The following is a 55,007-nucleotide window of genomic DNA, read 5'->3' on the forward strand; positions in this document are numbered from 1 at the left end:
CAGTGCCCGGTGATGAAGTACAACCGCCAATTGATGATGGCCATCCTCCACGACAAGGTCCAGATCGCCAAGGCAGTCAATGCCCAAGCCATCCCCCTCGAGGACGCTCCCCGCGGCTACGCAGAGTTCGACGCCGGAGCGGCAACAAAGTTCGTACTGAACCCGAACGGCTACGTGAAGGCCTAACAGGCAAAAACACCAGGAAGGGGGGCATCCATGCTCGCGCAGGAAATCGTCTGCGGCACTTCGCCAACGTCCCATGTGCCGTGCGAGCAGATGCCTGCCCCAACGTGGTCTGAAGCCCGGCAGCTGGCCTTCGATTGCGCTATTCCGCTTGCCTCAGCGTCAGTGCCACTGGCGGACGCGATCGGATACGTGCTCGCCACTGATGTGACGGCGTATCAGGACCTTCCGCACTACGCGTCCTCTGCCATGGATGGCTGGGCCATTCATGGCGGAGGACCGTGGGAGATCACGACGCCGGGGCTGCCGCTATCACCGGGGCAAGCCAGCGTCATTGCCACCGGTGGCCTGGTTCCAGAAGGTGCCGGAGCGGTACTTCGCAAAGAGAGCGGACAGGTCCTCGACGCCGGATATGGGCTGCAGCTCTCACTGAAACCCGACGCGAAACCCGGCGAGACGCTACCCGGCCGGCATATACGGCCAGCCGGTGAAGAAGCCCGGGCCGGCAACGTCCTCGTACCCGCCGGCACACTCCTCAATCCTGCCCACATTGCCCTCGCTGCCGTAGCAGGCCACGACGAACTGCAGGTACAACGCAAGCCTCGGGTCGCCGTCGTACTTACCGGTTCCGAGGTGGTGACCTCGGGTCAGCCGGCAGCGGGGCAGGTGCGCGACACCTTCGGCCCGCAACTCGGCGCAGTAATTTCCCAGCTTGGCGGGATTCCAGGGAGCCAGCAACGGATCGGCGACTCGTACGAAGAGTGGCTGTCCGCACTTGGCGGCCCGCCCGGAGCCGAACGCTCCGATGTCACGATTACCACCGGCGGCACCGGCAAATCCGGAACTGACCACTTCCGCGCTGCAGTGGCCGCGCTCGGTGGGCACCTGCTGCTCGACGGCGTCGCTATGCGCCCCGGTCATCCTGCCGTATTGGCTGGACTTCCGGACGGCCGCTTCGTCATCGGCCTTCCAGGCAACCCCCTGGCCGCCATGATGGCCCTCATGACAATCGGCGAACCACTGCTGGCTGCCCTCCAAAATCAGCCTTTCCGGACAGCTGGCCACCTCACGTCCGGGGCGGACGTAGCTCCGAGCCCGGGCCGGACACAACTCATTCCCTGCACCTTTGTCCACGGCCTCGCTTTTCCTGCTTCGCATACAGGCCCCGGCATGATGCGTGGCCTGGCTTGGGCCGACGGCTTCATGGCCGTTCCCCCTGGCGGAGTGGAAGCAGGCCAACCAGTCCCGGTCATGCCGCTGCCCTGGACAAGCGCCTGGACAAGAACCTGGACAAGCGCCGGGTCGCAGGCGCAAGCAACCATCGATTTCCCCAACCCGGCAGGAAGGTACGCCCCATGGCACGGATGACACAGCGCCGAAAGATCCACCGCTTCCATCTCGACGGGACAGGTACCGAATATCCGGTGCGCTTCAAGGAAGACGTCCTGGCCGCCGAGGAGCCCCTGGAAATCAGGATCGGCGGCCGCTCCTTCGCCGTAACCATGAGGACTCCGGGAGACGACTTTGACCTGGTAGCCGGGTTCCTGGTGTCCGAGGGCATCATCCGCAGCCAATCCGAGCTGGTCTCCCTGCGTTTTTGTTCCGGCGAGAAGGACGGGACGCAGACGTTCAATGTGGTGGAGGCGCAGCTTCGCTCCGACGTGCAAATGCCGGACACCATGCGCCACGTCTACACCTCCAGCTCGTGCGGCATCTGTGGAACGGACTCCATCGAGGCCGTCCGCAAGACCCTCCACTTCGATCCTTCCCAGGACGGACTGCGGGTTCCCGTTGACATCCTGGCCGAACTGCCCGAACGCCTCCGGGAAGCCCAGGCGGTGTTCGACAGGACCGGTGGCGTCCATGCCGCCGGTCTCTTCAAAGTGGACGGCGCCACCCCCGAACTCCTCTGTTTGCGGGAGGACGTGGGCCGCCACAACGCCGTGGACAAGGTGGTGGGTTGGGCATTGCGCCAGGATCTGCTGCCCCTGAAAGGCCTGGTCCTGCAGGTCTCGGGACGGGCGTCGTTCGAGCTGGTCCAAAAGGCCGCCCTCGCCGGGATCCCCGTACTGTCCGCCGTGAGCGCGCCCTCCAGCCTTGCCGCGGACCTCGCCACTGAGACCGGCGTGACCCTGGTTGGCTTCAGCCGCGGCCACAGCCTCAACGTCTACGCCGGCCGCGACAGATTGGTCCGCCCCCGCAAAGCAGCACGTGAGGAGGTCTTCGCCGGGCTCTGACCCGCCGTTTCTGCCGGTTTGCGTGCAGCTAAAGCCCTGTTGATGCCCGATAGGGAGCATTTACTGTGCCCAAACTCCCCCCGCGTTTCAGGGCCGGTGTCCGTGTCGGACTAGGATGAGGAAAGACGAGGAGCAGGCTGGGCTTTACAGTCCCGACCGCCTGCTTGGGACAACGACACGAGGCATCATGGCCCCACGCAACAATCCGGACATCGAGAAGGACGCAGACGCCCAAGGCGGCGGCGTCCAATCAGTGGACCGCGCGCTGCAAATCCTGGAAATCCTTGCACGCGAAGGGGACGCCGGCGTCAGTGAAATCGCTGACGAGATGGGCGTCCATAAATCCACAGTGTCCCGGCTTGTGGGTTCGCTGGTTAACCGCGAGCTTGTCCGGCAGAACAGTGAGCGGGGCAAGTACCAGCTGGGCTTCGGAATCCTTCGGCTGGCAACCTCCATCCCCGGCAGGCTGAGCGTCGTGCACGAGGCCAGGGAAGTACTGGAAGCACTCGCGGGTGAGTACAAGGAAACGGTCAACCTTGCCGTGCTCCGATCCAACTACGCAGTCAACGTTGATCAGGCCATGGGCCCCTCAACGCTTGCCACCTACGACTGGGTGGGGAGCCTGACGCCGCTGCATGCCACGTCCAGCGGCAAAGTGCTCTTGGCCGCACTGACGGCCGATGAGCGGAGCCAGGTCCTGAAGACAGTCGGGCTGCCTGCCCGCACGCCCCGCACCATCACCAACCGCGCGGAGCTGGAGAAGCAATTGCTCGACGTCGCGCGGAACGGCTACGCAGTAGTCCATGAAGAGTTCGAGATCGGCCTGACGGCGGTAGCTGTGCCCATCTATAACCACATGGGCAATGTCATCGCAGCGGTGAGCATCTCGGGCCCTGCCTTCCGCTTCACCCCGGAGGAGCATCCAGGGCTCATAGACGCCCTCCGTGAGGCCGGCTTCACCATCAGTGCCAAGATGGGCTACCGACGCCGCTAGGCGCTGCCCCGTCCAATCCAGTCCTTCCCGGCGGCGCGATCCGCGCGGTCCGTTGGCGTAATCCACGCCTTTAAGTACAACTCGCTGCCGTCGCCAGCGTGGCCATTTTTTGCCCTGCTGTCGCTTGTTACGCAACAGTAACCACGATGTGCAACAAGGGGCGTGGGTGTCAAGGTCCCCGAAATGGAAAAGAAACACCTTGACATTGACGTGTGACGGAGCGCACTCTGTTGCATAGCGCGAGAACTGTTGATCCTTGCGAAACGTCAGAAGGCGATTCTGCCTAATGGACCCGAACCCCGTTCCCCAACAAAAGAGGTGCAACATGCGTAACGCTTGCCCCACCAGTGAGCTCGCTCCCGGGGAAGCGCTACGGCTCGATACTGCTCCAACAATCGCAACATCATGATCCTCGAATCGGAGGAAGCCCCCATCCTTCCCTCCAACCCTGCCCTCCAGGGCCATGTATAAACCCAAGCCCATGACTCGCCGAGCAAAGGACCCGCTCATGGCTATAAATAGTGATTTAAAGCCCCTAACACCCGAGGAAGTGCCCGCCAACGATAGCCTGGCTGACACTCCTTCATCACCTAAAACGAACCGCCTGGAGAACTCTGGGGACGTCATCAGCGTCTCCCCGGACGAAACCAACCCCGCAGTCCTCGACGATGAGGACGGAGGGCCGGAAGTTCTGCCGGATGTTGAAGAATACGAACAGATCCTGGAAGAACTCCGCAACGCCAAGACCGAGCAAGCCGTTTCGGCTCGCCGGAACCGCAAACTTACGCTCGACAAAGTCACCTTCGGTATCACGGGCGCCATCGCCGTCGCCTTCGTGGTCTGGGGTTTCGTCGGCCGGGACAGCCTGTCCGAAACTTCCAAAGGCGCCCTGAACTGGGTCATGGAATACACCGGCTGGCTCTTCATGGTTCTTGCCTCCTTGTTCGTCGTCTTCGTCCTCTGGCTCGCCCTGGGCAAATTCGGCAACATCCCGCTGGGCAAGGACGGCGAGAAGCCTGAATTCCGGACCGTCTCCTGGGTAGCGATGATGTTCGCCGCCGGCATGGGCATCGGGCTCATGTTCTACGGCGTGGCTGAACCGCTCTACCACTACATCTCACCGCCGCCAGGCACCGTGGACGGCCGCACTCCTGCCGCCATCCAGACCGCCATGGCCACCTCGATCTTCCACTGGACCCTGCACCCATGGGCCATGTACGCAGTGGTGGGCATTGCAATGGCCTACGGCACCTACCGTTTGGGCCGCAGGCAACTGATCTCCACTGCGTTCACGTCCCTGTTCGGGATAAGGATGGTTGAAGGTCCGATCGGGAAATTCATCAACATCCTGGCTATCTTTGCCACCCTCTTCGGAACGGCCGCCTCCCTGGGCCTTGGTGCCCTGCAGATCGGCAGCGGCATGACCTCCAACGGCTGGGTAGGCGAAATCGGCACCCCGGTACTCGTGGTGATCGTGGCCGTCCTGACCTTCTGCTTCGTCGCATCAGCTGTCTCCGGCATCAGCCGCGGCATTCAGTGGCTTTCCAACATCAACATGGTCCTGGCAGTCGTCCTTGCCCTCATCGTGTTCGTTGCCGGGCCCACCCTGTTCATCCTCAACCTGATCCCCTCCGCGATCGGTGACTACGCAAGGGACCTGGCAGAAATGTCGTCCCGGACCGAAGCGGTGGGCGACGAAGCGTTGCGCAGCTGGATGACCAGCTGGACCATCTTCTACTGGGCCTGGTGGATCTCCTGGACGCCCTTCGTCGGTCTTTTCATCGCACGCATCAGCCGAGGCCGCACCATCCGCCAATTCGTCACCGGCGTGTTGCTGGTACCCAGCGTGGTCAGTGTGATCTGGTTCGGCATCTTCGGCGGAGCTGCCTTCCACGTGCAGCAGGAAGCGGACAAAGCCGGCACGGCAGGCTTGGTAACCATGACCAACGGTGTACCGTCCGTCAATTTCGACGGTGCGCTCTTTGACCTCGTCAAGAACCTCGGAATGCCTGGCTGGCTCACGGCCGCGGTGATCGTACTTGCCATGGTCCTGGTGGCGATCTTCTTCATCACCGGCGCCGATGCTGCGTCCATTGTCATGGGCTCGCTCAGCTCCAATGGAGCGGAACACCCCCGCCGTGCAGTCGTCATCTTCTGGGGAAGCCTCACCGGTGCAGTCGCCGCCGTTATGCTTCTAGCCGGCGGCGACGAGCCATCCGAGGCCTTGGCCGGACTCCAAAGAGTCACCATCGTTGCCGCGTTGCCGTTCGTCATCGTCATGCTGCTGCTCTGTTTCGCCCTCACGAAGGACCTGCGCCGTGATCCTCTGTCACTGCGTAGGCGCTTGGCGACATCCGTTGTTGAACGCGCGATTCGTACGGGCGTGGAACAACATCGGGGCGTTCAATTCGACCTGGTGACCAGGCACGAGTGTGCGGAGGACTGCCCGGATTCCGACTGTCCCGGCGGAACTCCGACCGGAACCGTCCCCACCGTTCAGTCTCCCCGCCCCCAGCCAACCGACAAGTAAGGTGTCCCGCAATGACGCAAACCCATGAACAAGAAAGCATTCTCCGTGTCTCCACCGATTCCGGGGACACCGTGAGCTTCACCTTGGATGCCACGAAGCCCGTAACGGTCAAGCTCCAGGTTGACGGTGGTTGCACTTGTGGAACCACCGCCACGGTCCAGGGCTCCTACGTTGATAGCGACCTAGGCCAGCGATAACCCTTCATTTCCAACAAAAAAGCAGGCGCCGGATCCCGGCGCCTGCTTTTTTGTTTGCGGACTTTTTTGTTCGCGGACTGGCAACCTTACTTGGGCATCAGCACGGAGTCGATGAGGTAGACCGTTGCGTTGGCCGTGTGGACACCACCGCAAATCACGTTGGCGCCGTCAACTGTGAGTGAATCTTTGCTGCCACCAACGGTCACTTCGCCACCCTGGACCGTCTTGTGCGTTCCGACGATCTGGTCCGGGCTCAGCTGGCCGGGGACTACGTGGTAAGTGAGGATCTTGCTCAGCAGGGCATCGTCCGTCTTCAGCGTCTCAATGGTTGCGGGGTCAATCTTCGCGAAAGCATCATCAACAGGTGCAAAGACTGTGAATTCGCTGCCATTGAGGGTGGAGACCAAGTCCACTTTCGGGTTGAGCTTGCCTGAAACAGCGGCAGTCAAAGTCTTGAGGAGCGGGTTGTTCGAAGCGGCGACGGCAACCGGGTCCTGGGCCATTCCCACTACCGAACCGGCACCATCCGGAACCTGCGCGGCATAACCGGCACAGCCCGGGCCAACAAGATCACGGGCGGGATCCATGGCGGCGCTGGTCATGGCTGAAGCCGACGGCGACGGTGCCGCGGACGTCATCTCCGGGGCGGCTGACGACGACGAAGGTGTGCTGGAACTGCTTGAACCACCACAAGCGGTGAGTCCGAGAAGGGCGGCTGCAGTGAGGCCAACGAAGGCGAGGGCGGGGCGCTTTGTGGACAGCATGTCATTCTCCTTGTTCGTGGAACCAGGGCGTTGGGTCCATTGGGTGTGGGCACTGGCTCTCCGGCGCTGCATCTGCGTCGCCGGCGGTTTGTGCCTCACCAGCTATTCGGAGGTCGCAGCGGCGTGGATGGGTACGGATTGAAAAAGTTTTTAAACCAAGCCATCGCGGCTTCGGCTCCGAACTGCCTACAGATATCCGGAGCCGGCACCCTTCATGGCCGGTCCGGCGAACGTTGGGAGACGCAATGCTGCAATTAGCACTAATCGGGCTGCTCGGCGGGTTGATTACAGGCATCTCGCCCTGCATCCTGCCCGTCCTGCCCGTCATCTTTCTTTCCGGAGGCGTACAGGGTGCGCGGAAAGGCCCTGTGAGCAGTTCCGCGGCAACAGAGGTGCCGCGGACCGCCGTCGAGCTTAAGGCCCAATCCCGCCAGCGTCGGCGGGCAGGGTTGCGCCCCTACCTGGTGATCCTGGGCCTGGTGATCAGCTTCAGCACATTCACGTTGGTTGGCTCGTTCCTGCTGACCTTGGTGAACCTGCCGCAGGACCTGCTTCGATGGATCGGGCTGGTGGTGCTGGTGCTGATTGGTTGCGGCCTGATTTTCGATCGTTTCCAGCACATCCTGGAGAAGCCGTTCTCGTGGATCCCGCAGCGAAAGGTAGGCACCGAAAATGGCGGGCTGGTGCTGGGACTGGCGCTCGGCGTCGTCTATGTCCCCTGTGCAGGACCAGTGCTTGCCGCCATTGCCGTGGCCGGTGCCACCGGACAGGTGGGCCCGGAAACCATAGTCCTCACGTTGACGTTTGCCGTGGGTGCGGCCGTTCCGCTGCTGGTGTTCGCGTTGGCTGGGCGCCGCGTCGCAGAGCGGGTCAAGGCGTTCCGCAAGAACCAGCGCAAGATCCGTATTGCCGGTGGCGTCATGATGATCGCCCTGGCAATCGGGTTGGTGTTCAACCTTCCCCAGCTGCTACAGAAACTCGTGCCCGACTACACCTCCACACTCCAGGAACAGGTCCAGGACAACGAGGCCGTGAAGAAGGCACTGGACCTGGGCGGCCTGGTGAACGAGCAGAACCGTGATCTGGACAAGTGCAGCAACGGTGCCACCGAGCTTGAATCGTGCGGCACCGCCCCGGACATCAAGGGCATCCAGGAATGGTTCAACACCCCTGGCGGCCAGGCCGTGAACTTGAAGGACCTCAACGGCAAGGTGGTTCTGGTGGATTTCTGGGCCTACTCCTGCATCAACTGCCAGCGCTCCGTTCCGCACCTCACCGATTGGTACAGCAAGTACAAGGATTCCGGCTTGGAAATCATCGGCGTCCACTCCCCCGAGTACGCCTTCGAGAAGGAGACCCGCAACGTCATGTCCGGCGCGCAGGACCTAGGCATCACCTACCCCGTGGCCATCGACAACAATCTCGCCACCTGGACCAACTACCGGAACCGCTACTGGCCGGCCCACTACTTGATCGATTCCGAGGGAACAGTTCGGCACATCAAGTTCGGCGAGGGCGGTTACCAGACCACGGAGAAGCTGATCCGCAAACTCCTGCAAGAGGCCAACCCTTCAGCGGCGCTGCCGGCACCCATTGAAGCGTCCGACGACGGCCCGGTAGCAGGTGCCACCACTCCGGAGACGTACTTGGGCACTACCAAGAAGGTCAACTATGCGGGTGAGGAACCCTATAAAGCAGGGGTTGGCCTATATTCAATGCCGGCGAACCAGCCCGGTGACAGCTTTTCCTTGAAGGGTTCGTGGGATCTCGGAACCCAATCCATAACCCCTGCCGGCGCTGGCTCTTCGATCGCCCTGAACTACCACGCCAAGCAGGTGTACATCGTGGTCAGCGGTGAAGGCATGATCGAAGTTGTCCGCGATGGCAAGACCACGTCCGTAGCGGTCTCAGGGACGCCGACGCTCTATCAGATCGTAGACGACCCCGGAATCCGCGAGGGCAAGCTCGAGGTCAAGATCCCCCAGGGCATCCAGGCGTACTCCTTCACGTTCGGATAACCCCTGCGCCTTGGGAGGCCCTGTCTTGTTCGCTCTACCCAACGTTGTACGCGGGGATGTGCGAACAAGACCGGGACTCCTTGCCTCGGGTGGCTTAAAAATACGGCTTCGTGATCAGCTCCAGCGCGTGGCCAGAGGGGTCCTTGAAGTAGACACCCCGGCCACCGTGCTCCGTGTTGGTCTCGCCCGGACGGGTCATCTGCGGGTCCGCCCAATGCTCGACGCCGGCGCTCACCAGACGCTGATAGGCGCGGTCAAAATGCTGGTCGTCAACGAGGAAGGCGTAATGCTGCATCTGGATCTCGACCGGGGGCTCGGCGAATTGGAGCATTACGCCGCCATCCAAGGTCAGGTTGGTGAAGGGGCCCCAATTGGGAGCTTCGTCGGCTTCGAGGATGGACCGGTAGAACTCGGCAGAGACGGCGCGATCGATGGACGCGATGATGGTGTGGTTGAAAAGTGCGGGCATGCATAACTCCTTGTTGTGTGGATTTCGTTCGATGGCTTCAGTTCATCGATCCACAAGGAGGTGCCCGCGGGGCAGCCGCGCCTTTGACGCAGCAAGGCTTCAGAGGTCGGCCGGGTAGCCAATCCGTGCAGGGCAGGTGCCCGATCCGGTCATCACGTCCGCCAGTCTAGCGAAGAGTTGGGCGGCGGTGACAGGATGGGCGGCATGGCAATCGAAGTTCGGCCCGCAGCGGTGTTCGAGGACGTGAAAACCATCGTCGGCCCCAAACGTCCTGACGCCAACGTGTGCTGGTGCCTGAGTTACCGGATTCCCTCGAAGCAGAACCTTGCGCTCCAGCGGGAGGAGCGGGGAAAGTTCGTGGAAAAGCTGGTTGCGGAGGATCCGCCGCCAGGCGTTCTCGCTTACGACGGCGGCGAAGTAGTTGGGTGGGCTGCCGTCCACCCCCGCGCCGACACGAGCTTCGCTACGAATAGGAAGATCCCGCACGTGGACGACGCCGAGGTCTGGTCCGTGTGGTGTATTCGCGTGCGGCCCGGGCATCGCGGCAAGGGCATCTCCCATGCACTGCTCCAGGGCGCGATCGAGTTCGCAAAGAGCCATGGCGCGCCGGCCATAGAGGGCTATCCGGTGGACAACAAAGGCAACAAAGTGGACCTGACCATGGCGTACGTCGGCACGCGCCGGCTCTTCGAGAAGGCCGGATTCACAAAAGTCGCAGAGACAACGTCCGTCCTCAACGGTTTCCCGAGAGTGCTGATGCGGCTGGAGCTGCGCTAACCCAACTGAGTAGCAGATGATGCCGTTTAGAACGCTCAAAACGGCATCATCTGCTACTTACTTGGGTCAGCCTTGCAGTTTCGCGGTCATCCGGTGAGCTTCCTCAAGCAGCAACTTGCCGAGGAATTCCTGTCGATCAGGGCGGAACCGAGGTTCGATCCCCGTTAGGGAAAGGGCCCATGCGGGCCGCCCTTGTTGGTCAAAAACGGCCGCGCCCATCCCCCAACTTCCTTCAAGGATCAGCCCCGGATTCACCGAGTAGCCCGTCAGCCGGGTTCGTTCAAGGTTGTCCCGCACCACATCGGCCGGATGCCCCACGGCAAAGTCGCCAGCATGCGCTGGCCAGTCCTCCAGCAGCTCTTCCTGCTCCTCAGGAGAAAGAAAGGCCATAATCGCAGTCCCTGCAGAGGCAACACCCAGCGGAAAACGTACCCCCTCATGCAGTACGAAGGACCTCACCGGAAACGAACCTTCCTCGCGCAACACGCAGACGGTTTCATTGCCGCGGCGGATCGAGAAGAAGGCGCTCTCGCCCGTCTCGGCAGCGAGCCTGCGCAGGGACGGCCTGGCGATGTCCTCCATGGGGAAGCGTGCCGCCGCTACCGATCCAAGGAGGAAGATCTCCGGCCCCAGAACCCACTTCCCGGCGGCCGAATCGTGTTCCAGCAGACCCTCCGCGGCCAGGGACGTTAGGAGCCGGTGCACGGTGGGCCGCGTCAGCCCTGACTCGCGAACCAATCCGGCTAACGATGTTCCCTCGGGTTTGCGCCCAACAAGCCTCAGCAGCAGGGCAACACGGCCCACAACTTGGGCACCCTGCACGGGGTTTGCACTTGTCTTCTCTGCCACCAAAACAGCCTCCACACGAACTTCCATCCACAATATGGACACCATTGAGCCTACAGTCCACACCGTGAGTAGCCAAGCAGTAGCGCCGTTGACCTCGTTAAGAATCAAACCTAGGCTCCTCTACAGGTCACAAGTCCACAACGTGGATATGTCCACCACGAAGGCTCAAAGAGGAGTTCCAATGTCGAAGATGCACACTAGCGCAACCCAAGCGCTCCAGGACTTGATGGCAGACGGCCTGACCATCGCCGTCGGGGGTTTTGGCCTGAGTGGCATCCCTGCCGACCTGATCGATGCCGTGCGGGAGTCGGGCGCCAAGGATCTCACCATCGTCTCCAACAACATGGGCGTGGATGGCAAGGGGCTCGGCGTCCTGATCGAGGCAGGCCAGGTCAGGAAGGTCATCGCTTCCTACGTCGGCGAGAACAAACTGTTTGCCGAGCAGTATCTGGCGGGCAAGCTCGACGTCGAATTCACTCCGCAAGGCACCCTCGCCGAGCGCCTTCGCGCAGGTGGCGCCGGCATCCCTGCCTTCTACACGCGGACCGGCGTGGGCACCTTGGTTGCCGAAGGCAAGCCACTGGAAGAGTTCGACGGCGTGACGTACGTCCGCGAGCGCGCCATCACCGCCGACGTCGCGCTTGTCCACGCCCACACCGCGGACACGGACGGAAACCTGATCTACCGCTACACGGCGAGGAATTTCAACCCGGTCGTCGCCACTGCCGGCAAAGTCACCATCGCCGAAGCAGAGGTCATCGTTCAGCCGGGCGAGCTGGATCCCAACCACACCGTCACTCCCGGCGTCTACGTCCAGAGGCTGGTGCAGGCCACCGCGCGGGTTAAGGACATCGAACAGCGAACCGTCCGGCCACGCGAAGCGGTAAGGGCCTAAAGAAGCGATATCGGTTTATAGAACAAGGAGCACACATCATGGGCTGGACACGAGACCAGATGGCCGCCATTGCGGCTGAAGAATTGAACGACGGCGACTACGTCAACCTCGGCATCGGCATCCCCACGTTGGTGGCCAACAACCTGCGCGACGGCGTGCGGGTGGTTCTCCAGAGCGAGAACGGGTTGCTCGGCATGGGCCCGTTCCCTTATGAGGGCGAGGAGGACGCGGACCTGATCAATGCCGGCAAGCAGACCGTCACCATCACGTCGGGTGGAAGTATTTTCGATTCTGCTACGTCTTTCGGCATGATCCGCGGCGGGCATGTAAAGGTGGCGATCCTGGGTGCCATGCAGGTGTCCGGCCGCGGGGACCTCGCCAATTGGACCATCCCGGGAAAGATGGTCAAGGGTATGGGCGGCGCCATGGATTTGGTAGCCGGGACACCGCGGGTCGTGGTCCTCACCGAGCACAACGCCAAGGACGGCTCGGCCAAGATCGTCACGGAATGCACGCTGCCCCTCACCGGGCTGAAGTGCGTTGACCGGATCATCACAGACCTCGCGGTCTTCGACATCGTGCCGGACGCTGAAACGTTTGGTCCGGACGCAGAAAAGCACGACGGCGGCACCCGCCTCCTGCTGGCCCGCCTCGCCCCGGGCGTCACGGTGGAAGAGGTCCGCACCAAGACAGAGGCGGAGTTTACGGTGGCGATCAGCACCGACGCTCCGGACCCTGCAGAAACAAACACTTTCGAAGGAGCAAACGCATGAGCCTGAAAGACCAGTTCGGCAAAGACATCCTGCTCACCGGGTGGGGCCACAGCAAATTCGGCAAGCTGACGGATCACACCCTCGAATCACTGATTGTCCAAGTGGCCGGTGAAGCGATCCGCAATTCCGGGCTTGAGGCCAAGGACATCGACGAGGTCTATCTCGGCCAGTTCAACTCAGGTATGCAGCCGCTGGGGTTCACGTCGTCGCTTGCACTGCAACTCTCTGCGGACCTGGCCAATGTCCCTGCAACGCGCACGGAGAACGCGTGCGCATCCGGTTCTGCAGCGTTCCAGCAAGGCGTGAAGGCTGTGCTCGCCGGAACGGCCCGCAATGTTTTGGTGATCGGCGCGGAAAAGATGACCGACGCCGGAGCAGACGTTGTGGGGGCTGCCTTGCTTGGTGCCTCGTACGAAATGGCCGGCAAGGCGTCCACCACAGGGTTCACGGGGTTGTTCGCGGAGGTGGCGAAGCATTACGGGAAGCGCTACGGCACGGGCATAGACGCAGCCAACTACCCCGGAGGCCTGGGCGATGTCCTCGGTTCCATTGCAGCCAAGAACCACCACAACGGCATGGACAATCCCTACGCCCAGATGCACCGGGACTTTGGCGAGGAATTCTGCCGGACTATCTCGGACAAGAACCCCATGGTCGCGGACCCCTTGCGCCGTACGGACTGTTCGCCGGTCTCGGACGGTGCGGCCGCCGTCGTGATTTCAACGTCGGCTACCGGCGGCGCAACCGCACCTGTGCGCCTGGCCGGATTCGGTCACGCGAATGATTTCTTCCCGGCCGAGAAGCGCGATCCCACCGAGTTCGCCGCTACCCGCGCATCGTGGGAGCGTGCCCTGGGCATGGCGGGCGTGGGCATCGACGGACTGGACTTCGCCGAAGTCCACGACTGCTTCACCATCGCCGAGCTCATCATGTACGAAGCCATGGGCCTGACTCCCCGCGGCGAGGGTTCACGAGCCGTCCAGGAGGGCTGGGTATACAAGGACGGCAAACTTCCCGTGAACGTATCCGGCGGCCTGAAGGCCAAGGGGCATCCTGTGGGCGCAACTGGAGTGTCCCAGCATGTGATTGCGGCCATGCAGCTCACCGGGACCGCGGGAGACATGCAGCTTCCCAATGCCCGGCGAGGCGCGGTCCAGAACATGGGCGGCGTGGGCATCGCCAACTACGTCAGCGTGCTCGAGGCGGTCTAATCCACCCAACTGAGTCGCAGCAGTGCGCGTTTTGAGGCGTCTAAACGCGCACAACTGCGACTCAGTTGGGTTAGCGGTTCCGAATCAGCGCCGCGATCTCCGTGAACCCGAGCCGCTCTGCGTTCTGCAGGGCGGTTCGGCCTTGGGGGTCACGGATATCCGGATCGGCTCCCGCGGCCAGCAGCTGCCGGACCACGTCCTGCTGGTTCTGCCCGCCGTTGTTGAGCAGGATGGCCTCCTGCATGGCCGTCCAGCCCAGGTTGTTCACGTGGTTCACTGGCACGCCCGCGGCGATCAGGATGCGAACGGTGTCCGTATGCCCGTGCTCGCTCGCGGGGATCAGGGCCGTGCCACCGTATCTGTTGATGCTGGCGACGTCGGCCCCTGCCGCCAATGTCAGTTGGAGCACCTCATTGAAGCCCTCCGCACCCGCGTACAGGAACGCAGAGTCCTGGATGTCATCCTTGGCGTTGACGTTGCCACCCGCCGCGATCAGTTCCCGCACCCGCACGGGATCGTTGGCTTTTGCGGCGAGGATCAGGAGCCGGTCGGTTTCCAGTTGGGCCTCCGGGGACAGTCTCGTTGGGGACGCGGACGACGACGGGTCCGGACTCGCGCTCGACGCCACGGCTGGGGTGGGGCTGCTTGAGTCGGCGAACCCGGTGCGCAGCCAGCCACGAGTCCGGCGATTAGCAGCGCCGATCCCGCAGCCACGCCGCGCACCTTCCACAAGCTCATGGCTTCGAGGCTACTTTGCATCTACGCCCAGGGCTTCCGCACCAGCAGTCGCGCATGCCTCGTCCAAGGCGCCGTCGGGAGCGCCACCGACGCCGATGCCAGCCACGGATACGCCGTTGACCTTCAACGGGACGCCGCCAGCCAGGAAAAGCGTGCCGGGAAGGTCCGCGATGGATGGGCCGGTGCCGTTGATGCGCTTGGCGAGCTCGCTTGTGGGGGCACCAAAGGCAGCCGCAGTGTAAGCCTTCTGCTTGGCAGCCTCGATGGTGTGCTCGGCGGCGTTGTCACCGCGGAGGAGGGCCTGGACGGTGCCGAAGCGATCCACCAAGGCCACGGTCACGAACGGAAGCTTGTCTGCCTGGCACTTGGCAAGCGCGGCATTGACGGCCTTGCTGGAAGCACCCACTGTGATCCGGTTCTGGGCCACCACATTCTCAGGAGCCGGTTGCACTTCGGCAGTCACCGGCGCTGCGGGAACGTTTACAGGCGCGGCACCAGGGGCCACGGCATTGGCTACTGCGGTAACCCCGCCAGTAAGCAACAGCGCTCCAGCAGCGGCGGCGGCAATCATCTTGTTGGACTTCTTCATGGAGTTCTCCTCGTGGCAAGCAGTGGCAATTTCGGGTATATATCCATGCTTCCGGGGGCAGCCCCGAGGACGCATCGGCCGTGAGCCGGTTCCAAGCTCAGCCTTTCCGCCAGCTGTATCAGCCAAAAGGTGGAGAGACCAGCAATCACGCGGGATCTAGCATGGAAAGAGCGCCTACCACGGACAGAAACGGAAACAGGAACCACCCAATGCCAGCAGCCCCTCAACGGCCGGATCCCAGCAGCCGGATCGATACGCGCATCGATGCGGTGGTGCACCTGGGCTTTGCCGTGCTGATGGTCGCCTCTGCTGTCCGTTACGTCATGCGCCACTCCCCCGCGGACAACCTGTGGACCGTGGCCTTGGCGGTGGCCGTGTGTGCTCTGTACGTCACGACTGCGTTGCTGACCCAACACCCCCGGCCCACCCAGCACCGCAATCCCATGCAGCGCCAACAAACCCAAAACCGCGAGCTATGGTTGTTTGCCCTGGTAGCGGCCTGGGCGGCTCTGGTGATCGCGGCGCCCAGCTTCGCATGGTGCTCCTTCGCCATTTTCTTCCTCAGCCGCACCGCATTCCGGGGGTGGGCCGCGTATCTGGCGGGCGGCGCGACGGCGGCGGCCACCGCCGTCGGGCTTTTCCGTATGAGCGGTTGGACGGACGTCGCCATGCTGCTCGGACCGCTCGCTGCCGGCGCCCTGCTCACGTTGATTTACGACAAGATCGAGCGCGACGCCGCCCTCCAGCGAAAGCTCTTCGAAGATGTAACCCAAGCCCAGGAACAGCTGGCTGCGAGTGAACGGACAGCAGGAATCGCGGCGGAACGCGAGCGCGTTTCACGTGAAATCCACGACACCATCACCCAAGGCCTCGCGAGCGGCTTGCTCCTTCTTGAAGCAGCCCAACGTTCCTGGCCCGATCCTGCGGCGCAGCAGGAAGTCAACAAAGCAGCCAGCTTCCTCCGCGGAAATCTCGCCGAAACCCGGAGCCTGGTGCACGAGCTCTCGGCGCCTGGCCTGGAAACCGCGCCCCTTCACGAGGCCTTGGAACGCGCCGCCCGGCAGTATCTGGACCACGTCCTTGTGCAAGTCACCGGCGAGACCCGTCCCATCCCGTCCGAGGTTCGGCACGCCCTGCTCCGCGTGACCCAGAGCGCCGTAGCCAACATCAAACTTCATGCCCACGCGGACAACGCCAGCGTGACACTTGGGTACTTGCCGGACGCGATCACCCTTGACGTGTTCGACGACGGCCGCGGCTTTGATCCCGGAGCGGTACCTCCGCCTTCGGAAACGGGAGGATACGGTCTGCGCGCCATGCGGCAACGCATTGAGCAGCTGGGCGGAGAATTGTCCGTGGAGAGCACTCCGGGCGAAGGTACGATCATCGCGGCCCAGCTGCCGCTGCCAGCTCTGCCCGAAGCTACGTCGCCCTCATATCCATCGAAGGAGTCCCTGTGACCACCATTTCCGTACTCCTTGTGGACGATCACACGGTGGTCCGGAGCGGGCTGAAGGCGTTGTTGGGCACTCAGGCCGATATGGTCGTCGTCGGCGAAGCGGCGTCCGGGGAGGAAGCGTTGGAAGCGGCACAACAGCACTCACCGGCAGTGGTTCTCATGGACCTCGCCATGGGTGCAGGAATGGACGGCATCGAGGCCATCAAACAGTTGCGGCAGCGCAATCCCAAGCAGGCCGTGATCGTTTTCACCACTTACGATTCAGACGCCGACATCGTCCGTGCCGTCGATGCCGGCGCCATGGGGTACCTGCTCAAGGACGCCGCACCGGAAGAGATTTTCGCAGCTGTGAGAGGCGCGGTGCAGGGCAAAAGCGTGATGAGCGCGCCGGTTGCGTCCCGGCTTTTCCAACAGCTGCGGAACCCGGACGAAATCCTTACACCCCGGGAGGCGGAGCTCCTGAGCCTCCTGACGGAGGGCCTCAGCAACCGCGATCTGGGCAAACGCCTCTTCATTTCGGAAGCAACCGTCAAAACCCATCTGGCCCACATCTATGCCAAGCTCGGCGTGGAGACGCGGGCGGCGGCTATCGCAACCGCGATCCGTCGCGAGGGCATGCGGTAGGCCGGCCGCGCCTGGCGATTCAGGGCTCATTGCTATATATCCTCAGCCCGCGTTCGGTTAAGCTGGCACTATGTCCGACGCTTCGGAACGCAAGATGTTTAAACATTCCGGAACTGCCCTCCTGTTCCGCGGAATCCTTGCCGTCCTCTTTGGTCTTCTAGTCGCATCTTTGCCCGTAGCCACCGTCTTCGGGCTGGTTTTCGTCTTCGGTGTCTTCGCACTCGTTGACGGCCTCACCAACGTGGCCCACTACTTCTATGACCCTTCACGCCATTCCGGCTGGACGATGGTGGGAGGCTTCATCTCCATTGCCGCCGGTTTGGTGGCGCTCGCGTGGCCGGGAATCACGGCTGCAGCACTTGGCATCCTGATCGGGCTCTGGGCCTTGGTCCTCGGGCTTTCCGAGATCGTCTTCGCGTTTGCTGCAAGGAACTCCGTCAATGGTTGGGGAGTCTGGTTGCTGACCGGTCTTGTGACTGCGGTTTTTGGCCTCTTTGTCCTGGTCAATCCCGGCTTTGGGTTCCTGGGTGTTGTGGGTTTGCTGGCAGCCTTCTCCGTTGTTGCAGGGCTGCTGCTGATCGTCTGCGGCGTCAAGATGCGCAGGGGCGCATCGTCTTCCTTCATGTACGCCCACTAATACTTGCCTCAACACGGACGTCACGCCCAGCAATCCTTCATGAGGGGATGCGCTTGGCGCCAAGTTCGGTAAGTTAGTGGCTGTGAAGATAGCTACCTGGAATGTGAACTCCCTCCGTGCCCGTGCCGACCGCGTGGAAGCGTGGCTTGAGCGCAGTGACTGTGATGTCCTGGCCATCCAGGAGACCAAGTGCAAGGACGATAACTTCCCGTGGGAGCTCTTTGAGCGCATGGGCTACGAGGTTGCGCACTTCGGCGTGAACCAGTGGAACGGCGTCGCCATTGCGTCCCGCGTTGGGCTGGAGGACGTAGAACGCACCTTCCTGGACCAGCCGATGTTCGGTAAGGCCGGCAAGGACCCCGCGCAGGAAGCCCGCGCAATCGCCGCCACCTGCGGCGGCATCCGCATCTGGAGCCTCTATGTTCCAAATGGCCGCTCGCTGGACGACGAACACATGCCGTACAAGATCAAGTGGCTTGATGTCCTTCAAGGCAACGCCGCGGAGTGGCTAAAGTCCGAGCCCACCGCCCAGGTGGCGCTCATGGGCGACTGGAACATTGCTCCCTTCGATGACGACGTCTGGGACATCGAGCTGTTCCGCAACAACAACTTCACGCACGTCAGCGAACCCGAGCGCGCCGCTTTCCACGCCTTCGAAGCTGCCGGTTACACCGACGTCGTTCGACCCTACACACCCGGCCCTGGCGTCTATACCTACTGGGACTACACGCAGCTGCGCTTCCCCAAGAAGGAAGGCATGCGCATCGACTTCTGCCTGGCTTCCCCCGCCCTTGCGGCCCGGGTCACCGGTGCCTCCATCGACCGCGAGGAGCGTAAGGGCAAGGGCGCTTCAGACCACGCTCCCGTGATCGTGGAGCTTGCAGACTAATCACCGCTGATGGACGAAAGGGGCCGGCTGGAGATGACTGGAAACCTGTATAGGGGCCAGGCAGGACTGCCGTTCTCTTCGTCCCTGCGCGTTTACGAGCCCCTTGAGGCGTTTCCGCCTGAGCAGCAGCGCCAACTCGTGGCGGACAGCAGCAAGATACGTTCCCGGGCCGCCGTCGAAAATGCGGAGCTCCAAGCCTCACTGGGGCGCATCACCCGGACCGGCGGGGACCCCTTCCCCACCGGCCGGACTGATTTGGTGAGAATGACGCGGGTCCCTGGCGGGCGGCACACCGCGGCGGACAATGCCACTGACGTGACGACTGGCGCGTCGGTCCAGGATAAGGACACCCCCGACGCCGGACGGCTGCTTTACTGCCCCAGCCAGCTGGTGATTCGGGCCGGGTTGGCAGCGAATGCCCTCATGGATGGTGTCCACAGCCCGCTGGCCGATCTGCTGATTCCGGTATCGCAGCGGGACAAGCATCAAGCCAGGATCGATCGCATCAACGCCGGGGAAGAAGCCAAGCGTGTTCACACCCGGGCCTCCACCTGGGGTATCCCCTTCAGTTGGTTCTCGCTTTTCGCTGAGTCTGACCGCAAGGATGTGGTGGAGTCGGATGGGCATATCCTCACTGTCCGCGTGTGGACGCCGTTGACGGAGGCCCTGGACAGGGCTCGCTTTGCCGTAGCCCATCTGGCCTTGGCAGCCCCGGACCTGGACATGCTGGACGATCTCACGCAGCTCACCGAGTGGCTGGAGTTGTTCCATGTCCAGTCCATGGTGGAGCTGGATTACGGGGCCGTGGCGGACAAGGTGTACCCGGACGAGTCCCCCATGGATGTGCGCCTGGGGATCGAATGCCTGGCCGAGGGCGATATGACGGGCGCGGCGGCAGCTTATCGCCGGCTGGCCTCGCGCTGGATCCCCATCCGGCAGTTGGCGCGGGCCTCGTAGGCTGGCATCACCGGCATGGTGGTGCTGTTGTCTCCCGGACAATCAGCTGGTGCGGTGCTACCTCCGAATGCACGGCACCGGCAATGCCATCGAGTTCGTCCAAAAGCATCTTGGTGCCAAGTTCGGCTTGGTCGTCCGGCCGCTGACCCACCGTTGTCAGGCCCAATGCCTCGGAGAAGTCGTGATCGTCGATTCCGATGACTGAGAGGTCCTCTGGCACGCGAACGCCGTGACGCGTGGCTTCGAAGATGACCCCCATGGCCATCTCATCGGAGGAACAGAAAATGGCCGTAGGCTTTCGGCCGGGCTGGTTCCAGAGCCGGTTGAATGCCTGCTGCCCGCTGGCAACCGTGAAGTCACCCCATTCGTCCCACTCGGGACGGACTTCCAAGCCGGCGTCGGTCATGACGTCCTGGAAGGCGCGGATCCGGACGCGGGGAACGTCGAAGTTCAGGTCTGTCTCGTCGTCGCCATGGAGCAAGGCAATGTCCTTGTGTCCCAGGTCCAGCAGGTGCCGCACGGCGGTGGTCGCGGCGTCGTAATCGTTGATGCCGATGTAGGCGCAATCCTCAACGTGTCCGCCAACCACCACCAGCGGAATGTCGATCTTGTGGAGGTGTTCCAGTTCGTCTTCGCTGAGCGCCATACATAGCACCAGCAGCGCGTCTATCTGTTTGTAAACCATGGTGGAGCTAAAGAGCCGCTCGCGGTTGCTGCCATGGCCACCGAGGTTGAACAGGGAGAGGTTGTACTTGCGTGAGTGCAGTTCCCTGTCCGCGCCTTCGATTGCTTTGGAGAAGAACCAACGGCTGACGAAGGGCGCCAGGACCCCGATGGTGCGCGTGCGACCAGTGGCCAGTCCCGAAGCCGACGACGACGCAACGTAGCCCAGTGACGCCGCGACTTCCAGGATCTTTTCACGCGTTGCTGGCGAAACCCGAGGCAATCCCCTGACGGCCCTGGAGACGGTGGCCGTGGACACTCCTGCTGCTGCTGCGACGTCCTCGATGCTGACGCCTGTATGACCACCGCGCTGGGACCTACCCGTTGTTCGTGTCACAGGCCCCCCTCTCCGGCTGCCTTCACTTCGCCGTTTTCTGTCCCACGGCGAAGAATCAGTCTATTTTGTGCAGGCCTTGGTTACGCAGCGGAGTCGTCCGCTGCGTAACCAACGCTGCAATTGTCTAGCCCTTGAGACCGCCGGACAGCAGGCCTCGGACGAAGTACCGCTGCAGGCCGAAGAACACCAGAAGCGGGATGATGATCGAGACGAAGGCCGCAGCCGGGTTCAAGTAGTCCCTGGCACCGCGCGTACCGGAAATCTCGGCCAGACGCTGGGTAATAGGCGCTACATCGGCCGTTCCGCCGGAGAACACCAGGGCAACCAGCAGATCGTTCCAGACCCACAGGAACTGGAAGATCGCCAGCGAAGCCAGGGCCGGAACGGAAAGCGGCAGGATGATCCGCCAGAAAATGGTGCTGTGTCCCGCACCGTCCACCCTCGCCGCCTCGATAACTTCACCAGGGATCTCGGAGATGAAGTTGTGGAGGAGGAAAATACCCAGGGGAAGGCCGAACATGGTGTGGGCGATCCACAGCTGCGCATACGAACCCGCCGGCAAATGCAGGGTTTGCGTAAAGAGTTGCAGGAGCGGAATCAGTGCCATCTGGAGCGGGATGATCTGGAGGGCAAAAACGAAAATAAAGAGTGCGTCCCGGCCCTTGAACTTGCCCCAGGCGAAAACATAGGCGGCCATCGACGCCAGCACCAGCACAAAGATGGTGACTGGAATGACGATCGCCACGGAGTTGATGAAGTACTGGGAAAGGTTGGCAGACTGAGAGCCCGCCGGGGTAAGAACGTCCGTGTAGTTCTTGAAGGTGAAGTCCCAGTCAACGAATGCATTCCACCAGCCGTTTGAGCGGGGGCCCACTTGCTTCGGCGCGGGACGGAACGAGGTAACAAAGAGGCCAAAAGTCGGGATAGACCATACGACGGCGATGATGATCGCTGCCGCTGTTGCCCACTTGGAAGTGAGCTTGGTCTTGACCCGGCGCATGATCGGCTGGGCGTCCTCCGTGGGATCGGATCCAGGACGCTGCCGGGTTGTGGCCTTGGAGGCCTCTTTCGGGGCTGGCGTGGCTGTCAATGGATCTCCCTTTGCTTGCGAAGGACTCGAGCGTTGTACACGACGATGGGCAGCACCATGAGGAACAGGATCAGGGCCAACGCTGCACCTCGTCCTGGCTCACCGGCACGGAAGGCCTGCGTATACATTTCATTGGCCACTACCGATGTGTCGTAGTTTCCGGCGGTCATGGTTCGGACAATGTCGAAGACCTTCAGCGTTGCGATCGTGATTGTCGTCAGGACCACCACCAAGGCCCCGCGGATGCCCGGGACCGTGACGTTGCGGAACTGCTGCCAGGCGTTGGCCCCATCCAAACGGGCTGCCTCGATGAGTTCCACCGGGACACCCTTGATGGCAGCGGAGAGAATCACCATGGCAAAACCGGTTTGGATCCAGACCATGACGATGATCAGGAACACCGTGTTTTCCGGGGCGTCCAGGAGGAACTGCTTGGGGTTCATTCCCAGCGCGTCACGGATAAAGTTGATGACACCCGTCTGTTCAATACCGGGGCCGCGGTAGTCGTACACGAGCTTCCAGATGATACCGGCGCCTACAAAGGAGATGGCCATCGGCATAAAGACCAAGGACTTCAGCACCCGCTCGCCGCGGGCCTTATCGATGAAGACCGCGTAGGCCAGCCCGAATCCCGTTGACAACAGGGGAACCAGGATGGTCCAGATGACCGTGTTCCGCAGCGTGGTCAAAGCTTCAGGCTGCGTAAACATCCAAACAAAGTTGTCGAATCCGTTGCCTTGGCCGCTGGCGTCCGTGAAAGCCAACATTGACGTTCGGACCGCGGGATAGACAAGGCCCACCAGCATCAGGATTCCAGCCGGAGCCAGGAATCCTGCCACCGTAACTTTGTCCTTGACTGATTTCGGTGCCCTATCCACCACCAGCATGAGGATGCCGATGATAGCGGCAAAGATCGCCAGGGCGATCACTACTTGAAGGAGCTTTCCTCCGATAAATTCCATACCCAACCTCCGGGGCGTGAGTGAATCACTAAGTTCCGGGAAAAACGCTGCCTCCCCGGCTGGGCAAACCAGCCAGGGGAGGCAGCGCTTTCGGAGTTAGCCCTTGGGCCAGCTGGACTCGATGCTGTCAGTTACCTGCTGGGCGGAGCTGCCGTTGATCCAAGCAACGATGCCCTTCCAGAACGAGTTGGAACCCACGGCGCTCGGCATCAGGTCCGAACCGTCAAACCGGAAGACGGTCTTGGGATCCTGAAGGAGCTTGATGGACTGCTTATCCAAGGCCGACTGTGCATTGTTCGGGTCAAGGCCCTTGTTTGCACTGATGGCCCCGCCGAGCTTCACACGGTTGTTGGCGAAGTCCGCGCTAGCCATGAATGCCAGGTATGCCTGGACTTCAGGGGTGTCCTTGTAAGCGGCAACCGACTCGCCACCACCCGTGATGGCTGTGCCCTTGGATTCATCCACCGGAGGTGTCATGAATGCCCAGACGTCGCCGTCCTCAGCCACGTTGGTACCAGCAGGCCAGTTGGCCGCCTGGAACGATGCCTGGTGGTGCATGGCGCACTGTCCGTCCAGAACCGGCTGACCAGCCTGGGCAAAGGCGGTGCTCAGGATCGACCGGGGGTCACCAAAGCCGCCGTTGACATAATCCGGGTTGAGCAGGATGTCGCCAACCTTGTTGAAGGAGTTGACGATCTTGGGGTCATTGAACGGAATCTGGTGTGTGATCCACTGGTCATAGACTTCCGGGCCTTCGGCACGCAGGACAACGTCCTCGATCCAGTCAGTACCCGGCCAACCCGTGGCTTCGCCCGATTCAAATCCCGCACACCATGGCTTCATGGTCTTGTCGTCGGCGATCTTCTTGGTCAGGTCCATCATTTCGTCCCACGTCTTGGGGACCTGCCAACCCTTGTCCTTGAAGGTCTTGGGCGAGTACCAGACGTATCCCTTGACGTTCGCAAGCATCGGGGCGGCGTAGAACGTGCCGTCCACCGTGCCGTACTTCTTCCAGTCTGCGGACCAGTTCTTGTCCACAAGATCGGACACAGCCTTGGGAGCGGGCTTCAGGTAGCCGGCTTTGGCCTGCGTGGCCAGAAGACCCGGCTGCGGGAAGATCGCGACGTCAGGGGCTGTACCGGACTGGGCCCGGACACCGATCTGTGTCTCGAACTCCTTGCTGCCCTCGTACTTGACGGTAATGCCCGTGCACTTTTCGAACTGTGCCCAGGATTCCTCGAGGTTCGTCGCTTCGACGTCGACGATGGTGGAGTACACGGAGACTGTCTTGCCGTCGTGCTTGCCGTAGGTATCGTATGCGGAACAGTCGTCCGACGCGGTGCTTCCCCCGCCGCCGCCGCTGTTTCCGCTACATGCGGACATGGTAAGTGCCAGAACGCCGGCCGCTGCGACCGGGAGCAGGTACTTGGTTTTTTTCATGCTGAAGACTCCTCGCTGAGTACAAGAAAATCGTGGCGCAATTGATGTGGTGGCCCTCACACTAGTCATGATCGGGGCAGGAATGCAAGCGCTTACACCTAACGTAACCACAACGATACAAAGTAACCTTTGCATCGCACTGGGTGGACTGGGCCGAGTCGGAACCACCCGCCGTCGACGTCTCGGATCCGCAGCTTTCATCAGCCGCGACCGGCCCAGTAGGGATCTCATGAGATTTGGTTGCCCAGTATTGCCTATGCAACAGTGGGAAGTGTGGATGAACTTGAAGCACTCCAGACTATCGGCCGCCTGATCAAAGAAGAACGGCTGGCGCAGGGTCTGAGCCAAGTGCAATTGGCCAAGCAGGCTGGAACGGCAATCAAGACCGTACGCACGCTCGAATCCGGCACGCGGCGCACCCAGGAAATCAATCAGCGCAAGCTCGAGCACGCCCTGGGGTGGCGCGCTGGATCAATGTCTGAAGTTCTCAAGGGAAAATCCAGCTTCGCTCCAGACCAAATCACCCCGGACGACATGCGGAACAGCGGCGAGCCACGCCAGTACCCGGGGCCTCACGTCACAGTGCCGGCGGCCCCTATAGCCCGGGCATCGCATCTTTCAGACGAGGAACTGCTCGCCGAACTGACGTACCGGATGATGCACCGCAACAGGGGCTAGCTGGTTGCTGACAGTTGCTGCCGGCGCACCATCTCGTTGATCCAGACAGGCGCGAACGGAGAGGTGCAGTTAGGCGGAGTTGGGTAATCCTTCAGCACCTCCAGGCGCTCACCAATACTCAATGCGCGGGCGCGATGCTCCGGATGTTCGATGCCGATCTGGGCAAGACAGGTGTTCATCGCCCACTGGAGGCGGTCCGGGGCTTCCCTCATCCCGGCCTCGATAGTGTCCAGCAGCCCGGTGAGGTCCAGGCCGACCGGGTCCTTGACGACACGCTCTGATGTCAGCGCCCAACCGGCACTCGCCACCAAGGGATCCTTGTCCGCAAACCAGGCGACCCGCAGCTCTTCGGCGTGCGGATTTTTCTTGACCACGTAGTTCACCAGCCAGTCATGGACTTTGGGGGTTCGGGCCTCGCGCAGCATGGTGTCAAGATCGTCGGATCCATAGGACTTAGGCCGGCAGATCAGCAGCGCCAGCAGCTTCGCCGCGGTGTCATCCGTCTCCCAAAGCTCGCGTGAAAGTTCCGGCTGTATCTTCAACCGCTTGGCAATCGCGCGCAACTTACTGAGGTTCACACCGTGATCGTCACCGTGTTTTTCGTTCACCTCGCGCGACCTCGGGTCTTCCAAGGCGGCCAACTCGGCCATCACTCCAGCCAGCGTGGTCCCAGGTGCAGTTGTACCAGTCGCAGTTTTCCCGGCCACTGCAGCCTCCCGTCCATCGCGTGTGAAGCTCAGCCTACTAGGCGTAGGCGTGGACGTGATGGATCGCCTTTTAACCGCAAGCGGGATGGCAGCTCAGGGGGTGCGCTCCCGCACGTTCCTGAACTGCCATCCTCGCGCTATGCGGGTAGGGCTACTTCCCGCCCTTGAACAGGCCTGCGATCTTGGAGCCGAGGCCCTTCACATTTTCGGTAACATCTCCGGCGATTTCCTTGGATTTCTCCGCAACGTCACCAACCAGTTCCTTGGCATTTTCCCCAACGTCACCGGAGAAGAATTCCTTGACATTTTCTGCGGCATCTCCAGCGAATTCCTTAACGTTTTCGGCAGCCGCACCGGCGAACTCCTTGACGTTTTCCGCAGCCTCGCCGGCAAATTCCTTGGCATTTTCAAGCGTCTCGCCAGCTACATCCTTGGCCTTGCCCGCAGCGCCTTCTACTGCTTCCGCTCCCGTGGTTTCTTCACTCATGGTGCTCTCCTTCGTGACGGTTGGAACGCTGATCGCTCGAGGCATTTGTCCTGCAATGCAATCAATCGCATCAGGGAGCTTTTCCCCCTCTACTTTCAAACTATTGGCATACGCGCGGGTTAAGCAACGCAAAACACCCGGAGTGAAATATTCGGCAAAATTAGCCAGGGCAGTTAGCGAACCCGCTCAGCTTTTGTAAATTTCGCACGGGCCCCTGATGCCATATGGACCAATACGGGGGTCTTCTTACCGATCACCAGGTCCAAGGCTTCAACCAGGCGTGAAATTTCGGCAGCAAGGAGGTGCGGCGCCACTCCCTGCCGAGGCTGGATGCGCACTCGCAATCCGGGCTGGCCTTTGACCTCATACGTGGCTACAGACGCGCCCGCCAGGTCCGGCCGATCTGCCAAAGCTGCCCGGAGCGCCTGTTCTGCGACGCCGCCACCGATCTGGACCTCACCCTCCACATGGCTCTCGTCGTCGCTGGCCACCAGAAGGTTGGCCCTGCCTTTACCCTGTTGCGACAGCCACGCGACCATCGCAATTATGATGGCCACCAAAACCACCCCGGCCACAATCCACAGCCAGCTTTCCTCACGGCCCGGGAACCGGGTTTGCTGGAATGCATCCTCCGCACGGGCCCACATGTCCGCGGCCCAACCATGCCACCACGTTGCTACGGCCGGGACAGTCGCCAGCAGGAGAAGAAGTAGCCCAATGGCCAGGAGTTTCACGCCAATGATGAAGAGAAGCGCCCGGTTAAGGGCACGCGGTGTTTCGTTCACGCGCCCACCACCCCCGACGTTGAGAGGTTCACCCGAACAGCGGGCATGGGTACGGGGGACATTTCATCGAGCTCGGACTGCACTGCTTTTAGGACGGCTTCTTCACTGACCCTGCTGCCGGACGTCGGCCGGACGTTGACCACCACCGATTGCCTGGACACAATCACCATGACCTGTTCCGGTGTCACGTTGGCGGCAGTGCGCGCGCGACGCGCAAGTGCCGAGGCCAGCACTTCGTCATCAACGACGACGGCGGTGCGTGGGTCCCGCAGCAAATGCCGGGCCCGTCTGCCTGGTAATACGGCGTGAAGGAGAAAAAACAGTCCGACCATGGCAATGACAGCACCGCTTGCGCCAAGCAGAAGCGGCGGGATGCCCGCCGGAAGTGCGATGATGCGCTCCGCTGCCGTGCTTGGGTCAACAAGCCATGGCGGTTGGCCGATGGCCCGGAGCGCAGATTCCAGAAGCGCGATGACACAGAAAATGATCACCAGCACGGCGGCGATGCTGGCTGCTCCTGCCCGGGACGAGTGCGTTTCCCTGCGCAGGACACGGCTCATGGCTGGGTCTTCGCCGGCGATGGGGCTGGCTCCGGAGCCCGCGTCAGACGGTTCAATGGTTGTTTCCTGGTCTTGTGTCACCGGACGCGGCCTCCCTCTGAAACGTGGGCTCCACTGATTCTGATGTCCACCCTGCTTAGGCGGAAACCACTGAGCCGGGTGACACGCTCCAATACTGTTGCCTTTGCGGCCACGGCACGGTCCCAGATGGAGCCACCGAAGCCTTGGACACGCTGCGGATTTCGCAGTACCTCACTCAAGGCGGGGATGCTGATAGGTGCCACGATGGATAAAGCCAGCATGCCGTCGTCGTCCGACCAATCGGCGCGGATGTCGCTGGGTTCCACGCCGAGGGCCTCGGCGGCCGCGGCCTGTGCCAGCGATGTCAAAGCCTGGGTACTGATCCGGTTATGGCCGGCCAGGCTGGTGGTGGGTTCCACAGCCTCAGCCACGCTCATGACGAAGAGCGCCGGCCCGTAATGGCGTCCAGGACGCTGCGAAGATCAAGTTTGCCTTCGGCTGCACGGCCCAGAAGGGCGCCTATGCCCATAAAGAGCAGCGAGATAAGGAAGCCCCACAGCCCGAACTGGAAGGACATGAACGCCACGAAGGCGCCAATCGCGATTCCCACAACAGTCATGCTCATTGCAGTGCATCCCTTTCGACCACGACGGTTTTGGGCTTGGGTGGCGGGGCCACATAGACATCGTTGATCTCGATGTTGACCTCGATGACCTGGAGCCCGACGAGTTCCTCAACAGCCCGGTAAACGGCAGCGCGGACCTGGTTGGCGACCCCATGCAGAGGGTGCCCATAGACAGCCACAAGGTTGATGTCCACCGCTACCTGGGTCTCGCCCACTTCGGCTCGAACACCCGCGGCATGGTCCGAACTGCCAACAGCGTCACGGATAGCGCCAAGCGCACGGGATGGACCTGAACCCAGGGAGTAGACACCTGGAACCGCGCGTGCAGCGATGCCAGCTACCTTTGCCACTGCCGCCTCGGAGATGATGGTGCGTCCGGTACCGAGAACCTCGCCCTCAGGCGCAGGGTCGATCTGCAAGTTCTGATCTGACATCGAAGCACTCCCCTTCTCTTGAGTACCACCCTAGCGTCTAGCTCCGACGCTTTGGGAGAGAAGCGAGTGTGCGCGGCGGCTACTTGCAGTTCTTATCCATCCAGTCCTGGATCGGCTTCATGAGTTCCTCGAACTCGGGCTCCCCGTACTTGCGGAAATCCGTCCCCGCCGACTCCGTATACGCCCTCAGCTTCTCAAAGCTCGGCTTCAGTTCGTCAGGCACTTTGCCCTGCATTTGCGACAGTTCTTCCTTGGCCTTCTTGATATCGTCGGGGTTGCCGCCCACCAAGGCCGCCAACGGAAGGATGGTTACGCTCAGCATGGTGGCACTGACCGAGATGCACGCTTCAGACAACGATGTGAATTCGCCGTAGACGCCGCCCGTGCCTGTGGTCGCATCCGGGTTTGTGATCTCCGCGGAGGGCTCGGCACTGGATGGTGGGGCGCTGTACTGTGGGGCGCTGGCTGTTGGGGCGTTCGACGACGCTATGGGCGTGGGCTGTGCAACCGGCAGCGGGAAAGAGCAGGCACTGAGCGCCAAAGTTCCGGTGAGAAGACACCCAAGCAACAGTGGGCTAGCGGGCCGCCGGCGGGCACCTTTTCCGCGATTTCTGCCAAGAAGTCTGGGCGAGCTGAAGCGTGTGGTTTCAATCATGGTGTCCCCCGTTGGCTTGCGTGCGATGACGAACCGGCGAGGGCAAGAATACGCCGGGCGGGAGGCAGTGAACAGAGGTTGAGTTATCCACAGGCGGTTCTCTTCGAGAGGGTCCCTGGAGCCCGCGCCACCTAGACTGGCCGACACATCACCAAACAGCCGCTGGGGAGCCTGTCATGCCACGCCTTTCGTTTGCCTCTTTTTCTGTTGCTGCCGTCCGCGTCGCCGCTGCTGGCGTCGGGGTTTCGTTGCTTCTGAGCGGTTGCCAGGGCGGCAACCCACCGGGCAGCCCACCTTCGGAATCAGGCTCGACGACGGCGTCCCCCACCTCTGGCGCGACCGGCTCACCTTCTCCCGTTGGTCCTTCCGCGACCACGGCTCCCTCCGGTGTGTACAAGCCCGCGGATGCTAAGGGCAAAGCGCAGAACGTGCCCGTCCCCGTCATGCCGGAGTTGGCGAAGGAGAACTCCAAGGCGGGGCTGGAGGCGTTTATACGGTATTGGTACGCCACTTTCTCGTATGCCACGGAAAGTGGAGACATCGATGCATGGGTGGCAATAACGGATACGACAAACGTCGTCGCCGCCGCCTACAAGGATGCGCTGGAACGCAACTACGCCCAAGGAAGGTGGATGGTCGGAGGGAAGATTACGACACCAGCTATCGAAATACTCTGGACGCCAGGAGCGAGCACTCAGGAAGCCAAAGTTCAAGTTGTTCAGGAAGAAATCCAGTACATCAATGCCGACGGGACCATGGGCAAGGAATCAACCCCTCTGTCCAACATAGCCGAAGCCGTCTTCGCGGAATATGCCTCTGGTTCTTGGCGGATTACCGACAACGGAATGATCGTTGGCTAGACATGAGACGATTACGCGTTGTCTGTCTCATCATGCTCTTCACTTTCATCACGACAGTCGATAGTTCTGCACATGCATTGCCGGATGATGGTGGGCAGATCAGCGTTGGACGAGGCGAAACCGCACTGGCTGTCGGAGGAACCTTCGTTTTTAGCCCTGAGACGGGAGAATCCCAGCCAACTCTCGGAACCACGTCGCTCGCCGCTGACCCCAACCAGTACATGGCCGACACCCACTGCCGGGCAGACGGTCCGGACACCGTCGATCCCGGTTGCCTGGCTCTAAGCTGCCCTGCCACAACACCGGGCGGCGATGAAGGAACACCGGTCATCTGGAAACAAGCACCCAAGTCCATCACCAACCCCGGCTGGACCAACTGGATCCCCATCAGCGGACCCACGTGCCTGTACGACGCCAAACCCGAAAACGTCCTGGCCAACATCGCCACCCGGGTACTGAACGACTTCCGCCAACTCCCCGTGAACCCGGGAACCCTCCAAGCCCAACCCTTCCCCCACACCCTCAAAGGCGGACCAACAAACTTCTACACCACCGCCACCGAACAAGCCTTCGATCTCACCATCCTGGGCCAAACCGTCCACCTGACAGCCACCCCGGCCAGCTTCACCTACACCTTCGGCGACGGCACCAGCCTCGGCCCCACCCCGGCCGCCGGCTACCCCATCCCCGAAGCCGACTGGCTCCTCAACCAAACCCGCACCAGCCACACCTACACAGCAACAGGGAACTACCCCGCCACCATCACCACCAGCTTCACCGGAACCTACTCCGTGAACAACGGCCCACCACTGCCCATCAACGGAACCCTGGACCTCACCACAGAACCCAAAACCATCCAGGTCTGGAAAACAGAAAAAGCACTCGTCGCCGACACCTGCCAGGAAAACCCCACATCCTGGGGCTGCCCCAACGCCGAAAAATGACTGATTCCGGCTGCTGCAGCGTTCCCTGGCTAGGCCGGGGAACGCTGCAGCAACGGCAAGGCCATGACGTGGGCTGCTGCAAGGGGTTCGCCCAACGCAGCCAGGACTTCGCGGGCAAGTGCGACGTCGTTGACGCAGACCCCATCGACTCCGAGCCGGACCGCCGCACGGATTTCATCGCCTGTCTCCAGCGTCCAAGGGAACACCTTGAGTCCGGCGGAATGAGCTTCGGCGACCAATCCGGCGTCGAGAGTTCCAAAAGCGGGCGCCACGGCGGAAGCCCCGGTTGCCAAAGCAGCGGTCACGAGTTCCTTAGCGGCGGAAGGATAGAGGCCTACCGACCGGACGGGGCTCTCCCTGCTCAGCGCTACCAGCGGAACTCCCGGCAACATCCCGGACATTGCCCGGATGATTTGAGGATCAAAGCTGCGGACGCGCAAGGCCTGTTCGTCCTGGTGAGCCTTCAGCACCTTGGACAATTCAGTCACTATTCGGTGGCCATACAGGTCCCAGTCCGCACCGTCAGTCTTGACTTCAATGTCCAGAACGATGCCGGTGGCATTGGCGAAGCGCAACAGGGCAACGGTCTCCGACAGCGACGGCGCACGTGTTTCAGGATCGACGTCGGTAACCGTGGCAGGGTGTTTCTCGACTACGGCCTGAAGCATGGTCTCCAACCTGATGTCGGAGGATCCGATGACGGCGTCGTGTCTCAATACCAGTTGCATGTCCGACGTCAGCCAGACATCGACTTCGATGGCATCTACGCCAAGGCGAAGTGCCTCGACGAAGCTCGCCAGTGTATTCCCGTGCCGTGTGGCCAGAACGCCCCGATGGCCCTGAATCTCGATCATTTGAGCTTCCTATTCCGTTTCGTCCACGAGGGAAACTTCAATGACAGTGGTGAGTTGAGACAGTTGGGCGACGATGTCCGACGCTGCCATGGTGCCTTCAATCTCCAGCTCTATCTCAATGAGGTCAGCTGCGGCGGCGGTTTCCGTAGCTGTCATCAACCGGTCCATCACGCCCTTGGACTCGGCGGAACCCCGCGTCGTAGCGAAGCCCTGAACACGGAATCCTTGCTCGGTGCACGTTCGGAGCACGTCCCGCAGGGCTCCGACACCGTCCACGTACGTCACTTTCAACAGCCATTGGCTTGGCAAACCAAAGCGGAGCTTCGCGGTCACCACGGGATAGACGTAGACGATCACGAAGTGGGCTGCGGTGACGAAGACGGCGGGAAGCAAGAGGCCTGCCCCGGCGGACGTTCCGACTGCTGCGGTGACCCAGATGGAGGCTGCTGTCGTCAATCCGCGGACTTGGTTGCGCCGCACGAACACCAGTCCCGCCCCTATGAAGCCAATGCCGGAGACCACTTGAGCCGCCAGCCGGGAGGGATCCAGCCTCACCAGGTCCACCGCCAGTACGTCGCTGAAGCCGTATTTGCTCACGACCATAAACAATGCAGCTCCCAATCCGACCATGGCATGTGTTCTCATGCCCGCAGACTTGTTCTTGCTCTGGCGTTCAAACCCTATGGCCGTGGACAGGACGAGTGCTGCGGCCAAGGCCAGACACATCTGCCACCACTGTGTATCCGCGCTGAAGATCACTTAGTGCTCCGATTCGGTTATCAACCCCCTTCTTCTGTCCTCTATGTGGAAGATCCAGTCCGGTACGGATGTCCCATGCAAAAGCAGCTCAAGGTAGACACGACGCGAGCCGGTCCTCCCGCTCATTCTTCAAGCAAAGGAACGTTGCAGTCAACGCTTCTGCACATTCGTGCAAAATGATCGGTCACCTTTGTTAAGACGTATTAGCATGATATTTCGAAGAGCGGTTTGGCTGCCGAAATACCCAACAACAAGCCATAGAAGCCCATTTCCACCATCACGGAATCGGGTCTTGTGATCGATCATCTTTATGTGTAGGTTGACCAATGACCTGAAGTTAGGTTGTCAGGTCAAATGTGAAACAAATGCTTTTTTTGCAAGTGCTAAGTCGCCCGGACAGCGATGACGAGGGGGTCAACGTGAGGGTTTTCCATGGGCAGATTAGATACAAGTGATGCGCAAACCAGCAGGGCACCGGTCCACAGACCGCCACTAAGCATCCCGAAGAACCGACGGTGGAATCGGAGAACACGTAGGGACGCATGGGTTTTTGCCGCTTTCGCGGCACCCAATGTCCTGCTCATCCTCCTCTTTACCTACCGTCCGCTGGTCACCAACTTTTACTATTCCACCCTCGACTGGACGCTCGGGGCAGCCACAGCAACGAATGTGGGGCTGGGTAACTATGTGGAATTCTTTACCTCCCCCGACGCTTCCAGCGTGCTGGGCGTAACAGCCATATTTACGATCACCACCGTTGGCGGTGCGATGATCCTGGGCCTGCTGGTGGCGTTGGCTCTTAACCAGAGATTGAAGGGCACAACATTCGCCCGGGCAGTGGTTTTCGCGCCCTATGTCCTTTCCGGCGTCGGCGTCGGCTTGGTGTGGTTGTTTATTTTCGATCCTACGTATGGCGTCCTTTCATGGGTTCTCCGCACAGTTGGCCAGGCGAGTCCCCAGTGGGTCAACGATCCGAAGCTCGCGCTGCTCATGGTCATCATCGTGTACGTGTGGAAGAACCTCGGCTATTGCGCAGTGGTGTATCTGGCAGGGCTGCAGTCCGTTCCGGCCCAGCTCCTGGAGGCTGCCTCGTTGGATGGCGCCAGTAGCCTGCGGCGCTTCACGTCGGTGGTGCTTCCCCTCCTTTCCCCCACCACCTTCTTCCTCCTGATCACCTCACTGCTGAGCTCCCTGCAGGCGTTCGACATCATCCGCATCATGACTCCATCCGGCAACGGAACCAGCACCCTGATCTTTGACTCCTACTTGCAGGCATTCGGCTCCTACAACCGGGCCGGATACTCCGCGGCCATCTCGGTTGTGCTGTTCGCTGGATTGCTCGTCATGACAGCTGTGCAGTTGCGCTTCGTGGAGCGAAAGGTTCACTACTCATGAGCACCAACACTGTTGAAGCCACACCGCGCCGCGACCGTCCGTTCTCCTGGCAAAACCTTGGCAAGACGATTGCCGGGGGTTACGTCCCCCTTCTGCTGGCAACCCTGGTGGTCTTCGTGCCCCTTCTGTGGATGTTGTTGTCTTCCCTCAAAGCGCCCGGCGAGATCGTGACAACAAACCTGACTCTGCTGCCGAAGAACCCAAGCCTTCAGAACTACGCAGATGCAGCATCTACCGTGCCCTTCGCGCGATTCTTCCTCAACAGCGTGATCGTCACAGTCATCGGATCCACCATTAAATGCGTACTTGCAGTCTTCACGGCCTACGCACTCGTGTTTATCCGTTTCCCCTTCAAGAGGGTGATCTTCCTCCTGATTCTGGTTGCGCTCATGGTCCCGCCGCAGATTTCCGTGCTTCCCAACTACGTTTTGATAGCAGGCATGGGAGGGCTCAACACCTATTGGGGAATTATCCTTCCAGGCTTGGGAACGGCGTTTGGCACCTTCCTCCTCAGGCAGCACTTCCTCACACTGCCGCCGGCAATCCTGGAATCGGCGGAAATCGACGGTGCGGGCCACTGGCGCAAGCTCTGGAAGATCGTTGTCCCGGTGTCCGTGCCGAGCATCGCGACCGTGGCCTTGGTGACCATCGTTTCTGAATGGAACGAGTACATCTGGCCACTGATCGTCACCGACCATCCAGACATGATGACCCTTCCTGTGGGCCTGACGCAGCTGGTCAACAGCGATGGCAGCACGCAGAACTGGGGCATGCTCATGGCCGGTGCGGTGATCGTCCTCCTACCGATCCTGCTCATCTTTGCCGCGCTGCAGCGGTACATCGTCTCCGGGCTCACTCAGGGCTCGGTTACCGGCTAAAACTCCACCCTTTGAGGATGCTTGAGCACCTCGATCACTAGAAAGGCACTTCCCCTATGTCAAAAACACTTTCCCGGAAGCATTTCCTCGGCTTGGCTGGAGCCTCAGTCACCGCCGTCGCGCTTGCAGCCTGCGGCGGTCCCTCGACGGATGCCGGAAGCACATCAGCAAAGGCGCTCTCCGCGGAGGATTGGTCCAAGGTCAAACCTGCGCCAAGCATCAGTTTTATGTCCAGCCATCCCGGCAAGTCCCGGGATACCGAGCAGAAACTGATAGAGGCTTTCCAAGCGGCCAATCCGGATATCAAGGTCAACCTCATCACCGGAGGCTCAAACTACGAGGAAGTGGCGCAAAAGTTCCAAACTTCCCAAGCCGGGAGCGAAGTACCGGACGTGGTAGTGGCATCGGATGTGTGGTGGTTCCGTTACGCGGTGTCAGGTGCCATCCTTCCGATCAATGCTCTTCTCAAAGCTGTCAACGTCAGCTCCTCCGACTACAAGTCCGGGTTGATCGCCGATTACGAATATTCTGATCAGCTGTGGGCAGTCCCCTACGCCCGTTCAACCCCGTTGTTCTACTTCAATAAGGACCACTTCAAGGCGGCCGGCGTTCCCGAGCGGGCGCCAAAAACCTGGGAAGAGTTCGCCGAATGGGCCCCCAGGATTAAGTCGGCAAATGCCTCAGCTTCCGGATACCAAAACGCCTACCAGTACCCCGCGATCGCAGGTTACGCCGGCTGGACCCTTCAAAACGTGCTGTGGGGCCAAGGCGGCGGTTGGTCCAAGGAGTGGGAGATTACGGCAAATTCAAGTCAATCTGTTGCCGCGATGCAGTGGGTGCAGGACTCCATTGTGAAGAATGGCTGGGCCGGGGTCTCCTCCAAGAATGCCATTACCGACCTTCAAGCCGGTGCAATCAGCGCCACGATCAGCTCGTCCGCCGACCTCGCCGCCACCCTCAAAGCGGCGAAGGAAGCAAACATGAGGATCGACGTCGGGTTCTTGCCGGGTGGGTCGGCTGCGGCCTCGCAGGTTTGTCCCACGGGCGGTTCCGGTTTGGTGATCGCCAGCAAAACGTCGCCCGAACGGCAGCTTGCAGCGGCTAAGTTCGTCACCTTCATGACGAACGCGCAGAGCACGTCTACGTTGTCTGCTGCAACCGGCTACATGCCCGTAGCCGAGGCGGCAGATATCTCGGCGATTGTTGCCCAGACACCGGAATTCCAAACTGTCGTAGACCAGCTCAAGGAGACGCGCACCCAGGACTTTGCCCGAACGTTCCTCCCCGGCGGAGACCAGGAGCTGGCCAAAGCAGCTACCAGGATCATGAATGAAAAGGCCGATGTGCAGGCAACGCTGACCGAGTTGAAGGGAACGTTGGAGGCCATCTACAACAAGGATGTGAAGCCGAAGCTGAAGTCGTAAGCCCCGGTGCGTAAGCGTAGGCATCGTTGGGGGTGTCTACGCTTACGCACGAGGACCAAAGCTCAAGACCTTTCCTCCCAGATGGCCCCGGGAGCCGGATTGCTGCCCTTTCCGGGGCGCCACGGGGCTTGTATGCTGTGGAGCGGAGAGCCGGGAAGCCTGGTCGGCCCGTGGCTGAAAGCCGCGGAACGCCCTGGCATCCGCCGGTCGCGTTCGTCTGTGGACCCGAGGAGCGGACCGGCCATGAACGCATTAGCCCACCCCATCATTGAATCGACGGAGCTCACCAAAGACTTCGGCCGGACACGTGCCTTGAACGATCTCACTCTCAAAGTCTCCGACGGGGAGATCCACGGATTTCTTGGTCCCAACGGGGCCGGAAAATCAACGACGCTCAGGGTGCTGCTGGGACTGATCCGCCCTTCATCGGGAACCGTTCGTGTCTTCGGGCGCGATCCTTGGGTGGAACAAGTCCGTGCCCGCCGGGATATCGCCTACGTTCCCGGCGACGTCTCACTGTGGCCGAACCTCACCGGCGGTGAAGTCATTGACCTGCTTACAGGTCTGCGAGGCGGGGCTGATGAGGCTTTGCGCAGACGACTCATCACCGACTTTGAGTTTGATCCGCGGAAAAAATCGCGAACCTATTCCAAGGGCAACCGCCAAAAGGCGGCGCTCATCGCCGCCTTCGCGCGCACCGCCCGGCTTTACCTGCTCGATGAACCCAGCTCCGGGTTGGACCCCATCATGGATGCAGTGTTCCGTGCTGAGATTCAACGGATCCACCAGGAGGGCGCCACCATCCTGCTCTCCAGCCATATCCTCAGCGAGGTCGAACAACTGTGTGACCGGGTCACCATCATCCGGTCCGGCACTGCCGTCGAAACAGGGACCTTGGCAGACCTCCGGCATCTAAGACGCACCCGCTTCCGGGTGACCGGCCTGACCGGATCAGATCGGCTGGCGTCGCTTCCGGGAATCCATGAACTGAGCATTGACGGAACGAGCGCTGAATTCGATGCTGACGCCAGCGACGTTCCCGATCTCCTCGCCGGGCTATCTGCCTTGGGATTCGATGGCTTCTCCGCCTCGCCACCTTCCCTGGAATCGCTGTTCCTGGGCCACTATGGCCGAGCCACTCCGGAGATGCAGTGATGTCCGGCCTGCTGCATCTGGTGCGCTTCCAAGCCCATCGGGACAAACTGGTGCTCCCCTTATGGGTTGGAGGCATAGCGGTGCTGGGGTTCGCAACCGCAACAGCGGTCGCCACTCAATTCGGAGACACGCCTTCACGAACCGCGATCATCACGGTGGCCACGTCAAGTCCGGCCTTCCTTTTCGTCCGGGGCGTCCCGGACGGTACCAGCACCGGCGCGGTCGTATTCTTTCAGGGCTATGCATTCACAGCCGTCCTCGCCGCGCTGATGAGCACCTTCCTGGCTGTGCGGCACACCCGCACGGATGAAGAGCTCGGACGCGCAGAACTCCTGGGTTCCACACCACGCCGGAGGTCCGCGCCGTTGATCGCCACACTGGTACTGGCTGCGGCTGCCAACCTTGTGCTTGCGGGGACGGTGGGCGCGGGATTCATCGCTGCGGGGCTACCGGTAATTGGTTCCCTGATGGCCGGGGCAGCTGTGGGCTTTGTAGGGCTATTCTTCGGGGCGGTCGGCGCAGTGGTGGCCCAGGCCATGCCATCAGGGCGCAGCGCCAACGGGGCAGCTGCTGCCCTGGTGGGTGTCTCTTACCTGATGCGCGGTGTCGGGGATGCCGTGGGCACTCCCGGCGCCGATCTGCAGCATGTGACAAGCTCGTGGATTTCGTTGCTGTCGCCAATCGGGTGGGGCCAACGGTCCCGGCCTTTCACCGCTGCCGATCCACTGCCTCTGCTGGTACTTCTGGCGGCGGCTGTCCTGTTGGCCTCCGCCTCCGTTCTGGTGAGGGAACGCCGGGACCTCGACGCCGCTCTGCTAAGCCGGCGTTACGGGAAGGAAAGAGCGGGCCTGGGAGGCGGGTCCTTGTTTGGTCTGACTTGGCGGTTGCAGCGCTCCACCATCGTGGGCTGGTGCGTGGGAGCGGGAGTACTGGGTGCCCTGGCCGGGGCTTTTGGACCCATCGTCAGGGATGCCATGTCAGGCAGCTCAGCCCTCCAGGATCTGATCTCCCGGCTTATCCCCGGCGTCCATGCTGATGCGGTGAACCTTTTCATCACAGCTTTGTTGGGAATCGTGGGGGTACTGGCTGCAGCGTCAGGGATCCAGGCCGTGCTACGCATGCGAGCCGAAGAGACAGAAGGCAGGGCTGAGTTCCTACTATCAACGCCCCAGTCCGTGGAACGCTGGCTCGGCGCCAACGTGCTGGTGGCGGCCGGGTCAGCCGTGCTGGTGACGATAGCCGGCGGAACGGCGGCCGCCGTGGGTCTTGGGCTCTCCGGGACGGCTCCTCAACGGGCAGGCTACCTGCTGCCCGCGGCACTGGCGCATGCCCCGGCGGCGTTCGTGTTCCTGGCAGTCACCGCGTTGGCATTCTCAATCGCCCCACGGCTTAGCGTCCCGCTGGGCTGGGGAATCCTTGCCGTCTCGTTGGTGCTGGACCAGTTTGGGGACTTCTTCGGGGTGCCCGGATGGCTTGTGAGCCTAAGCCCGTTCCGGCACTCCTCGGCGATGCCAGTGGAGGATTTCAACGTCGCGGGTGCCATCGCATTAACGGCGGTCGCCACCGCACTCGCGTTGTCTTCCGTCGCGCGGATCCGACGCCGGGACCTCACCGCATGAACAGACCGTCACCCGGACTGACGATGTCTGTGATGCCTTGAATAATCGTCAAACACCTCCAGGGATGTCGTCCCAGGATGACGGAATCTGCCGCGAAGAACCGTTGCTAGATCTTCCAAAGCTGCCTCCAGCATCCGTCCGGCAAACTGGAGTTCCCGGTTCTCACTCGCTTTGGCTCCCGACGCGAGGTGATGGGCATACACGACAGTGGCCGGCAGGGAACCCCTGGGCTCGACTTCATGGAAGTAATAGGTTTCGTGGAAAGAGAGCATGTCCACGCTTACGGACGCGACGCTTCTGGCCAGCGATTCGAGCATGCCCGCGGCATGGCGCGGATCCATTGAAGATGCGCCGGCAGGGCCTGCAGCTTCCCTGAACAGGTTCAGTTGGTGGGCAAGAGCCCGACGGCGGTTCAGGGCAGGGTACATCTGAAGGATCCCAGAGACCGTGGCCGTCAGCAACCCGAAACCCGTGACTGCCTCGGAGGCAGAGACCAGCCTGAGCAGAGGACTGCCTGCCACTACGTCTCCGAATCCCACCGTGGAAAGCGTGACCATCGAGACGTAGACCGCTTCGAAGAAATCGCTCTGCTGCGGCACCCCCGCTTCGTAAACGAACCCCTCCGGCAGATGCGGTAGGTAAAGCAGAGCCCAGCCTACGACTACCAGGGCTGCCCAAGCGCCGATAACTGCAGCCATTGCCACGGGAGCTGCCAACGAAGAGGCCCGTCCCCTGACTCGTTTGGAAAGAAGCCAGAATCCGCGCATTATCATCCTGCTCACGGGCCCCGAACCGTGCGGATAAAGTAGCGTGTGGAAGACGTCGACGAGCATAAGCAGGATCAGCCCGGCTCCCAACACTGTCCACAACACGTCCCCGAAGTCCATGCCTCATCATAGATTCCGCCCGGACTCAGCGGCGGTCGCCGTGTCCCGCGTAACCGCGCTGATCCTGCCATCGGCCCGGTCTGCAGAGCCCACTTCTATCCGGTGGTCTCGCCTGCGAAAAGGGCATCGGCCCTCTACCCGGGGGAATACCAGGGCTTCGCTTTAGATTTCTCCCGACCGGCTCGGCTCGAGTCTTTCTTGGGGAGCATGGAGGACGTAAAGAAAACCCCGCTCTTTCCCTTTTATTGCTGGGAAAGAGCGGGGTTTTCGCTGGTGGCTCCGACCGGCGTCGATCCGGTGACCTTTCGATTTTCAGTCGAACGCTCTACCAACTGAGCTACAGAGCCTAGGTGACAAGTCACCTTGAGAACCGAAATTACTTCCGGCGCTCAGAGCGACCCTGACGGGACTTGAACCCGCGACCTCCGCCGTGACAGGGCGGCGCGCTAACCAACTGCGCTACAGGGCCTTGCGTTTGCAGTATCTCTACCGCGTTTTTTTCAAGGCTTCTAGCTTACCAGACTTTTTTCATCCGATTTACCACTTGCCTTGCGTACCCCCAACGGGATTCGAACCCGTGCCGCCGCCGTGAAAGGGCGGTGTCCTAGGCCGCTAGACGATGGGGGCCTGAACTCAATTCGGATTATGCGAGGAAAAACAACACTTTATGCGTTCTTTTCGGTTCTCACCCGTCCGAACTGGACTCTAAAACTTTAGAGCATAGATAGCGATATTCCCAAATCGAGGTCTGGACTCCCCTCAAAGGGAGGTTACCGGACGTGTTCAAGGAGGTCGCCAACCTGGCAGTCGAGCGCCTCGCAGATGGCCGTGAGCGTAGAGAAGCGGATGGCCTTGGCCCGGTCGTTTTTGAGGACGGACAGGTTGACGAGGCTCACCCCAACGCGACGGCTGAGCTCCGTCAGTGTCATGCCGCGGAGCTCCAGCAACTCGTCCAACTTGCAGTGAATGGCACTTATTTCTTCGGCAGGCATCAAACAAGGCCTTCGGTGTCGCGCTGTAGGCGTCGTCCAAACTGGAAGACGCCCGCAAGCAACACCAACGCTCCACCAGCCACCAAATGTGCAGGGTTGAACTCGGAAATGTAGAGCAACGTTTCCCCGGCCCTTGCCGGCGCGGCTCCAAGCTCTTCTGCCAGCCGGTTCTTGGCGGTGGAATCCAGAATCTGGGCTGCGCTTCCCGAAATTGCCAGGAGCATGCCGGCGGACCCAACGATGACGGCAGTGCGCGGGCCGAACAGCATGCTGCTCGTAAGTCGATAGGCCAGCAGAACCAGGAGCAAAACGACGCAGAGGACGGCCACCAGATTCATGGCTGCCGACCAACCCAGGAGTGAAGCCTCATATTCAGGAAGGACGGGGACGCTTACCTGCACTTGCGAGACGTGGGCTACGGCACCGAGATCCAGCGCTTCCGACTCCCGAGTGGAGGGGTCAAGGGGCAGCCGCAGGACCACCTCTCCGGAGCCATTGCTGATGATCGTCGAGGCTGTTGAAACCGAAGCGGCAATGGCCACCGCCACGGAGACGACAATGAGTACGGCCGAATCCACTCTCGAGAGCACACTCACGCGCGCCAACGAATCAATGATCTTTCTTTTTGAACCCACGATTCCCCCAATGGTTATCGAGATTCGTTAATATCGAACATCGATAAGATAACTCCACGGACCACGCGGCGTCAAACATTGGCAGCTTATTGCCGTGACGCGTCCGAAAACCGCCAGCCGAGCCAGCCTCCCCGGCACTAGATTGGCTCTATGACAACCACCACCCCGGCCGAACCCGGCCAGCCGTCCCCGGGCATGCAACCGCGCAACACCCCCGCGCCTGCAGCGCCCATCAGCAAACTCGGCATCGCCGCCGTCGTCGTCACCGTAGTCCTGTGGGCTTCAGCGTTCGTCGGCATCCGCGCTGTGGGCCCAAGCTTCTCCCCCGGTTCCTTGACGCTCGGACGGTTGGCGGTTGCCGCCGTCGTTCTTGGAATTGTGGTGCTGCCTACCCTGAAAGTCTGGCCGCGGGGCAAGGAATGGTGGCCCATTGTGGCGTACGGGGTGATGTGGTTCGGCGGTTACAACGTGGCGCTGAACGCCGCGGAGCACATGCTCGACGCCGGTACCAGCGCCATGCTGATCAACGTCTCGCCCATCCTCATTGCAGTCCTCGCCGGAGTGGTCCTTAAGGAAGGCTTCCCGCGGTGGTTGCTGATCGGGAGCGCCGTTGCGTTCGGTGGCGTGGCGATGATCGCCCTCGGTTCGGGACAGCGTTCGACGGCGGATGTCGCCGGGGTGTTGTTGTGCTTGCTTGCCGCCGTGCTCGCCTCTGTCAGCGCGATCCTCCAGAAACCGGTCCTGCGGAAGTTTACTGCCGGGCAAGCCACGTGGTTCGGCATCATGGTGGGCGCTGTTTGCTGCCTCCCGTGGACAGGGCAATTGATCGCGGAAGTCCAGTCAGCGCCGCTGCCGGCCACACTCGGCTTGGTCTATCTGGGCATCTTTCCTACGGCCATCGCCTTCACAACGTGGGCGTACGCGCTGTCCCTGATTTCGGCCGGCAAACTGGCGGCCACGACGTACCTTGTCCCAGGCACCACTATCCTCATCTCCTGGGCTGTGCTTCAGGAAGTCCCAACGATCTGGGGACTGATCGGCGGCGTGGTGTGCTTGGTCGGCGTGGCCCTGACTCGGCGCACGCCAAGGGTTGCCCGGCCCACGCCAGAGGTTGCTGCCGCGCGGACCTCGAAGGTTATCCGGCGGACAGCCAAGTGAGCTAGCGGGCCATACCCGCAAGGAGTTCTCGGTGGGTGGGCGGATTGGCACCCGGACGGCCGACAGTAATGGATGCTGCCATGGATGCCGTGGTGCCGATCCGCTCTAGGACCGTGGGCGCCAGGCCGTCGCTGCCACGCAGGAGCAGGCCCATAATGAGTGCCGACATGTATGAATCCCCGGCGCCGATGGTGTCGGCCACGTTCGAGGGAATGGCGGGGACGGTGAGTTGTATGTGCCGGGTGGCCATGAGCGAACCGCTGGAGCCCTGGGTCACTACTGCGAGCCCAGTGCCCAATGCCAGGAGGTGGTTCGCAGTGTCCTCAAACCCCTTGCCCGGGTATAGCCAGCGGGCGTCGTGGGCGCTCATTTTCACGACGTCCGTCAATGGCACCAACTCCTCGAAAAGGGAAAGTGCCTCGTGGTGGCTGCCGAGGAGATCGACGCGGATGTTGGGATCGTAAGTAATCATGCAGCCGCCCTGCGCCTGCTCCAACAGGCTCCGGACAACACTGGCTCCAGGTTCAAGGAATGTTGCGATCGAACCTGTGTGCAGGATTCTTGGGGCATACGGCAGCGCGAGCGGAGCAAGTGCCCAATCAATCTCGAACGTGTACTCAGCCGAACCGTCCGCAGCGATCCGGGCGGTGGCTGTCGCCGTCTTGCCCAGCGACTTTGATCCCGGCAGCAGTACCACGCCCGCGCCCTGAAGGTGCGCGGCAATGGCGTCGCCCCGCTGGTCCCGTCCGATGGCGGTCAGCAGGCCCGCCTTCACGTCCAGGCGCCCGAGCCCGTAGGCAACGTTGGCCGGTGAGCCTCCGGGATATTCGATCTGCCCATCGGACGACTCCACGATGTCGATGAGCGCCTCGCCTACCACGACGACGTCGAGGGGCTCAGATGCGGAGGTAGGAGTGGCGGTCATGCGGTTCCTGTTCGTTCGTTGGTGAGATGCGGAGGCTTGCCTACGGAATGCCGTTCGACGAGCTCGCATTCGAACAGTTCAGCATGATCTGGGGACGGTGCACCAGCGAGCATCACCTCCAGGGCGTCAATGTTCCTTGTTGGGACTAGAGTCGGATCATGTCCGCGAATCTCCCTCCCGGCCTGCCCATCGTTCCCGACGGCGATCTCCCGTCCTCTCCGCTTCCGGAGCGGACGGCAGTGCATAGCCCAATCGAGCATGCCCCCACTGGATTGGCCGGAGTTGACGCGGACTTTCCTGCCGCACCGTTCCAAATGTCGCCGGAGGAGTTCGAAGAAGCTGTGAGCGACGCTTTGCAGCTGATCCCGCCCAAAGCTGCCAGCGCCATGGACAACGTGGCGATCTTCATCGAGGACGACTACACCCCGCGCCCAGATGAAGATCCGGACACCGTGTTACTTGGTTTGTACGAGGGCGTGCCGTTGACCGAACGCGACTCCTGGTGGGAAGCGGGCTCATTGCCGGATCGGATCACTATTTTCCGGCAACCCATCCTGGACATCTGCGCCACCCGCGAGGAAGTCATCGACGAAGTGGCCATAACGGTGATCCACGAGATCGCCCACCACTTCGGAATTGACGACGACCGCCTGCATGAGCTCGGCTGGGGCTAGCCTTGTAAGCATGGGGCACGATCACAACCACTCCCACGGAGTAACGGCAACCGGCAAACATCGCAAACGGCTGATTGCCGTCCTGGCCATCACCTTGGGTGTGGTGGGCATCCAGGTAGTTGGCGCACTCATCTCCGGATCGCTGGCGCTGCTGGCCGATGCGGGCCACATGCTGTCCGACGCTGCAGGCGTATTCATCGCGTTGATGGCGGCCTGGATCGCGACCCGCCCGGCGAGCGATCAACGGACTTACGGATATCAACGGGCCGAGGTCCTCGCGGCCTTGGCTAACGCGCTTGTACTCATCGTCATCGCAGTCGTCATCATGATCGAGGCCATCCGCCGCTTTGGGGAGTCGCCGGAAATCCATACGGACGTCATGCTGTGGGCGGCGATCCTGGGCGCCGTAGCCAACCTCATTTCGCTGATGATCCTGCAGGGGGCCCAAAAAGAAAGCCTCAACGTCCGCGGGGCCTACCTTGAGGTGCTTGGCGATCTTCTCGGCTCGATCGCCGTTATTGTGGCAGCCATCGTCATCATGACCACGGGCTTCACTGCCGCCGACCCCATTGCCTCTGTCCTGATCGCCCTCATGATCATCCCCCGCGCCTGGCACCTGCTCCGCGATGTTGTGGACGTACTTCTGGAAGCTACCCCCAAGGGCGTTGACGTAAACATGATCCGCGAGCACATCCTTGCCGTGGAAGGCGTAGTGGAGGCCCACGACATCCACATCTGGACCATCACTTCCGGGGTGCCCGTGTTCTCCGCCCATGTTGTTGTTGAAGACGAGGTCCTTAACGCCAGCGGGGCAGACAGTATCCTGGACCAGCTCGGATCCTGCTTGGGGCGCCATTTCGACACCGAGCACTGCACTTTCCAGCTGGAACCTGTCAGCCACTCCGAGCACGAGTCACACCAGCACGCCTAGCCGGGCGCGTCACCTGGTGTCGTAGTTACCGTTCCTGCTGCTCCATCCACCGTGATGATCTGGCCTGAGCTGATCCGCAGGGTTGCATCGGGCACGCCCACCACCGCCGGTATGCCGTATTCGCGGGCCACCACGGCGCCGTGGGAGTTGGGACCGCCCATTTCCATGACAAGGCCGCCAGCGGTGAGGAACAGGGGCGTCCAGCCGGGGTCGGTGGAGGGCGCCACGAGGATTTCCCCAGGTTCCAGATGGGCGCCAACGGGGTCCAGGATGACCCGCGCCGGGGCTGTGATGACGCCCGCCGACGCCGGACTGCCGGAGAGGGCTCCGGGAGAAGCTGGACTGCCACCTGCAGCAGTGGCTTCGGGTTCCGTCCCGTCTGAGAGCAATACCCGCGGAATATGCCGACGCCTCAGTTCCTGCGCGTAGTCTGCGCGGCGATCTGCCACGAGTTGGTGGAGCTTGTTGCCGGCCAACGCGGTTTCTACTTCGTTGAGGTCAAGGAAGAAGACATCCTCGGCAAGTTCAATCCGCCCTGCCTCTGCCAGTTCTGCTCCGACCAGCGATAGTTGTTCCCTTGCCGAAGCCAAGCCGAGGACGAGGTTGTACTTGGGCAGCTCCCGCATTCCGGCAAACCTGCGCGTACGGTCCAACGCTGTACGGACCAGCTTGGCGTGGAGTGGACTCTTGGCCCTTGCCCGCGCAACCAACCTGGCAACCTGTTCATCTGCCTCCCGGGCAGCTTTCGCGAACTGCTGGTCGGGTGCGTCAGAGGTGTGCTCGAGCCGCAGATAGTTGACCACAACGCCAAGTATGTGGGTTGGGTCATCCGACCATCGGGGCATGCCGAGGTCGATCTCAGCCACAGCCCGGTGCCCATAATTGCGCAGGAAAGCTTCAAGCCCGGATTGGGCAACTGCTGGAAGTTCCCTGTCCTTGAACTGCTGAACGAGTTCTTCGAGTGTGGGATAACCCAGGAACGCCAAGGCCTCCGGATCTTCCCTGATTTCCCTTGCAAGCTGCCACAGTGCAAGGTCCATCTCGGTGGTGACATTGTTGGGCAGCCCGCGAATCACCGTTTGGAGTTGATCCAAGGGAGCTTGCTCACCCAGCACTTTCCGGACGAGCCCAAGCATCGCAAAGCCCAGAACGGGAAGGGGCAGGACTTGGGGCACCGTTGCGAATACTTCCTCCCCAAGGATTCTCTGCACGTGGGCGATCCGCTGATGGGCGGTAATACCCTCCGGCACCCTGAGGGCCTGATGGAGCTCTGCCCCGAGCTGCTCTTGGCGCTTCATTGCGGCGTCGGGACGGAAAAGAGCCCGGAGTACCGTCTCTGGAACACGGTATTTAGCGGCAACGGGCGCAACGTGCCGGATGAGTCTTATCGGAGTTTTGATGGCGACGGCGAACCGGGGGTCATCGAAAAGGCCACGAATCACCGCCGCAGAACGGGCCTCCATGATGTCAAAGATGCGCGGCACAACGGCCCGGCCCACCTTGCTGCGGAGCACGGATGTGAAGTCGAAGAAGATCCTCTGCCCGGCCTCATAGTAGGGCGATGGTCCCGAGCGTGGATCGGGGACATCGAAAGCCGCCCTGCGGGCAACGCTGGAGGCAATCAGGCGGATACCCGCCAGACCCATGGGCGTCAGAGGCCTGGTGAGGCCTTGGGCGAGACTGAAGTTCAGGAACGCGTGCGCGCCGGGAGTCGCCGGCACTCGCGAGGTCAGCGGATAGAGGGTAGTGATGGGTCTTGCCTGCGTGAGCCACAATTTCCCGGACGAATCGATCGCCCATTCTGTGTCCTGCGGGGCTCCATAGTGGGCTTCGACGCGCCTCCCCAGATCGGCCAGCGCACGGATCTGGTCATCGCTGAGGCACGGCTCTACAGGGTAGTTTTCGGTTGCCGCGGCATGGTTTTCGCTTGCCGCGGTATGACCGGCCCGCTCAATTCGTTCGGTGCCACCGCCGGCCAGCGATCGGATCTCTACCTGCCGGTCACCAAGTGTCCGTTTCAGGATGGCGTTGCTCTGCGTATCAACTACGTACTGATCGGGATTAACGGCGCCTGACACTACGGCTTCGCCCAGGCCAGGGCTGGCATCGATCACAGCTTCACGCCGCCGCCCCGTAACCGGGTTGGCCGTGAACATCACACCGGCCGTCGCGGAATCCACCATCTCCTGGACAACGACGGCCAGCGTCACCGTGGCATGGTCAATACCGTTGGTTGTCCTGTAGCTCACTGCCCGGTCCGTCCAGAGCGATGCCCAACAGCGGCTTACAGCGTCCAGGACTGCGTCTTCTCCGACCACGTTCAGGAAAGTGTCCTGCTGCCCGGCAAAACTGGCGAAGGGCAAGTCCTCGGCCGTGGCTGAGGACCTCACTGCGACGGGGGCAGCGTCTCCCAACTTCCGATACGCCGCCCGTACCGACTCAGCGACGTCGGTGGGAACTCCGGCGTCGAGCACCAAGGACCTTGCCCGGGTGGCGAGCCTATTCAGTTCGTCAAGGTCAGAAGCTCCGGCGTCTTGCAGAAGTGCGAAGATCTCCTCCATACCAATCGCTGAAAGGGCGTACCGGTAAGCGGACGTTGTGAGGCAAAAGCCTGGGGGCACTGGAAGGCGGGCGGCATTCAACTCGCCGAGATTGGCGGCCTTGCCACCTACCTCGGGGAGCATGTCCGCCCGGATGTCCGCGATGTCCCGAATGAACACTTGGCCGTTTACATCCGGGCCCGTGCTGTCTTCCTGCCTATGCTTCCCATGCTGCTGGTTATCCATGGACGGTGTGCGCCATGGCCCTAAGCCGCGCCGAGCATGGGTCCGAATTTTGGCCGGTCTGCCAGCCGCGGATCCTCGCGGTCCGGAACAACGAGGACCGGGCCCTTGGCGTGATGGAGCACCCCATCAGAGGTGGATCCAAGGAGCATGCCCGCGAAACCACCCCGGCCACGCGTACCCAGGACAACGAGCTCCACGCCCCGGCTGGCCTCAACCAACACGTCGACTGGTGAGCCGTCCCTGAGGTCTGTTTCCACGGACAGCTGGGGGAAGTGGCTGCGGAGCCAGGCGACACCTGCATCCAATTGGACTTTGATGTCCGCGAACAGGGCATCGCGGTCCAACGGTGCCGGCACCCACGCCAATGAACCGCTGTACTGCGGGACTGCGCAAATGACGCGCAGTTTGGCGCCCATCCGCTGGGCTTGTTCGGCCGCCTCAAGGACAGCGACTCGGGCCTGCTCCGAACCGTCCACACCAACGGCGACGACGTTTTCCACGGTGCGGGGCCCTGACTTGGCGTGCTCAGCCTTGATGTGCTTGTCCTCGGTGTTCTCGCCCAAACGGTCTGCGCAATACAGCGGGACCGTTACGGTGGGGCATTTTGCGTGAGCCGGCAAGGCGCTGCTGACCGAGCCCAGGAGACGCCCGACAAAGCCACCACGGCCACGGCTGCCGAACACCAGAAGGGCAGCGTCCGCGGAGAGGTCAAGGAGGACACCCGCGGCATCACCATTCTCCACTGAAGCGTCGACGTCGATGTTGTAACTGGAGACTTTATCCATGGCCTGCTTGACGATTGCTTCCGCGCCCTCGCGGATCACGGAATCGTCCACAGTGGCGTATCCGCCGTCGAGGCCGGAGGCTGCGAAGATCGGCACCGAATAAGCCGTGACTATATGCAGGGGAAGTTGGCGCCGGTCCGCCTCACGCGCAGCCCATACAAGGGCGCATTGACCGTGCTCGGAACCATCCACTCCGACGACGATTCCGCCAGGCGCCACAGCCTGGTCCTCGCCGTCCCGCGGTTCTTCAACGTGTCTGCCGTGCTGGTCCATGGGGCCCGCCTCTCCACCTACTGCTTGATGTTCCGGCCATTCTGCCAGAGGTTCTCCGTACCGGTGTTCCCTTGCTGGTGCAACCAAATAGCCAGGGCGAAGAACCCGTGGGGTTCTCCTTCCAATGCCCACTATTCTCGGTTGGCAATGCCGAATCAAGGCGACTATCGGGTATGTGGATAACGGTCCGGGCTCGGTTTTTGGCACGCTCTCCGTCCTTCAGGTTGCGCTGCGGATGAACATCCAAAACACGCTGTCGCGGAGGCTATCCATGGCAGAAAAAGTTCGGTAGTGTTCGAGTCACCGAATGGCCGGCAAAAGTGTCCCAGGACACAACCCGGCCATTTATTTGCGGCCGCTTGGGGAACTCGGACGCGATCCCACGCGCTGCCGAAAGGCACACACGTCAAGGAGGAACCCAAGCAGTGTCACTCACTCCTGATTCCGTCACGGAACGGACTACTACCGTGGTGATCGGCACCGGTCTCTCCGGCTTGGCTGTTGCCAGCGAACTCAGCCGCTATGGCGTAGGTTCCATCGTGCTGGATGGCTTTGGTACTTTATCGGCCACCGGACCGGCGGTGCACACAGGAATGATCCAGCGCTGCGACGTAGCTGACCCCGCGGCAATGCAGGAACGCAACGAAATCCTGCGCCATTTGCGCAACTACGCCGCCAGCCATCACTTGGATGTCCGCACCACCACACGCGCTGTTCGTCTTGACTTCCTCGGTGGAGACTCGTCCTCGCAGCTGGGATACGGGCCCGTCGCAAGTCTGAACACGGCCAGCCTGAGGGCTGGGCTGAGCGTCTATGGCCCCCTTGAGTCCACCCCGCGGCAGTGGGCCGTGCATACAGCCAGCGGAGTTCTCCTGGCCGACCACATCGTGGTGACGCGCTGCGCGCAGAGCCAGCTACGCCGAATGCTTGCCGACCTGGGAATCGCCATAGGCCAGAACTTCGCGGCAGCCATGCGTGCCGTCGGGATGCACTTGGTGGGCGTAGGGGAACTTATTACGCCCACGCCCAAGGAAGTACTGCGGCAAGCCAAGGCAGTGGGGCAAGCGATCTCATCCAAGGTGGCCCTCCCAGCCGGGCCAGGCATCGCCCTTGCCTAGAACCCCTAGGACTAGAACCTAGGACTAGAACCCTTGGCCTGGAATTCTGGCCCGGAACCGGAACGTGGAAATGGTCGAGCCAACCGAAGCCTGTTCCTGAAACGAACAAAAATTAACTCAGAAGGCCGGTACCTTCGAAGACGTGAGTCCTCGAAGGCACCGGCCTTTGAGTTGGAGCGTGAAGCTTAGGCGCCAGCGCGTACGTACGTGATGGGGCCGGTTGCGGTGAGCCAGCTGATCGGGTGGATGCCCGTCTGGTTGCCGTTGATGCCTCCGCTGATAGCCTGGCCGTTGCCGATGTAGATGGCTACGTGGCCGGACTGGACGATCATGTCACCGGGCTGGGGGTCGCTGACAACCTTGCCGTAGTTCAGGAACTGCATGGGTGCGAGGTCCCCAACCGGGATGCCTGCAGAGCCGAGGGCCCTTTCCACCATGGCGGTGCAATCCTGCATGATGCCGATCTGGGCGTAAGCCGAGGCGACCATGGCAGCGTTGACGCCACCAACAGCCGGAGCTGCAGCGGGAGCAGCCGCAACAGGAGCGGTAGCCGTAGTGGTTGCAGATGCCTGGACGGTGGTCGTTGCCGCGGCCTTCTTGGCAACCGGAGCCGGAGCAACGGGAGCCGGCTTTTCAATGACGGGAGCCGCCACGGAAGCAACCGCGGGGCGCTCGAAGTTAATCGTGGCCGTGGATGCGGCCGTAACAACCTTGGTGGGACCCTCAGTTACGGTCTCGGCGACAGTAGCGGGGCTGGAGTCGCGCTGGACAGGGGTCTCTGCTGCGTGGGCAGCAATGGAGCCCGTCAGGACGAGGCCTGAAGCTGCTGCGATGACAGCGGCCTGGCGACCTGCGCCAGATGCGTTGCTGGCAACTGCCTTGGAGATGGAGATGAACGGATTAGGACGTACGCTGTCCGCCTTACGACGGCCGCGAAGAATGCGTGAAGACATGAAAGAGCCTCTCCCGATGCCTGCGAGGTTAGCTGTCGGATTCGGATGGGAGTCACCCGGCCACTATCCCCCGCTGTTCAGCGGAAGCTTCGTGACTTCACCCCAAGGCGCGCTCTGAAAGCGGGCCAAAATGGGTTCCCCGTCTCTGCCGTAGGTTTGTCTGCGAACGGATTCCGGACTGCGGCAGAGCTAGGCAATCAGGCCGGAAATGCCCGTTACGTGGAACAGGCACAAGTACAACCGTACGGGAAGATCACCCCAAAGTCACATTTACGTAACGAGCGGTTCGTTTTTGGCGTGTCGCGGTGACCGTTTCGAGATCTTCGCAAGTATGTAGAAAACCCTGCTATTCCGGGGAATTTTCGCCATCCGGCTCGCTCGGAGCCGCGAGCTTCTTCCGCGCGGTAACGGCGAGGAAGATCACAAGAGCGATCGCCACCACAGCGAGGCCAACGATGCTCCAGGGGAATGGTTGGGAAGCTGCCGGAGCCGGCTCAGTATTTTCCGTACCGGGAGCGGCTGTGCCCGCCGTCGGAACAACCGCCGAAGCCGAAGGGGAGGCACCTGCTGAGCCGCCCGCCGTCGTCGTGCCTGTCCCGGAAGCTGTGAACTTGAAGGTTCCCTCGATTGGGTGGGAGTCTGAACTGACCGCGCGCCACACCACCGTGTATTCGCCGGCAGGAGCGCCCGGACGCAGCTTCTGAACAGCCATGTTGTCGATGATTTCCACTGCGCCATCTGCCCAGTTTTCGCCCCCAGCGGTGACAGTCACGCCCGAACCGATGGCAAGTGGCCGGTTGTTGAACGTGATGGATACCGACGCCGGCACTTCAGCCACCCGGGCACCGTTGGCCGGAGTTGTTGATTCGGCGACGTCGTGCGCGGAGGCCGGAGCTGCACCAAACAGCAACGCGGAAGCGAAAGCGATAGCGGCTACGACGGCGGCCAGAAGCGGGCGGATGGTACGCATGGGGCGGTTTCTCCTAGTGTTGGCTTCCTTACAGACTAGGCGAATCGTTCCAGCAGCCCACATTGGCGGGCATAGGATTTGAGAGCAAACTCCCCCGATCCCCGGAGACCTTCATGCTTAAACAAGGTTCTGCAATCGACCGCTACTTCAAGATCTCCGAGCGCGGGTCCACATACTCGCGGGAAATTCGCGGCGGCTTCGCAACCTTCTTCGCCATGAGCTACATCGTGGTGCTGAACCCGCTGATCCTCTCCGGGGCAGACTCGAGCGGAGCATCACTCGGCTTCACGGCCGTAGCGGCAACCACTGCCTTCGTAGCGGGCATCCTCACCATCCTCATGGGCGCCTGGGCCAAGCACCCCTTCGCCGTGGCAACTGGCCTGGGAGTGAACGCATTCGTCGCCGTGACGGTTGCCTCCCACCCGGGGCTGACATGGCCGGACATGATGGGGCTGGTGGTGCTTTCGGGTCTCACCATGCTCATCCTGGTACTGACTGGATTCCGCACGGCCGTTTTCAGGGCCGTCCCGGAAGCGCTCAAGACGGCGATCGTAGTAGGGATTGGCCTCTTCATCGCCTTGATCGGGCTGGTCAACGCTGGTTTCGTCCGACGCATCCCGGATGCCGCCGGCACCACGGTCCCGCTCGGCCTTGGCGTGGATGGCAAGCTGATGGGCTGGCCAACGTTGGTGTTCGCCGTCGGCCTGGTCCTGACCATCGCGTTGGTGGTGCGAAAGGTCCGCGGGGCAATCCTGATCGGCATCGTGGTGTCCACGGCCCTGGCCGCCATCCTTGAATTCACGCTTCATATTGGTCCCAGCTTCGACGGTAAGAACGTCAACCCGCGCGGTTGGTCACTGGTGGCTCCCAAGCTTTCCGAATGGGGCGCGCCGGACCTCTCCCTGATCGGCAAAGCCAACCCCTTCGGAGCCTTTGAACACCTCGGATTTGTGGCTGCTGCGCTGTTGGCGTTCGTGATCCTCCTCAGCATCTTCTTCGACGCCATGGGCACCATGGTGGGCCTGGCCAACGAGGCAGGAACGGTGGACGAGCACGGCAACATTCCCAATGTGGACCGCGTCCTGCAGGTTGATGCCCTGGGCGCAATCGTCGGTGGCGGTGCCTCCGTTTCGTCCAACCAGATCTTCGTTGAGTCGGGCGCGGGTATTGGCGAGGGTGCCCGCACCGGGCTGGCCTCCATTGTCACGGGCCTGCTCTTCCTGGTAGCCATGTTCTTCACGCCGCTCATTAACCTGGTTCCGTTCGAAGCCGTGGCGCCTGCGCTTGTGGTGGTGGGCTTCATGATGGTGTCCCAGGTTGGCAAGATCGACTGGCAGGACTGGGGCGTTGGTATTCCTGCGTTCCTGACGATCGCCCTCATGCCATTCACGTACTCCATTGCCAACGGCCTCGGCGCGGGCTTCATCTCCTACGTCCTGATCCGCACTTTCCAGGGCCGGGCACGTGAAGTCCACCCCCTGATGTGGGCAGTGGCAGCCGCCTTCCTGCTGTTCTTCGGCATCGGAACTGTGGAGGAGTGGTTGGGCATCAAGTAGCGATGTCCGGCATCTCAGACACCGCAACACGCTGTAGCTGTTTTTTGGAACGCAGGTGGGGTGTGCTTAAAGCATGGCCCCAAACACGAGCACAAACCCCTCCGTAGACGTCCTTCCCACGCCATGGACCGGCCGCTTTGACGGCGACGGCGACGAACATCGCCGCTGGTGGCAGGCCGTAGCACCCCTTACTTCCTCTGCCGCCGCTGGTGCCTCGCGTCCCGCCGTCGTGCTGGGTTTCTGCAGCGACGCCGGAGTGCGGCGTAACAAAGGTCGCGTGGGTGCCGCCGCGGCTCCGGCCGCCATCCGCTCGGCGCTGGGTCCGCTGGCTTTCCACCTGGACCGTGACGTGTTCGACGCCGGCGACGTAGTTGTGGAGGACGACTCACTGGAAGAAGGCCAACAGCGCGCCGGACGCGCCATCTCGGAACTGCTCGACGCCGGAAACCTCACCGCGGTGCTGGGCGGCGGCCACGAGACCGCATTTGCCAGCTACCTGGGGGTTGCCGGATCCAATGCGGTGCGCAGCGGAAAGCGCTTGGGTGTCTTGAACCTGGACGCCCACTTTGACCTGCGCGATGAGCCAACCCCCAGCTCCGGCACCCCGTTCCTCCAGATGGCCCAGGAAGAAACCGCCGCTGGACGCGAACTGCGGTACGCCGTCGTCGGAATCTCGGAGCCCAACAACACCCGCACGCTTTTTGACACCGCTGACCGTCTGGGCGTGAAGTACTTGCTGGACGAGGACTGTTCCGCGGAGCGCGTGGAGACGTTCGTAGCCGACTTCGTGGCCGGAATCGATGTGCTGTACCTGACGATCGACCTGGACGTGCTGCCTGCATCGGTGGCCCCGGGCGTCAGTGCGCCCGCCGCCTATGGGGTGCCGCTTGCCGTGATCAATGCCGTTTGCCGCCAAGTGGCTGCTAGCGGGACGCTGCTGCACTTGGACATTGCCGAATTGAACCCGGAGTTCGATATTGATGGACGAACCGCGAAAGTGGCAGCACGGCTGGTAAACACGCTCTTGGCGTAGGGCCCTGTTCTTAGACGCCGTCCTCCGTTTAGCCTGTGTGGAGGGAAGGACGGCGATGGGCGCAACTCCTGTGCAGGACAAGTGGGCCTGGGTGGCCGGACCCGTCGCTGTCGCTTTGGGTCTTGCCGCACACGTCATTTCCGGTGGGG

At 61.7% G+C, this 55,007-nt stretch carries 58 protein-coding genes, 3 tRNA genes and 1 riboswitch (2 of these 62 only partly in view); of the genes, 31 read left to right on the plus strand and 30 right to left on the minus strand.

Features of this window, described 5'->3' with window-relative positions; genetic code table 11:
* The 6 genes from fdhA to KSW38_RS02175 form a co-directional block, all read left to right on the plus strand.
* Window positions 1-186, plus strand: partial view of a formaldehyde dehydrogenase, glutathione-independent gene (gene fdhA, locus KSW38_RS02150; protein WP_216922239.1) — the end only. Its footprint begins 1,032 nt before the window's first position; only the last 186 of its 1,218 coding nucleotides appear in the window; its start codon lies off the left edge, out of view; it ends in the stop codon at window positions 184-186.
* 30 nt (window positions 187-216) lie between these two features.
* Entirely contained in the window at window positions 217-1,551 is a 1,335-nt protein-coding gene (locus KSW38_RS02155; RefSeq protein WP_216922241.1) for a molybdopterin molybdotransferase MoeA, read from the plus strand.
* Window positions 1,539-2,420: a formate dehydrogenase accessory sulfurtransferase FdhD gene (gene fdhD, locus KSW38_RS02160; RefSeq protein ID WP_216922243.1), complete on the plus strand. Its 882-nt coding sequence runs from the start codon at window positions 1,539-1,541 to the stop codon at window positions 2,418-2,420. Before KSW38_RS02155 ends, fdhD begins: the two co-directional genes overlap by 13 nt.
* Before the next feature lie 187 nt (window positions 2,421-2,607).
* The gene (locus tag KSW38_RS02165) at window positions 2,608-3,414 is read left to right on the plus strand and encodes an IclR family transcriptional regulator (protein ID WP_216922245.1); all 807 of its coding nucleotides are present in this window, start codon (window positions 2,608-2,610) and stop codon (window positions 3,412-3,414) included.
* A 508-nt stretch (window positions 3,415-3,922) separates the two neighbouring features.
* Window positions 3,923-5,944 carry a BCCT family transporter gene (locus KSW38_RS02170; RefSeq protein ID WP_254185957.1) on the plus strand — a complete coding sequence of 674 codons (2,022 nt, stop codon included), beginning with the start codon at window positions 3,923-3,925 and terminating at the stop codon, window positions 5,942-5,944.
* Window positions 5,945-5,955: 11 nt separating this feature from the next.
* Window positions 5,956-6,141 carry a hypothetical protein gene (locus tag KSW38_RS02175; RefSeq protein ID WP_216922249.1) on the plus strand — a complete coding sequence of 62 codons (186 nt, stop codon included), beginning with the start codon at window positions 5,956-5,958 and terminating at the stop codon, window positions 6,139-6,141.
* 86 nt (window positions 6,142-6,227) lie between these two features.
* Here KSW38_RS02175 and KSW38_RS02180 read toward each other — a convergent pair whose 3' ends face one another.
* Entirely contained in the window at window positions 6,228-6,905 is a 678-nt protein-coding gene (locus KSW38_RS02180; protein WP_216922252.1) for a fasciclin domain-containing protein, read from the minus strand.
* Between the two features lie 245 nt (window positions 6,906-7,150).
* Here KSW38_RS02180 and KSW38_RS02185 point away from each other — a divergent pair, with 245 nt between their 5' ends.
* Complete coding sequence (locus KSW38_RS02185; RefSeq protein ID WP_254185958.1) at window positions 7,151-8,923, plus strand: cytochrome c biogenesis protein DipZ; 1,773 nt, start codon at window positions 7,151-7,153, stop codon at window positions 8,921-8,923.
* A 94-nt stretch (window positions 8,924-9,017) separates the two neighbouring features.
* Here the strand turns inward: KSW38_RS02185 and KSW38_RS02190 are convergent, their stop codons facing one another.
* Window positions 9,018-9,392 carry a VOC family protein gene (locus KSW38_RS02190; RefSeq protein ID WP_216922254.1) on the minus strand — a complete coding sequence of 125 codons (375 nt, stop codon included), beginning with the start codon at window positions 9,390-9,392 and terminating at the stop codon, window positions 9,018-9,020.
* A gap of 204 nt (window positions 9,393-9,596) precedes the next feature.
* On the opposite strand from KSW38_RS02190, the gene KSW38_RS02195 reads away from it, so the two are divergent.
* Window positions 9,597-10,169, plus strand: a complete 573-nt coding sequence (locus KSW38_RS02195; protein WP_216922256.1) for a GNAT family N-acetyltransferase — start codon at window positions 9,597-9,599, stop codon at window positions 10,167-10,169.
* Between the two features lie 66 nt (window positions 10,170-10,235).
* Here the strand turns inward: KSW38_RS02195 and KSW38_RS02200 are convergent, their stop codons facing one another.
* Window positions 10,236-11,045 carry an IclR family transcriptional regulator gene (locus tag KSW38_RS02200; protein ID WP_216922829.1) on the minus strand — a complete coding sequence of 270 codons (810 nt, stop codon included), beginning with the start codon at window positions 11,043-11,045 and terminating at the stop codon, window positions 10,236-10,238.
* Between the two features lie 154 nt (window positions 11,046-11,199).
* Between KSW38_RS02200 and KSW38_RS02205 the strand changes: the two genes are divergently transcribed.
* The 3 genes from KSW38_RS02205 to KSW38_RS02215 are packed head-to-tail and all read left to right on the plus strand — an operon-like array spanning window position 11,200 to window position 13,897.
* Window positions 11,200-11,913 carry a CoA transferase subunit A gene (locus KSW38_RS02205; protein ID WP_216922258.1) on the plus strand — a complete coding sequence of 238 codons (714 nt, stop codon included), beginning with the start codon at window positions 11,200-11,202 and terminating at the stop codon, window positions 11,911-11,913.
* 38 nt (window positions 11,914-11,951) lie between these two features.
* Window positions 11,952-12,686: a 3-oxoacid CoA-transferase subunit B gene (locus KSW38_RS02210; RefSeq protein ID WP_216922267.1), complete on the plus strand. Its 735-nt coding sequence runs from the start codon at window positions 11,952-11,954 to the stop codon at window positions 12,684-12,686.
* Window positions 12,683-13,897, plus strand: coding sequence for an acetyl-CoA acetyltransferase (locus KSW38_RS02215; RefSeq protein WP_216922269.1), 1,215 nt, complete (start codon window positions 12,683-12,685; stop codon window positions 13,895-13,897). The genes KSW38_RS02210 and KSW38_RS02215 overlap by 4 nt, the downstream gene beginning before the upstream one ends.
* Before the next feature lie 70 nt (window positions 13,898-13,967).
* Here KSW38_RS02215 and KSW38_RS02220 read toward each other — a convergent pair whose 3' ends face one another.
* Window positions 13,968-14,525, minus strand: coding sequence for an ankyrin repeat domain-containing protein (locus KSW38_RS02220; RefSeq protein ID WP_216922271.1), 558 nt, complete (start codon window positions 14,523-14,525; stop codon window positions 13,968-13,970).
* A gap of 120 nt (window positions 14,526-14,645) precedes the next feature.
* Window positions 14,646-15,224, minus strand: coding sequence for a GlcG/HbpS family heme-binding protein (locus tag KSW38_RS02225; protein WP_216922273.1), 579 nt, complete (start codon window positions 15,222-15,224; stop codon window positions 14,646-14,648).
* 209 nt (window positions 15,225-15,433) lie between these two features.
* On the opposite strand from KSW38_RS02225, the gene KSW38_RS02230 reads away from it, so the two are divergent.
* The 5 genes from KSW38_RS02230 (at window position 15,434) to KSW38_RS02250 (ending at window position 19,790) form a co-directional block, all read left to right on the plus strand.
* Window positions 15,434-16,684: a sensor histidine kinase gene (locus KSW38_RS02230; protein ID WP_216922275.1), complete on the plus strand. Its 1,251-nt coding sequence runs from the start codon at window positions 15,434-15,436 to the stop codon at window positions 16,682-16,684.
* On the plus strand, window positions 16,681-17,307 hold the full coding sequence (locus tag KSW38_RS02235) for a response regulator (protein WP_216922277.1): 627 nt from the start codon (window positions 16,681-16,683) through the stop codon (window positions 17,305-17,307). Before KSW38_RS02230 ends, KSW38_RS02235 begins: the two co-directional genes overlap by 4 nt.
* A gap of 70 nt (window positions 17,308-17,377) precedes the next feature.
* Entirely contained in the window at window positions 17,378-17,944 is a 567-nt protein-coding gene (locus KSW38_RS02240; protein WP_216922279.1) for an HdeD family acid-resistance protein, read from the plus strand.
* Window positions 17,945-18,026: 82 nt separating this feature from the next.
* Window positions 18,027-18,833 (plus strand): exodeoxyribonuclease III, encoded by an 807-nt coding sequence (locus KSW38_RS02245; protein ID WP_216922281.1) that lies wholly within the window; start codon window positions 18,027-18,029, stop codon window positions 18,831-18,833.
* Window positions 18,834-18,866: 33 nt separating this feature from the next.
* A complete protein-coding gene (locus tag KSW38_RS02250) occupies window positions 18,867-19,790 on the plus strand; it encodes a DUF8083 family protein (protein ID WP_216922283.1) in 924 nt (307 codons plus the stop codon).
* Window positions 19,791-19,797: 7 nt separating this feature from the next.
* Here the strand turns inward: KSW38_RS02250 and KSW38_RS02255 are convergent, their stop codons facing one another.
* The 4 genes from KSW38_RS02255 to KSW38_RS02270 form a co-directional block, all read right to left on the minus strand.
* Window positions 19,798-20,850, minus strand: a complete 1,053-nt coding sequence (locus KSW38_RS02255; protein ID WP_216922285.1) for a LacI family DNA-binding transcriptional regulator — start codon at window positions 20,848-20,850, stop codon at window positions 19,798-19,800.
* 124 nt (window positions 20,851-20,974) lie between these two features.
* The gene (locus KSW38_RS02260) at window positions 20,975-21,940 is read right to left on the minus strand and encodes a carbohydrate ABC transporter permease (RefSeq protein WP_216922287.1); all 966 of its coding nucleotides are present in this window, start codon (window positions 21,938-21,940) and stop codon (window positions 20,975-20,977) included.
* Window positions 21,937-22,902, minus strand: coding sequence for a carbohydrate ABC transporter permease (locus tag KSW38_RS02265; RefSeq protein WP_216922289.1), 966 nt, complete (start codon window positions 22,900-22,902; stop codon window positions 21,937-21,939). The genes KSW38_RS02260 and KSW38_RS02265 overlap by 4 nt, the downstream gene beginning before the upstream one ends.
* Window positions 22,903-22,998: 96 nt before the next feature.
* Complete coding sequence (locus KSW38_RS02270) at window positions 22,999-24,342, minus strand: ABC transporter substrate-binding protein (RefSeq protein ID WP_216922291.1); 1,344 nt, start codon at window positions 24,340-24,342, stop codon at window positions 22,999-23,001.
* 273 nt (window positions 24,343-24,615) lie between these two features.
* Here KSW38_RS02270 and KSW38_RS02275 point away from each other — a divergent pair, with 273 nt between their 5' ends.
* A complete protein-coding gene (locus KSW38_RS02275) occupies window positions 24,616-25,020 on the plus strand; it encodes a helix-turn-helix domain-containing protein (RefSeq protein ID WP_216922293.1) in 405 nt (134 codons plus the stop codon).
* Here KSW38_RS02275 and KSW38_RS02280 read toward each other — a convergent pair.
* From KSW38_RS02280 to KSW38_RS02315, 8 genes are all read right to left on the minus strand, one after another.
* Window positions 25,017-25,670 carry a DNA alkylation repair protein gene (locus KSW38_RS02280; RefSeq protein ID WP_216922831.1) on the minus strand — a complete coding sequence of 218 codons (654 nt, stop codon included), beginning with the start codon at window positions 25,668-25,670 and terminating at the stop codon, window positions 25,017-25,019. The genes KSW38_RS02275 and KSW38_RS02280 overlap by 4 nt on opposite strands.
* Window positions 25,671-25,878: 208 nt before the next feature.
* A complete protein-coding gene (locus tag KSW38_RS02285; RefSeq protein ID WP_216922295.1) occupies window positions 25,879-26,214 on the minus strand; it encodes a hypothetical protein in 336 nt (111 codons plus the stop codon).
* A 173-nt stretch (window positions 26,215-26,387) separates the two neighbouring features.
* Window positions 26,388-26,999, minus strand: coding sequence for a hypothetical protein (locus KSW38_RS02290; RefSeq protein ID WP_216922297.1), 612 nt, complete (start codon window positions 26,997-26,999; stop codon window positions 26,388-26,390).
* Window positions 26,996-27,640, minus strand: coding sequence for a DUF6286 domain-containing protein (locus KSW38_RS02295; protein ID WP_216922299.1), 645 nt, complete (start codon window positions 27,638-27,640; stop codon window positions 26,996-26,998). The genes KSW38_RS02290 and KSW38_RS02295 overlap by 4 nt, the downstream gene beginning before the upstream one ends.
* Complete coding sequence (locus KSW38_RS02300) at window positions 27,637-28,017, minus strand: hypothetical protein (RefSeq protein WP_216922301.1); 381 nt, start codon at window positions 28,015-28,017, stop codon at window positions 27,637-27,639. The genes KSW38_RS02295 and KSW38_RS02300 overlap by 4 nt, the downstream gene beginning before the upstream one ends.
* Entirely contained in the window at window positions 28,014-28,205 is a 192-nt protein-coding gene (locus KSW38_RS02305; protein WP_216922303.1) for a hypothetical protein, read from the minus strand. The genes KSW38_RS02300 and KSW38_RS02305 overlap by 4 nt, the downstream gene beginning before the upstream one ends.
* Window positions 28,202-28,639 (minus strand): Asp23/Gls24 family envelope stress response protein, encoded by a 438-nt coding sequence (locus KSW38_RS02310; RefSeq protein ID WP_216922305.1) that lies wholly within the window; start codon window positions 28,637-28,639, stop codon window positions 28,202-28,204. The genes KSW38_RS02305 and KSW38_RS02310 overlap by 4 nt, the downstream gene beginning before the upstream one ends.
* A gap of 79 nt (window positions 28,640-28,718) precedes the next feature.
* On the minus strand, window positions 28,719-29,180 hold the full coding sequence (locus tag KSW38_RS02315) for a hypothetical protein (protein ID WP_216922307.1): 462 nt from the start codon (window positions 29,178-29,180) through the stop codon (window positions 28,719-28,721).
* 290 nt (window positions 29,181-29,470) lie between these two features.
* Here KSW38_RS02315 and KSW38_RS23310 point away from each other — a divergent pair, with 290 nt between their 5' ends.
* Both KSW38_RS23310 and KSW38_RS02325 read left to right on the plus strand, forming a co-directional pair.
* On the plus strand, window positions 29,471-30,154 hold the full coding sequence (locus KSW38_RS23310) for a DUF6318 family protein (protein WP_254185960.1): 684 nt from the start codon (window positions 29,471-29,473) through the stop codon (window positions 30,152-30,154).
* 2 nt (window positions 30,155-30,156) lie between these two features.
* Window positions 30,157-31,098 (plus strand): PKD domain-containing protein, encoded by a 942-nt coding sequence (locus KSW38_RS02325; RefSeq protein ID WP_254185961.1) that lies wholly within the window; start codon window positions 30,157-30,159, stop codon window positions 31,096-31,098.
* Window positions 31,099-31,127: 29 nt separating this feature from the next.
* On the opposite strand, the gene KSW38_RS02330 is transcribed toward KSW38_RS02325, so the two are convergent.
* Both KSW38_RS02330 and KSW38_RS02335 read right to left on the minus strand, forming a co-directional pair.
* Window positions 31,128-31,952: a glycerophosphodiester phosphodiesterase gene (locus tag KSW38_RS02330; RefSeq protein WP_216922309.1), complete on the minus strand. Its 825-nt coding sequence runs from the start codon at window positions 31,950-31,952 to the stop codon at window positions 31,128-31,130.
* 9 nt (window positions 31,953-31,961) lie between these two features.
* Window positions 31,962-32,678, minus strand: coding sequence for an MgtC/SapB family protein (locus tag KSW38_RS02335; protein WP_254186038.1), 717 nt, complete (start codon window positions 32,676-32,678; stop codon window positions 31,962-31,964).
* 465 nt (window positions 32,679-33,143) lie between these two features.
* Here KSW38_RS02335 and KSW38_RS02340 point away from each other — a divergent pair, with 465 nt between their 5' ends.
* From KSW38_RS02340 to KSW38_RS02360, 5 genes are all read left to right on the plus strand, one after another.
* On the plus strand, window positions 33,144-34,106 hold the full coding sequence (locus KSW38_RS02340; protein ID WP_216922313.1) for a carbohydrate ABC transporter permease: 963 nt from the start codon (window positions 33,144-33,146) through the stop codon (window positions 34,104-34,106).
* The gene (locus KSW38_RS02345; RefSeq protein WP_216922316.1) at window positions 34,103-34,984 is read left to right on the plus strand and encodes a carbohydrate ABC transporter permease; all 882 of its coding nucleotides are present in this window, start codon (window positions 34,103-34,105) and stop codon (window positions 34,982-34,984) included. Before KSW38_RS02340 ends, KSW38_RS02345 begins: the two co-directional genes overlap by 4 nt.
* 56 nt (window positions 34,985-35,040) lie before the next feature.
* On the plus strand, window positions 35,041-36,408 hold the full coding sequence (locus KSW38_RS02350; RefSeq protein ID WP_216922318.1) for an ABC transporter substrate-binding protein: 1,368 nt from the start codon (window positions 35,041-35,043) through the stop codon (window positions 36,406-36,408).
* Between the two features lie 243 nt (window positions 36,409-36,651).
* Window positions 36,652-37,563 (plus strand): ABC transporter ATP-binding protein, encoded by a 912-nt coding sequence (locus tag KSW38_RS02355; protein WP_216922320.1) that lies wholly within the window; start codon window positions 36,652-36,654, stop codon window positions 37,561-37,563.
* On the plus strand, window positions 37,563-39,182 hold the full coding sequence (locus KSW38_RS02360) for an ABC transporter permease (RefSeq protein ID WP_216922836.1): 1,620 nt from the start codon (window positions 37,563-37,565) through the stop codon (window positions 39,180-39,182). Before KSW38_RS02355 ends, KSW38_RS02360 begins: the two co-directional genes overlap by 1 nt.
* A gap of 8 nt (window positions 39,183-39,190) precedes the next feature.
* Here the strand turns inward: KSW38_RS02360 and KSW38_RS02365 are convergent, their stop codons facing one another.
* The 6 genes from KSW38_RS02365 to KSW38_RS02390 all read right to left on the minus strand — a co-directional run bounded on the left by KSW38_RS02365 (window position 39,191) and on the right by KSW38_RS02390 (window position 41,696).
* Window positions 39,191-40,069: a potassium channel family protein gene (locus tag KSW38_RS02365; RefSeq protein ID WP_216922322.1), complete on the minus strand. Its 879-nt coding sequence runs from the start codon at window positions 40,067-40,069 to the stop codon at window positions 39,191-39,193.
* A gap of 271 nt (window positions 40,070-40,340) precedes the next feature.
* Window positions 40,341-40,416: transfer RNA gene (locus tag KSW38_RS02370), tRNA-Phe, on the minus strand.
* Between the two features lie 48 nt (window positions 40,417-40,464).
* A tRNA-Asp gene (locus tag KSW38_RS02375) sits at window positions 40,465-40,538 on the minus strand.
* 85 nt (window positions 40,539-40,623) lie between these two features.
* Window positions 40,624-40,696, minus strand: a tRNA-Glu gene (locus KSW38_RS02380).
* A gap of 143 nt (window positions 40,697-40,839) precedes the next feature.
* Window positions 40,840-41,061 (minus strand): helix-turn-helix domain-containing protein, encoded by a 222-nt coding sequence (locus KSW38_RS02385; RefSeq protein WP_216922324.1) that lies wholly within the window; start codon window positions 41,059-41,061, stop codon window positions 40,840-40,842.
* Window positions 41,061-41,696, minus strand: coding sequence for a hypothetical protein (locus tag KSW38_RS02390; RefSeq protein WP_216922326.1), 636 nt, complete (start codon window positions 41,694-41,696; stop codon window positions 41,061-41,063). The genes KSW38_RS02385 and KSW38_RS02390 overlap by 1 nt, the downstream gene beginning before the upstream one ends.
* 150 nt (window positions 41,697-41,846) lie before the next feature.
* Here KSW38_RS02390 and KSW38_RS02395 point away from each other — a divergent pair, with 150 nt between their 5' ends.
* Window positions 41,847-42,854, plus strand: a complete 1,008-nt coding sequence (locus tag KSW38_RS02395) for a DMT family transporter (RefSeq protein ID WP_254185962.1) — start codon at window positions 41,847-41,849, stop codon at window positions 42,852-42,854.
* 1 nt (window position 42,855) lies between these two features.
* Here KSW38_RS02395 and KSW38_RS02400 read toward each other — a convergent pair whose 3' ends face one another.
* Window positions 42,856-43,779 (minus strand): carbohydrate kinase family protein, encoded by a 924-nt coding sequence (locus tag KSW38_RS02400; RefSeq protein ID WP_216922328.1) that lies wholly within the window; start codon window positions 43,777-43,779, stop codon window positions 42,856-42,858.
* Window positions 43,780-43,937: 158 nt separating this feature from the next.
* Between KSW38_RS02400 and KSW38_RS02405 the strand changes: the two genes are divergently transcribed.
* Window positions 43,938-44,453 carry a metallopeptidase family protein gene (locus KSW38_RS02405; RefSeq protein ID WP_216922330.1) on the plus strand — a complete coding sequence of 172 codons (516 nt, stop codon included), beginning with the start codon at window positions 43,938-43,940 and terminating at the stop codon, window positions 44,451-44,453.
* Window positions 44,454-44,463: 10 nt separating this feature from the next.
* A complete protein-coding gene (locus KSW38_RS02410; RefSeq protein ID WP_216922332.1) occupies window positions 44,464-45,384 on the plus strand; it encodes a cation diffusion facilitator family transporter in 921 nt (306 codons plus the stop codon).
* Here the strand turns inward: KSW38_RS02410 and KSW38_RS02415 are convergent.
* On the minus strand, window positions 45,381-48,170 hold the full coding sequence (locus KSW38_RS02415) for a PEP/pyruvate-binding domain-containing protein (protein WP_216922334.1): 2,790 nt from the start codon (window positions 48,168-48,170) through the stop codon (window positions 45,381-45,383). The two genes, KSW38_RS02410 and KSW38_RS02415, sit on opposite strands and share 4 nt — an antisense overlap.
* 20 nt (window positions 48,171-48,190) lie before the next feature.
* Complete coding sequence (locus tag KSW38_RS02420) at window positions 48,191-49,228, minus strand: universal stress protein (RefSeq protein ID WP_216922335.1); 1,038 nt, start codon at window positions 49,226-49,228, stop codon at window positions 48,191-48,193.
* 425 nt (window positions 49,229-49,653) lie between these two features.
* Between KSW38_RS02420 and KSW38_RS02425 the strand changes: the two genes are divergently transcribed.
* The gene (locus KSW38_RS02425; protein WP_216922337.1) at window positions 49,654-50,346 is read left to right on the plus strand and encodes an NAD(P)/FAD-dependent oxidoreductase; all 693 of its coding nucleotides are present in this window, start codon (window positions 49,654-49,656) and stop codon (window positions 50,344-50,346) included.
* A 185-nt stretch (window positions 50,347-50,531) separates the two neighbouring features.
* Here the strand turns inward: KSW38_RS02425 and KSW38_RS02430 are convergent, their stop codons facing one another.
* Both KSW38_RS02430 and KSW38_RS02435 read right to left on the minus strand, forming a co-directional pair.
* Window positions 50,532-51,299 carry an NlpC/P60 family protein gene (locus KSW38_RS02430; RefSeq protein WP_216922340.1) on the minus strand — a complete coding sequence of 256 codons (768 nt, stop codon included), beginning with the start codon at window positions 51,297-51,299 and terminating at the stop codon, window positions 50,532-50,534.
* A 3-nt stretch (window positions 51,300-51,302) separates the two neighbouring features.
* Window positions 51,303-51,471, minus strand: a riboswitch (cyclic di-AMP (ydaO/yuaA leader).
* Between the two features lie 174 nt (window positions 51,472-51,645).
* Window positions 51,646-52,269, minus strand: coding sequence for a copper resistance CopC family protein (locus KSW38_RS02435; protein ID WP_216922342.1), 624 nt, complete (start codon window positions 52,267-52,269; stop codon window positions 51,646-51,648).
* 113 nt (window positions 52,270-52,382) lie between these two features.
* Between KSW38_RS02435 and KSW38_RS02440 the strand changes: the two genes are divergently transcribed.
* From KSW38_RS02440 to KSW38_RS02450, 3 genes are all read left to right on the plus strand, one after another.
* Window positions 52,383-53,825 (plus strand): NCS2 family permease, encoded by a 1,443-nt coding sequence (locus tag KSW38_RS02440; RefSeq protein WP_216922344.1) that lies wholly within the window; start codon window positions 52,383-52,385, stop codon window positions 53,823-53,825.
* A gap of 73 nt (window positions 53,826-53,898) precedes the next feature.
* Window positions 53,899-54,858, plus strand: coding sequence for a formimidoylglutamase (gene hutG / locus KSW38_RS02445; RefSeq protein WP_216922345.1), 960 nt, complete (start codon window positions 53,899-53,901; stop codon window positions 54,856-54,858).
* A 55-nt stretch (window positions 54,859-54,913) separates the two neighbouring features.
* Window positions 54,914-55,007, plus strand: the 5' end (the start) of a protein-coding gene (locus KSW38_RS02450) for a hypothetical protein (protein WP_216922347.1). 380 nt of this gene lie beyond the right edge of the window; 94 of the gene's 474 nt are visible here — the first part of the coding sequence; the start codon lies at window positions 54,914-54,916; the stop codon falls past the right edge of the window.

The sequence above is a fragment of the Paenarthrobacter aromaticivorans genome (assembly GCF_019038615.1).
Classification (GTDB): Bacteria; Actinomycetota; Actinomycetes; order Actinomycetales; family Micrococcaceae; genus Arthrobacter; species Arthrobacter aromaticivorans.

Bases quoted from the DNA above. Each gene is read 5' to 3' on its own strand.
- KSW38_RS02155 (WP_216922241.1), top strand. From the start codon at position 217: ATGCTCGCGCAGGAAATCGTCTGCGGCACTTCGCCAACGTCCCATGTG.
- fdhD (WP_216922243.1), top strand. From the start codon at position 1,539: ATGGCACGGATGACACAGCGCCGAAAGATCCACCGCTTCCATCTCGAC.
- KSW38_RS02165 (WP_216922245.1), top strand. From the start codon at position 2,608: ATGGCCCCACGCAACAATCCGGACATCGAGAAGGACGCAGACGCCCAA.
- KSW38_RS02170 (WP_254185957.1), top strand. From the start codon at position 3,923: ATGGCTATAAATAGTGATTTAAAGCCCCTAACACCCGAGGAAGTGCCC.
- KSW38_RS02175 (WP_216922249.1), top strand. From the start codon at position 5,956: ATGACGCAAACCCATGAACAAGAAAGCATTCTCCGTGTCTCCACCGAT.
- KSW38_RS02180 (WP_216922252.1), bottom strand. From the start codon at position 6,905: ATGCTGTCCACAAAGCGCCCCGCCCTCGCCTTCGTTGGCCTCACTGCA.
- KSW38_RS02185 (WP_254185958.1), top strand. From the start codon at position 7,151: ATGCTGCAATTAGCACTAATCGGGCTGCTCGGCGGGTTGATTACAGGC.
- KSW38_RS02190 (WP_216922254.1), bottom strand. From the start codon at position 9,392: ATGCCCGCACTTTTCAACCACACCATCATCGCGTCCATCGATCGCGCC.
- KSW38_RS02195 (WP_216922256.1), top strand. From the start codon at position 9,597: ATGGCAATCGAAGTTCGGCCCGCAGCGGTGTTCGAGGACGTGAAAACC.
- KSW38_RS02200 (WP_216922829.1), bottom strand. From the start codon at position 11,045: ATGGAAGTTCGTGTGGAGGCTGTTTTGGTGGCAGAGAAGACAAGTGCA.
- KSW38_RS02205 (WP_216922258.1), top strand. From the start codon at position 11,200: ATGTCGAAGATGCACACTAGCGCAACCCAAGCGCTCCAGGACTTGATG.
- KSW38_RS02210 (WP_216922267.1), top strand. From the start codon at position 11,952: ATGGGCTGGACACGAGACCAGATGGCCGCCATTGCGGCTGAAGAATTG.
- KSW38_RS02215 (WP_216922269.1), top strand. From the start codon at position 12,683: ATGAGCCTGAAAGACCAGTTCGGCAAAGACATCCTGCTCACCGGGTGG.
- KSW38_RS02225 (WP_216922273.1), bottom strand. From the start codon at position 15,224: ATGAAGAAGTCCAACAAGATGATTGCCGCCGCCGCTGCTGGAGCGCTG.
- KSW38_RS02230 (WP_216922275.1), top strand. From the start codon at position 15,434: ATGCCAGCAGCCCCTCAACGGCCGGATCCCAGCAGCCGGATCGATACG.
- KSW38_RS02240 (WP_216922279.1), top strand. From the start codon at position 17,378: ATGTCCGACGCTTCGGAACGCAAGATGTTTAAACATTCCGGAACTGCC.
- KSW38_RS02250 (WP_216922283.1), top strand. From the start codon at position 18,867: ATGACTGGAAACCTGTATAGGGGCCAGGCAGGACTGCCGTTCTCTTCG.
- KSW38_RS02265 (WP_216922289.1), bottom strand. From the start codon at position 22,902: ATGGAATTTATCGGAGGAAAGCTCCTTCAAGTAGTGATCGCCCTGGCG.
- KSW38_RS02270 (WP_216922291.1), bottom strand. From the start codon at position 24,342: ATGAAAAAAACCAAGTACCTGCTCCCGGTCGCAGCGGCCGGCGTTCTG.
- KSW38_RS02280 (WP_216922831.1), bottom strand. From the start codon at position 25,670: ATGGCCGAGTTGGCCGCCTTGGAAGACCCGAGGTCGCGCGAGGTGAAC.
- KSW38_RS02285 (WP_216922295.1), bottom strand. From the start codon at position 26,214: ATGAGTGAAGAAACCACGGGAGCGGAAGCAGTAGAAGGCGCTGCGGGC.
- KSW38_RS02300 (WP_216922301.1), bottom strand. From the start codon at position 28,017: ATGAGCGTGGCTGAGGCTGTGGAACCCACCACCAGCCTGGCCGGCCAT.
- KSW38_RS02305 (WP_216922303.1), bottom strand. From the start codon at position 28,205: ATGAGCATGACTGTTGTGGGAATCGCGATTGGCGCCTTCGTGGCGTTC.
- KSW38_RS02310 (WP_216922305.1), bottom strand. From the start codon at position 28,639: ATGTCAGATCAGAACTTGCAGATCGACCCTGCGCCTGAGGGCGAGGTT.
- KSW38_RS23310 (WP_254185960.1), top strand. From the start codon at position 29,471: ATGCCACGCCTTTCGTTTGCCTCTTTTTCTGTTGCTGCCGTCCGCGTC.
- KSW38_RS02325 (WP_254185961.1), top strand. From the start codon at position 30,157: ATGAGACGATTACGCGTTGTCTGTCTCATCATGCTCTTCACTTTCATC.
- KSW38_RS02330 (WP_216922309.1), bottom strand. From the start codon at position 31,952: ATGATCGAGATTCAGGGCCATCGGGGCGTTCTGGCCACACGGCACGGG.
- KSW38_RS02335 (WP_254186038.1), bottom strand. From the start codon at position 32,678: ATGTGTCTGGCCTTGGCCGCAGCACTCGTCCTGTCCACGGCCATAGGG.
- KSW38_RS02340 (WP_216922313.1), top strand. From the start codon at position 33,144: ATGGGCAGATTAGATACAAGTGATGCGCAAACCAGCAGGGCACCGGTC.
- KSW38_RS02345 (WP_216922316.1), top strand. From the start codon at position 34,103: ATGAGCACCAACACTGTTGAAGCCACACCGCGCCGCGACCGTCCGTTC.
- KSW38_RS02350 (WP_216922318.1), top strand. From the start codon at position 35,041: ATGTCAAAAACACTTTCCCGGAAGCATTTCCTCGGCTTGGCTGGAGCC.
- KSW38_RS02355 (WP_216922320.1), top strand. From the start codon at position 36,652: ATGAACGCATTAGCCCACCCCATCATTGAATCGACGGAGCTCACCAAA.
- KSW38_RS02360 (WP_216922836.1), top strand. From the start codon at position 37,563: ATGTCCGGCCTGCTGCATCTGGTGCGCTTCCAAGCCCATCGGGACAAA.
- KSW38_RS02365 (WP_216922322.1), bottom strand. From the start codon at position 40,069: ATGGACTTCGGGGACGTGTTGTGGACAGTGTTGGGAGCCGGGCTGATC.
- KSW38_RS02385 (WP_216922324.1), bottom strand. From the start codon at position 41,061: ATGCCTGCCGAAGAAATAAGTGCCATTCACTGCAAGTTGGACGAGTTG.
- KSW38_RS02395 (WP_254185962.1), top strand. From the start codon at position 41,847: ATGACAACCACCACCCCGGCCGAACCCGGCCAGCCGTCCCCGGGCATG.
- KSW38_RS02400 (WP_216922328.1), bottom strand. From the start codon at position 43,779: ATGACCGCCACTCCTACCTCCGCATCTGAGCCCCTCGACGTCGTCGTG.
- KSW38_RS02405 (WP_216922330.1), top strand. From the start codon at position 43,938: ATGTCCGCGAATCTCCCTCCCGGCCTGCCCATCGTTCCCGACGGCGAT.
- KSW38_RS02410 (WP_216922332.1), top strand. From the start codon at position 44,464: ATGGGGCACGATCACAACCACTCCCACGGAGTAACGGCAACCGGCAAA.
- KSW38_RS02415 (WP_216922334.1), bottom strand. From the start codon at position 48,170: ATGGATAACCAGCAGCATGGGAAGCATAGGCAGGAAGACAGCACGGGC.
- KSW38_RS02420 (WP_216922335.1), bottom strand. From the start codon at position 49,228: ATGGACCAGCACGGCAGACACGTTGAAGAACCGCGGGACGGCGAGGAC.
- KSW38_RS02430 (WP_216922340.1), bottom strand. From the start codon at position 51,299: ATGTCTTCACGCATTCTTCGCGGCCGTCGTAAGGCGGACAGCGTACGT.
- KSW38_RS02435 (WP_216922342.1), bottom strand. From the start codon at position 52,269: ATGCGTACCATCCGCCCGCTTCTGGCCGCCGTCGTAGCCGCTATCGCT.
- KSW38_RS02440 (WP_216922344.1), top strand. From the start codon at position 52,383: ATGCTTAAACAAGGTTCTGCAATCGACCGCTACTTCAAGATCTCCGAG.
- hutG (WP_216922345.1), top strand. From the start codon at position 53,899: ATGGCCCCAAACACGAGCACAAACCCCTCCGTAGACGTCCTTCCCACG.